Source organism: Galactobacter caseinivorans (assembly GCF_003640665.1).
Classification (GTDB): Bacteria; Actinomycetota; Actinomycetes; order Actinomycetales; family Micrococcaceae; genus Galactobacter; species Galactobacter caseinivorans.
In genome coordinates, this window is sequence record NZ_QQXL01000008.1 from 57,275 (window position 1) to 113,183 (window position 55,909).

The window sequence follows — 55,909 nt, forward strand, 5'->3', positions numbered from 1 at the left end:
AGGCGGCCCAACGCCCGGGAGACGGGCTCGCCGACACCCAAGACGCCGGGGACTCCGGTCACGGCGCGGCGAATGATGACCGCCGGGGACATGTCCTCCGCGGGCTCGGTTTCAAGCGCAGGCTCGGTTTCCTGTGCGGGCGTGCGGTCCACCGCCGGCATCTTGGGCGCATCACCCAAGGGACGCTGTGGCACGCGGGCCACCCGCTGGGCCCCGGTGGGCGGATGCGGGGGCGTGGCTGGAGGCTGCGGCCTGCTGGCGGGTGGCGCAGCGACAGGGGCAGCGCCTGGCGCAGGGACGACCGGCACGGCGCCCGTCGGCGGGGTGCTGGGGCGCGGCGGCACGGATGCGCCCTGCGGCTTGGGTGCTAACGGTGTTTCCTGGCGCGTTTCCGGGCTGCGCGCGGGGGGACGCGGCGACCGATCCGGGCGTTGTGGCTCCTGCATGCGCTCGCCTCCTCAAGATGCTCGCGGTGTGCGTGACGTGACGCCACCCAGCCTACCCGCGGGGGCAGACACCGTGCCTCAGAGCGGCGTTGGCAACACGCCGCCGTCCGCCCTGACCGCCGCCCCGTTGGTTGCCGAGGACAGGGGACTGGCCAGGAATGCGACCAGGTTCGCCACCTCCTCGGGTTCCAGGAATCTCTGGACAAGGGAGGTAGGGCGCACCAGCGCCGCCCAGGCCAAGCAGCTCGGCGCTTCCAGCCGGCGCATCACCCAGGCCATCAACGCTGAAGGGGCCTGGGCGCCCACCCCCTGAACGTGACAAGAGGTGCGCGTCAGTCCGGTTCCGGCGGCGCGTCAAGGAGCTGCGCCGCCTGCCCAAGCCACCGCGCCACGATGTCCAGCTCGTGGGGTTCAAACCCCTGCGTCAGCGCGGCGTTGAGGTGGCCTATGGCGGCAATGGCCTCCCTGCCCGTGGCCGCGCCCTTCGTGGTGAGCGCCACGCGGGTGACGCGCTGATCCGCCTCATCCAGGGCACGCTCCACGAGCCCGCTGGCCTCCATGCGCTTGATCAACCCGGTGGTTCCCGCCGGCGATGCGCCTAGCGCCGCGGCCAGCTGGCTCATGGTGGCGCCGGGCTGGCTGGCCAGGTAAAACAGCACACCACTCGTCGCCGCAGTCACCCCAGCGCCCTTGCCCCTCGCATCGATCCAGCGGCGGACGGAACGCTCAGCTGTCGTGAGGAGAAAGACCAGCCGGGGCGGCCTGCGGGGACTCATGCGGACGTCTTGGCTTGTTCTTGGAGCCACTCATTCACGCTGGGCCACAGGGTGTCGCGGTGCGCGCGTCGGAAGAATCCCATGTGGCCAATCGCGGCCCCACCTACCGGATCAAGGGTGCGCCGCTGAACGTCGGCGTTGCTGAGGTGATCCGTGATGGCATCGACCTGCGCCGGCGTGGCCCAGGGGTCATCACTGAATCCGATCGCCAGCACCTTGCGCGTCACCCTGGCCGCCCGCTCCGCGGCGTCCATGGTGGGGTCGTCAAAGAAGTAGCCGGGGAGCCGGGACCAGGCACTCCACTCCAGCATGGCGGCGCCGGGCATGTCCTCTCCCAGCCCCAGCCGCTTCCCCGGCACAAAGCCAAGCAGCCGGGCCGTGGCCGGCCCCAGCACCCTGAGTACCAGGCCAACACGACGCCGTTCGGCCGGGTTCGGGATGGTCGCGGTGACCCCGGCGTGGGAGGCGATCGTGACGAAGCCCTGCAGCCCGGACGAGCCGTAATCAAGGGAGAGCGCGTGCCCGCCGACGCTGTGCCCTACCGCGAGCTGCGGCACGTCCGGGAAGCGACCCCGCGCCCATTCAGCGACCGCCGGCACGTCCACGGCCATCCAATCCCGCATCCGCATCCCCCGGTGCTGGCGCGGGGAGCCGGAGCTGCCGGTGCCGCGGTAGTCATAGGTGAGGACCGCAAAGCCCTGGCCCGCCAGGTATTCGGCAAACCCGGTATAGAGGCGCTCCGGAACGGCGGTGGCCGGGTGCAGCACCACTGTGGCGATCACGTCCTCCGTGCGGGCCGGCTCCACGAGGTGCCCTCTCAGCTGACCGGAGGGGGTCTGGATGTGCAGGGGCGTTGAGGTGGTGGCTGATGTGCTGGTTTCTGAGGCGGTGGCGTCACCGGAATTACTTCGCATGCGAAGAATCTACGCGATGAACGCTCCACGGCACACCCCCGCGCCAGCGCGGCCCCGCCCAGTCAGTTGATGATCTGCGCGCTCTCATCGTGGCGCAAGGTCTCCAGCCGCACCCTCCACTCCTCCAGAGCCCTGGGCGTCAGCCGGGTCCAGTCGGTGACCTGGCGCACCACCCTGAGTGGCTCGGAGCTGCGATAGGAGCGGGTGGGGTTCCCGGGGAACTTCTTGTCCGTGACGTTCGGGTCGTCCTCAAACGGTCCGGTCGGCTCCACCTGGTACACGTACGCCACCCCGCCCCGCGCGCCCAGCGCCGCGATCTCGGCAGCCAGCCCCGCGCCGTCGGGCAGGGCAGTGAAATAAATGTGATTCATCAGCACTTCTGGCCGATAGTTGGAGCGAAAGCCGGGCGTGAGCAGGTCGCCAGGGGCCAGTGCCACCCTGGTTCCATGGAAGAACGGTCCGGCTTCGAGTGCGGTATCCATGCCCCGATCCTACGGAGGCGCCGCCGCGAAAACGCTCGGGACAAGACGAAACCCTCGCCGCGTAGAAGCTAGGCGAGGGTTTCAGTGGCTCCGACCGGCGTCGATCCGGTGACCTTTCGATTTTCAGTCGAACGCTCTACCAACTGAGCTACAGAGCCGAATGGCCATCTTTCGATGGCCATTCAGATTCTTCGTCGAAACGGAGAACCGTTGCGACCCTGACGGGACTTGAACCCGCGACCTCCGCCGTGACAGGGCGGCGCGCTAACCAACTGCGCTACAGGGCCTTGATTCCGGCCTTTTGGCGCCGTTCACAAGTGGAAACTTTATCAGAGCCTCCTTGACAGTTCCAAATCGCTGGAACCGTCCGTACCCCCAACGGGATTCGAACCCGTGTCGCCGCCGTGAAAGGGCGGTGTCCTAGGCCACTAGACGATGGGGGCGCAGGCGCAAGTGGCTCACGCGTGCGTATCCATCGTAAGGGACAAATCCTGCGCACGCGAACCAGGCGGGGCTCACTAGGCTGGGGCCATGCCATTCAGGGTCAGCACCGACGCGTTCCATCTCGCCGCCACCGAGGCCTTCCGTCTCCTGCCGCCCGCACTGTTGGAACCCCTCGACAACGTGCAGATCTTCATCGAGGAGGCCTACGAGCCGCTCCCCCACGAGCACCCCGACACCCAACTCTTTGGCTACTACGACGGCGTGGCACTGACGGAACGGGGGATCGACGAGATGGGGCGGCTCCCGGATCGCATCGTCCTCTTCAAGGCGACCTTTGAGCAGGCGTGCCAGAACTGGACGGACATGGTGCGGGAGCTGCGCATCACGCTGGTCCACGAGATTGCCCACCACATTGGCCTGGACGAGCGCCGCATCCACGAGCTGGGCTGGGGTTAGGCGCTAGACGCTAGGCCAGCAGGCTAGGCGCCGGGCACGGAGTCCGCATTGGCCACCGCGAAGTCGTAGTAGTCACGGTGCAGCAACCCCGCCGCGGCCGCATCGTCGATGAACACCTCGGTGTGTGGGTGCAGCTGCAACGCGGAGGCCGGGCAGGCGGAGGAGACGGGCCCCTCCACCATCTTGGCCACCGCGTCCGCCTTGCCAGCGCCGGAGGCGATCATCAGGACGTGCCCCGCATCCAAGATGGTGGCGATGCCCTGGGTGATGCAGTGGATCGGCACGGCGTCCATGTCCCCGCCAAAGAAGCGCGCGTTGTCCTCGCGGGTCCTGGGATGCAGCGTCTTGATCCTGGTGCGTGAGCCAAGCGAGGATCCGGGCTCGTTGAAGCCGATGTGCCCATTGCCGCCAATACCGACCAACTGCAGGCCCACACCGCCCGCCTCGCGGATGTCCCGCTCATAGTCCAGGGCCGCCTGCCGCGGATCCCCGGTGGTGCCGGCGGGGACGTGCACCTGATCGGCGCGCAGCCCCCACGGCTCGGTGACCGTCTGCCGAATCACCTGGTGGTAGCTCTGCGGGTGATCCTCCGGCAGCCCCACGTACTCATCCAGCGCAAAACAAGTGATCCCGCTGACGTCCAGGCCGTGGCGCTCAATCCGCTCCCGCACGTGGGCGTAAACGCCCAGCGGGCTGGATCCGGTGGCCACGCCAAGCACCAGGAGGGGGTTCGCGGCGATGGCCTCCGCTACGCGGGCACCGGCCCGCTCTGCGGCAGTGTGTGGCATGGGCGAAATCACAACATCCATGCCGCCAAGCCTATGCTGGTTCCAGCGTTCGCGGGCGTGAGACGACGAGCCGCGCGCGCGTATGACGAGGCCGTTCCCGCACCCCTGGAGACCACCGTGGCGCACATCATTCATTCCGCTCGACGCATTGATCTCTCCGAGGCCACCTCCTCCGGTTCCCCGGTGCCCGCGGGACGGGATTGGATCGCCACTGATCGCGGCCGGATGATCGCCGAGGGGGTCGGTGAGACCTGGACAACCCTGTTGCCCGACGGCGAAGAGTCGGGTTCCGGGGTCCGCGTCACGGACGCGCGGGGCCGGGCCCTCACGGCGGGCTGGGTTGATCAGCACTGCCATGGGGCGGACGGCGTGGCCTTTGACGATGACCGCCACCTTGGCCCGGCCGTGGCGTTGCATCGTGCCCACGGCACGCGCCAGCTGGTGGCCTCTCTTGTCACCAACCCCCTGGATGTGGAGGCCCGCGCCGCGCGGCGCCTGGCCGCCGCGGTGGAGGCGGACCCCACGCTGGCCGGCATCCACCTGGAGGGGCCCTTCCTTGACCACACCCACAGGGGTGCCCACGCGCCCCACTTCCTGCGCCCCGCCGAGCTGGCGGATGTGCAGCGCCTCTACGACGCGTGCGGCGGGCACCTGAAGCAGATCACCCTGGCCCCCGAGCGGGACCACGCGCTGGAGGCCACGCGCTGGCTGGCGGATCGGGGGGTGGCGGTGGCCGTGGGCCACACGAGTTGCACCCGAGATGAGGCCATGGCCGCCTTTGATGCCGGCGCCTCCGTCCTGACACATGCCTTCAACGGCATGCCAGGCATGCATCACCGCGAGCCCGGCCCGCTGGGGGCAGCGCTGGATTGCGCCCACGTCACGTTGGAGCTGATCGCCGACCTGGTGCACGTGCACCCCACGCTGATGCGGCTGCTGTTCTCCGCGGCCTCCGGGCGCGTTGCCCTGGTGTCAGATGCCATGAGTGCCACCGGCTGCAGCGACGGCGCCTACGCGCTTGGCTCGCTGGAGGTGACGGTGACGGGTGGTGTGGCCCGGCTGAAGGAGGGTGGTTCCATCGCCGGCTCCACCCTGACCATGGACCGGGCCGTGCGGCACGTCATCTCCAGCGGCATCAGCGTGAGCGACGCCCTGGCCGCCGCCACCCTCACGCCGGCCTGGGCCATGGGGCTCAAGGCCTTCCCCTCCCCGGGTGAGGCGTTGGAGCCCTTCCTGACCGACGCGGACGGGAACACCGTCGCCGCGTGAGCCCTACGTGGAGGCAGGGGCCGCCACCACGACGTCGTGCCCTGCCTTGTTAAACGCCGCCACGTCCGCGGCGCTCACCAACTCATCCGTGATCAGACCCAGCCCGTCCACGTGGGGCAGGGTCGCAAAGGCGCGGGTGCCCATCTTGACCGAGTCGGCAATCACCCACGCGCGCTGCGCGCGTGCCGCAATCATGGCGTTGACCACCGCCTCAGAGTCCTCGTTCACGCTGAACCCGTGCACCGGGTCCATGCCGTCCACCCCAATGAAGCTGACGTCGCAGGTGAGGCGGCCCAGCGTCTCCTCAGCGAAGGGGCCCACCAGTTCGTAGGAATGCGGATGCATCACGCCGCCTGAGACCACAACCTTGATGTGCGTGCGCACCGCGAGCGTGGAGGCGATGTTGACGGAGTTGGTGACGACCGTGAGGGTGGGCCGCCCGGACTGATCCCGCAGGTCCGGGCGCATCCCCAGCATCTGCGCCACCATGGCCGTGGTGGTGCCGCCGGAGAGGCCAACCACCATGCCCCGGGTGACCAACTGCGAGGCGTGAGCGGCAATGGCCCGCTTCCCAGCGTCGTCGCCCAGGCGGTACCGCTCCGTCAGGTCGTAGGCCACCGAGCCGCGCGCGGCGCCGCCGTGAGTGCGCACCAGGAGCTGACGGGAGGCCAGCGCGTCCAGATCGCGGCGCACCGTGGCGGGCGAGACCCCCAGGTGACCCACCAGCCGGTCCACGTCCACGGAATCCTCGCGCGCCAAAACGGCCAGGATCTCGCTACTGCGCTCGGCTCGGTTCATGCGCTGAACTCTATTTCACCGCGCCGGCAGCCAGGCCGCCCACCAGGCGCTTCTCGATGAAGAAGAACAAAATGACCACCGGGATGATAGAGACAATGGAGATGGCAAAAACGAACTGCCAACTGGTGTTGTACTGCCCCACAAATTTGGTGAGCGCCACGGAGAGCGGCTGATTCTCCGCCGTCGTCAGGATCACCAGGGACGCGGCAAACTCATTCCAGGCGGAAACAAAAGTAAAGATGACCGCCGTGACGATGCCCGGCCAGACCAGCGGCAGGTTCACCGTAAAGAGCGTGCGGAACTTGCCAGCGCCGTCCAACTGCGCCGCCTCATCCACCTCCTTGGGCACCGCCGCAAAGAAGGAGTGCATCATCCAGGTCGCGAAGGCCAGGTTGAAGGCCGCGTTGATCAGGATCATGGCCAGCCACGTGTCGCCAATGTCCAGCAGCAGCATCTCCCGAACCAGGCCTGTGGTGAGGATGGCCGGCTGCAGCATCTGCGTCAGAATCACCAGGCCCATAAAGGCCAGGCGCCCTGGGAAGCGGAAGCGCGCCGTGTAATACGCGGCGGGCACCGCCACCAGCAGGACCAGGACCGTGGCCGCCAGGGCAATCACGATGGTGGAGATCAGGTTGTACGGCAGCGGGGTCTCCGGGGTGTCCCACATGGCGCTGTAGTTATCCCACTGCCAACCGTCCTTGGGCAGGTAGGACGGGTCATAGCTCAGGATCTCGTCACGCGTCTTGACTGAGCCAAGGAACATGACCAGGTACGGGACCAGGAACACGATCGCGACGAGCAGGCCAATCACCATGCGGCCCACCACCCGGGACTTGGGGGCGCGGTCTTCAACGGCAAGGAACGCCATGGCTCAGACCTCCTTCAGCGGCTTGACGACGCGGACGTAGATGAGCACGATCAGGGCGACGATCGCGAAGTTGAGCACGGAGAGCGCGGAGGCCCAGTCAATACGCTTGTCGAACTGCATGGTCTTGAAGATGTAGGTCATCAGGGTGTCTGACTCGTAGCCGGGCAGGTCCTTGGTCATGATCTGCAGGATCGGCAGGTTGTTAAAGACGTTGATCATGTTGATCAGCACGGCCACGGCCAGGGAATTGCGCAGCTGCGGGAGCACCACGGAGAAGTAGGTGCGCAGGCGGCCGGCGCCGTCCATCTTGGCGGCCTCAATGGTGTCCGCCGGCACCGATTGGATGCCGGCCAGCAGCGTGTAAATGGTGAAGGGCAGGGAGACAAAGACGGCGATCGCCATGGCGGAACCCAGGGCTGAGACGGGGCTCTTGGTGAAGCCAAAGCCGTCAGGGCCCACCAGGTGCAGCTGCTCCAGCAGGTGGTTCAGGGTGCCGTAGTTGGGGTCCATCGCGTAGTAAAAAACGGTGGTGGTCATGACCACCGACGCCGCCCACGGCACCACCACGGCCATGCGCACCAGGCGCCTGCCGGGGAAGGGCTTGGAGAGGAACTGCGCCAGGACCAGCGAGATGACCACGGTGAAGACCACCACGACCACCACCCACACCAGCGAGTTGAGCAGGATGCGCGGCAGGTTGGGGTCCGTGAAGATGTGCCCAAAGTTGGAGAAGACGCCCCAGTCCGGGCCCTTGCGCGTGGGCTCCGCCCAGCCGTCGTCCACGGCATTTTTCCCGATGTGACGCATCGAGTTGTAGATCATGTACCCCGCCGGGAACACCACGACCACCAGGATCAGGAGCAGGGCGGGCGCCAGCCACGGCAGGGCGGCGGGGAAGCCGCCGCCCTGGGGCTTTGGCCGACGCCGAGTGGCTGGCTTGGCTGCCTGGTCCTCCGGTTCTGACGCGGTGGAGGTGGTCATGGTGTCTCCAGTGGGGTGTGCGCCCGGGCGGGCGCGGGCCTGGGTTCAGGCGCGGGCGGGGGGTCGGCGCGGGTCGGCCTTAGCTGGCCGCGTCCGCCTTAGCCTGAATTTCCTTGGCGATGTCCTCAGCGGAGGACTTCTCCAGCTTGCCGAGCAGGGCCTTAAACGCCGCATCGGTGTCAGACCACGCGGGGTTGGTGGTCGGGTAGAACTTGGAGCTGGGCAGCAGATCAATGAAGGGCTTAAGTGCCTCATCGGAGCCCATGGCCGTGGCGCCTGACTTGGTGGTGGGCAGGAAGTTCTCGCCCTTCACGAAGGCCAGGTACTGATCATCGGCAAAGAAGAAGTCCATGAACTTCTTCACGGCGTCCTTCTTGGCCTGGTCCTGGGAGAAGGAGGCCAGGCGGTCCGCCACACCGAGCGTCACCGGCTTGCCGTCCTTGGTGGCCGGCTGGGCAATGCCGTAGTCAAGCTTGGGGTTCTGCTTCTTGATGTCCGCCGCTGTGGGCGGCAGGGCGTACACAAAGCCCATCTTTCCCTGGACAAAGCCGGACATCATGGGGGTGCGCTGGGTAGATCCGGGGTTGGACTGCGTCACGCCCGCGTCCATCATCTTCTTCATCTGAGCAAAGGCGTCTTTGGTCTGATCGTTCTCGATGGTGATGTTCTGCTCGTCCCCCAGGCTGCCGCCGGCACCAAGGATCCACATGGCGGCCTCCGCCTGGGCCTCTTCCTTGCCCAGTGGCATGCCGTAGCCGGGGTTGCCGGTCTTGTCCTTGATCTTCTTGGACGCCTCCAGCAGCTCATCCCAGGTCTTGGGCACGTCCGTGACGCCGGCTTCCTTCATGAGTGCCTTGTTGTAGAAGAGCGCGCGGTCTGAGGCAATCAGCGGCAGGCCGTACTGCGTGCCAGCCACCTTCTCATTCTCGGAGAAGGAATCCGTGAAGTTGGCCAGCGTCTCCGGGGAGGTGATCTCCTCCGCCTTGGCCAGCTGGCCGGCCTCCGCGAAGGAGGAGATGGCGCCGCCGTTGTAGATGTCCGGGGCCTGCTTGGACTGGATCTTGTTGCTCAGCACGCCCTCGATGTTCTCCCAGGACTGCACCTCCAACGTGATCTTGATGTTGGGGTTCTTGGCCTCAAAGGCGGAGATGGTCTTCTCCCACAGGCCCTTGGTGCCGTCCGAGTAGGTCGGGATCAGCATGGTCAGCGCAACGCTCTCGCCGGACCCTCCGCCGGAGCCGCTGGCGGAATCGCCGCCCTTGTCTCCGGAGAAGCCGCAGGAACTGAGCGCCAGCGCGCCAATCGCTGCGACCGCAAGTGCGCCGGTGCGCCAGGTCTTCTTCATGGTGATGCCTCTCCTCGAACCGACCCAACGGCCGCCGGTGCGCGTAAATGATGATTTCTGAGTGATTGCGATCACACTTTTGCAAGTGCGACCATTTTGCCGCTCACGCATCCCGCCCGTCAAGGGGTTTGTTAGTTTTCCTGCGCTTTAGGCCCCCGGCCCCACGATGACGGCAGCCAAGCGCGCCACCTCCGCCCGCATGGCCTGCCGCGCAGGGCCCAGATACTTGCGCGAATCCACCCACTCCGGATGCTCCTCCAACACCTGGCGCAGTCGCGCAGTGAAGACCTTGTTCAGGTGCGTAGACACGTTGATCTTGGTCATGCCTGCAAGCACGGCCTCCTGCAAGTGCGCATCCGCCACCCCAGAGGAGCCGTGCAGCACCAGCGGCACGGGGACCGCCTCCCGCAGCCGAGAGATCAGCCCCAGGTCCAGGGCGGCGGTGCGCTGGGTCATGGCATGGGAGGAGCCCACGGCCACGGCCAGGGCGTCCACGCCGGTGTCAGCGACAAAGCGCGCCGCCTCCGCCGGGTCCGTGCGCACCCCCGGCGCATGCGCGCCGTCCTTGCCGCCCACCTCGCCCAGCTCCGCCTCCACCAACACACCCGCCGCATGCGCCCGCGCGCACACCCGCTCCGTGAGCCGGCGGTTTTCCTCGTCAGCCAGCCGCGCGGCGTCGAACATCACCGACGTAAAACCCAGCGACAGCGCCTCCTCTACCAGCGCCGGATCCTCCGCGTGATCCAGGTGCAGCGCAGCGCGCGCGCCGGAGCGCTCCACGGCGGCGAGCGTGCCACGCGCGATGGGCGCCAGCCCGCCGTGATACGTGGCGGCGTTCTCCGAGATCTGCAGGATCACGGGCAGCCCGGCGTCCTCGGCGCCGCCAAGGATCGCCTCCGCGGATTCCAGGTGAATCACGTTAAAGGCGGGCAGGCCGCGGCCGGCGGCACGCGCCTGCGCCAAGAGCTCGCGGGTGGGGATCAGAGGCACGGTTGCTCCTTCGGGAGGGGGTGGGGCGGGTTCACGTCACGGCCCGACGCCGCGGGCTCACGCAGGCGAGCCGGCGCGGGCTGGGGGCGGGGCTGGGGGCGGGGCTGGCAGCGGGGCTGGCGCGCATCGCTAGCCACACTGCACCCGCTGCATGAAGCGCTCCGCGTCCTCCGTCAGCTCCCCTGCCACGGGCGCCAGCACCGCGGAGGCGGACCAGGCCACGGCCGTGCGCAGCGCCCGTTCGCGCTCCGCGCCCAGCGGGGCCCGGCCAAGGGGCGCCACCACCGAGAGCCAGCCGGCCACGGCCGCGTCCCCGGCACCCGTGGGATTTCCGGTGAGCACCGCATCCAGGCGGGCGTGCAGGCCAGCGGGGTCCTCGCGGGTGTGGTGGCTCATGCCGTCCGGGCCACGGCTGAGCAGGACCGCCTGGGCGCCGAGCCCAAAGAGGATGCCCAGCCCGGCCTGCACGTCCGTGGTGCCGGTGGCCTCCGCCAGCTCCTCCACATTCGGCTTGAGCAGAGACGCGCCCGCGGCCGCCGCGGTCAGCAGGAGCGGCCCAGAGGTGTCCGCCACCGTGTACGCGCCGCCGGCAGCAAGAACCTCGAGGCTGCGACTCACCCAGCCGGCAGGGGCACCGGCCGGCCAGGAGCCGCACAGCGCGGCGGCGCTCGCCCCCTCGACCGCCACGGTCAGGGAGTCCAGCCACGCCTCACACTCCGCCTCCGTCCACGCCCCGGCCTGCTCGTTGAGCACCGTGGTGCGCCCGGAGGCCTCCACCCAGGCCGTACTGCGCCGCGTGGGTGCGGCGACCGGAACCCACCGAGCGTCCACTCCAAGGTGACTCAGGGTGCGCTCGAGCAGCTCCCCCTCCGCCCCGCCCCGCGTGGTCACCGCGCGCACGGCATGGCCCCTGGAGGCCAGGACGCGGGCCACATTGATGCCCTTGCCGCCCGGACGGATGACGGGAGGACCCACACGCTGGGCCTCACCGAGGCGCAACTGGTCCAGGTGGACCGTCTGATCCACGGCGGGCGCCGGGGTGGCCGTCAAGATCACGACTGGCTCCCTTGCTCCGCGTGGGCTTGCTCCAGGCGGCGCAGCGCCACCAGGCGCGCGCCGCGCAGGCCGGCGTCCGCGCCAAGCGTGGCCGTCACCAACTCCGGCACGGGCATGAAAGAGAGGCGGCGCGCCAGGGCAGCGCGGAGCGGGCTCAGCAGCTGCTCGCCCGCGCCGGAGAGCCCGCCGCCCACAATCACGCGGTCCGTCCCGAACAACCCAATGCACCAGTGCAGGCCAAAGGCCAGCGCCTCCACCGCACCGGCCCAGACCTCGATGGCGACTGAATCCCCTTGCTGCCCACGCCGCAAGACCTCCTCGGCGCCGCGCACACGCACCCCCGTGCGGCGTTCGTACTCCCGGGCTATCGCCGCCGCAGAGGCCACGGTTTCGAGGCAGCCCACGGCGCCGCAGCTGCACTGCAGTCCGCCGGGAACCGGCACGTGGCCCAGCTCGCCCGCGCCCGGGGCCGCAACGCGGCGGCCGTCCATGAAGGCGCTCGCGGCAATTCCGGTGCCGATGACAGCAACAAGGACGCTCGCGGCGTCGTGCGCTCCCGCGCCCTCCAGCAGCTCAGCCTCCGCGGCCATGCCGACGTCGTGCCCCAGACCCACCGGCACGCCCAAGCGCGCCGCCAGCGCGTCCGCCAGGGGCGCCCGCCGCAGCCCAAGATTCGCGGCGAAGACGGAGATCCGCGCCGCCTCGTCAACGATTCCAGGGATCAACAGGCCCACCGCGGCGGGCCGCTGGGACGGAAGAAGCCGGGCCGCCAGCCCCGCCAGCTGCTCCACGAGCGCGGCACCGCTCGCGTCCCCGACCTGGACCGGCACGCGGGTGACGGGGCCAAGGACGCCATCCGGGCCGTGGGCCACCGCCGCCTTGACGTCCGTCCCACCCACGTCAAAGAGCAGCAGGGGGCCCGGCGCCTCAGGCATCGTCACCGTCAAGAATGATGGAGCGCGTGAGGTGGCGCGGCTCGTCAGGATTCAGGCCGCGGGCCAGCGCCCGGTCCAACGTCACCTTGTGCACGCGGGCCAGCTCCGCGAGCGGGTGCACCTCGGGGTGATGCAGATAGGTGCCGCCGGTGACCTCCACCTCGCCGCGCAACGCGGAGGGCCCGTCCCCCAGCATCCAGGTGACGCGGCGCGGGCCGGCGATGGCGATGGGGCCGTGGCGATACTCCTTGGCCGGGTAGGACTCGGTCCAGCCCTGCACGGCCTCACGCATCTTCAGCGCCGCCTCATTGGCCAGGCCAAAGGTCCAGCCGCGGCCAAGGAAGGTGAACTGCTCCGCGTCGATGAGGTCCTGCGGGGTGGGCGCGTCCACGGCCGCCGCGGCATCCGCCACCGCCGTGCCCAGGTCCAGGCCGGAGTCCGTGAGGAGGTAGGCCAGGGCGGTGGTCGCGAAGCGCGTCTGCACCACGGACTTCTCATCTGCATACGGCAAGGCAACGATGCGATCCGCCAAGGTCACGATGGGGGTGTCGGTATCACCGATGAGCGCCACCGTCGGGATCTTGCCCTTGAGCTGCGCCAGCACCTCCAGGACCTCAGTGGTGGTGCCGGAGCGCGTGATGGCCACGAGGAGATCGTAGTCACCCACGCGCAGCTCCAGGTCGGATTCGGAGGCGGAGAAGGCGTCAGCGAGGCCCTCCCCCGCGCCCTCGCGCGCCTTGGCCCAGGCCTGCGCCATGAACCACGAGGTTCCGCAGCCAATGACCGCGACCCGGGTGCCCTGCGGCGCGATCGGATCCACCGCGCGGCGCTCCTTGGCCTCGCCGATGGCGCGCGTCCAGACCTCTGGTTGCGAGCGCAGCTCCTGTTCCATATGCGTGGTGGCCATGCCGTGGCGCCTTCCCGGCCAGCGCCGTCCCGGAGGGGAGCGCGACGTGTGGCCTCAACGTGGTGATTAGGCTTGATTGTTTCAAGCGCTACTCGATCATAATCTCGCAGTTGGGTCGACTTGGGAAGGGGATCCGGCGGACGGGGTGCTTCCCGCTCGGTAAATCACATTCGTGTTGTTTAGAGGGCTCCCCGGCTCGCATGAACTGTGGTTTATGTTGCCTATGTGACAGGTGTTGCCACTGGTGGTCATGTTCCGTATGGTGATCAAGTGACGTTCACCAATTTGTGATCAAACGGAACCGTTAGATCACGAAACAGCGAGCATCGCTCATCATCTTGTCCCCCTGTAGTGAGGAACCCCCATGGCTTCGCGACTTGCCATCGGCGTGTCTGTCGGCACCGCCGCTTTGGTTGCTGCCACGTTCACCGGCGCCACCTCCCTGGCCCAGCCGTCCAACCAGGCCAACCTGGCCCTGACCGCGGCGACCAACCAGCAGATCCAGGTGGCCTCCGTGCCCTCCGAGGCAGAGGTCAACTCCGCCAAGGTGGACCCCGCGGCCAAGAAGACCATGGCGGAGCGCCTCCAGCGCGAACTGGACACGACCTCCAGCGCCGTGGAGAAGATCGCAGAGCGCGCCCAGAGCAGCTGGGACGCCCTCACCGAGGCACAGCAGAAGGCCATCAAGCGCCAGGAGCTGGCCACCACCGCCACGACCCAGTCCGCAGCCGCCCAGAAGCGCCTGGCTGAGTCGCAGAAGCAGGTGGGCCAGATTGCCTCCGAGAGCTACCGCAACGGCGGCATGAACCCGTCCGTTGGCGAGCTGCTCACCGGCGACGCCCAGAAGGCCCTGGATCGGTCCCAGACCCTGAAGAACCTGGCCGAGTCCCGCACTCGCAACCTCAAGTCCTCCGAGTCTGACGCCGCCCTGGCCAGCGCGTGGGCCAAGTACACCGAGGCCGCCAAGCGCGAGTCCGACCGCGCAGTCAAGGCGCAGACCGACGCCGAAGCGGACGCACAGAAGGAAGCCACCGGCTACCGCACCGAGGTGCAGGCCCAGGATTCCGCCCGCAAGCAGCTCATCGCCCGCCTCGCAGTGCTCAACGGCACCACGTTCAAGCAGGAAGAGGCCGCGCTGACCAAGCGCGAGAACGTCAAGCGCGAGCAGGCCCTCAAGGCCGCCATGAAGGCAGAGGCCGCCAAGAAGGCCGAAGAAGAGCAGGCAGCCCGCAAGGCCGCAGCCGAGAAGGCAGCGGCCGAGGCCAAGGATGATTCCGCGGAGGGCCTGCCCCGCCCCGCGAACGTCCCGGGCACCGAAGATTCGTCCGCCGATGGGCAAGAGGAAGGCTCGTCGGCGGGCAGCAAGACACAGGCCCAGAAGGACGCAGAAGCCAAGGAAGCAGCCGAGAAGGCCGCGGAGAAGGCTGAGCAGGACAAGGCCAACAAGGCTGCCGCGGAAGCCAAGGCAGCACAGGAGAAGGCCGACAAGGAGGCAGACGCCAAGGCGGACGCCCAGGCCAAGGCTGACGCTGAGGCCAAGAAGAAGGCGCAGGAGGCCAAGGACGCTCGCGAGAAGGCAGAGCAGGAGCAGTCCGGAGACAACGACTCCAAGGATTCAGCCGAAGAGAAGGCCGCAGAGCAGAAGCGCGAGCAGGCCAAGGCCGACGCCGCTGCCATGGCCGCCAAGGAGAAGGCCGCGGCACAGAAGCGGGCCGCAGCCGCTGCCGCGGAGAAGAAGTCGGAGCAGCGCAAGGCCGCCCAGAAGGCCGCCGCCCAGGCCAAGGCCAAGAAGGCCGCGGCTGCGAAGAAGGCCCAGGCCCGCGCCGCCGCCCAGAAGGCAGCAAAGAAGGCCGCCGCCAAGCGGGCAGCCGAGCGCGCCGCAGCCAAGAAGCGTGCCGAGCGCGCATCGGATGACAACGGCGGCTCTTCCTCCAGCAAGGAAGCAGCCATCGACTGGGCCATGGACATCGGCGCCAACAACTACTACGGCTACATCTTCGGCGCCAACGGTCCCCGCTACTTTGACTGCTCCAGCTTTGCGCTGACGGCCTTCAAGAAGTCCGGGATCAGCATGACCCGCACCTCCACCTCGCAGTTCAAGAACGCCCCCAAGCGCATCCCGCTGAGCCAGCTCAAGCGCGGTGACCTGGTGTTCTCCTCCAGCAACGGTGGCGCCTCGATGTACCACGTGGCGATCTACATGGGTAACGGTCAGGTGGTCCACGCCCGTAACCCCAGCGCCGGTATCTCCCCGACGCCGCTGAGCTGGGTCAACAACCTCTACCCGCTGGCCGCTCGCTACTGAGCCGGCCGCGGCCCGAGTCACGGCCCCACGCGGTAACGCACCGCGAAGACGAAGGAAGCCGGTCCCCTGAGGGGCCGGCTTCCTTCGTTATGTGGGTGAGCTACCCGGCTGCTTCTGCCCTAGTCGGCGTCCGGCATGGGGCCAAAGTTGGGGCGGTTCTCCACTCGCTGATCCGAGCGGTTCGGGACCACCAGCACCGGGCTCTTGGCCAGGCGCAACACGTTCTGTGAGGTGGATCCAAGCAGCACGCCGGCAAAGCCGCCGCGCCCGCGTGTGCCGGTGATGACCATGCGCGCGCGCTGGGACTCCTCCACCAACACCTGCGCCGGAATACCCACCGTCACACGGGTCTCCACATGCAGGCCCTCAAAGTGGTGGCGCAGCCAATCCGCAGCGGCATTGAGCTGCTCCTCCATCTCCTGGACCACAGCCTCCTGATCAATGGCGGCAGAGACCCATGCCTGCGTGCCGGTGAGTGGGGGCAAAGCCCACACCACCCGGAGGCCGCAGCCGCGCGCCAAAGCCTCCCCACCGGCGTCGAGCATGGCAAGACGCGCACGCTCCGAGCCGTCCACGCCGACCACCACAATGTTTTCCTCGTCCTCGCGATCCAGGCAACCCCTGGGCACAATCACCGTGGCGCAGTGCGCATGCGGCGGCACCGCGGAGGACACCGAACCGAGCAGGCGGCCCATGAAGCCGCCGTGCCCGCGGGCACCAAGCACCACCAACGCCGCGCTCTTGCTGTACTCCAACAGCGTGCCGGCCGCGTCACCCGTCTCCACGTATGCACGCACGCGGTCCGCGCTCACCAACTGATCGCCGTCGGGCAACAGACGCCGCCGCTCCAACTCCACCAGCGCATCTCGCAACACCTGCTCCGCGCCGGTGCGCAGAGTCTCGTCATCCAGAGCCGCGTAACCGGCGTCCATGGCCGTCGCAACAAAGGTGGGAATGGAATAAGACATCACGGCCTCGACGTCCAAATCACGCCGCTTGGCCTCGGCTGCCGCCCACGTCAGGGCGTCATAGGACTGCTCGGAACCGTCCACGCCCACCACAATCGTGGCGTTGCCTGGCGTCTCACGGACGCCGTCCTCGGCATTGTCCTCACGGGGGCTATTGTTCGCGGTCATGGGACCACTCCTTCCAGCTGGAGGGACTCTCATTCAACACCTCAGCGCGCCAGGACGCATCCCACCCCCGAGATCCCGCTCACATCGTGGCGGTTTAAAGGCCGTATTCGCGCCTCACCTGCGCAATGGACTGCCCCCGAAGAACGGCGCGCCGATAAACTAGCGCTCATGTCATCACGCACAGCACCCCCCGCTGCCCGCGGCGGCCTGGACCGCTACTTCAAGATCTCCCAACGCGGCTCCACGCTGGCGCGCGAGGTCCGCGGCGGCTTCGCCACGTTCTTCGCGATGTCCTACATCGTGGTGCTCAACCCGCTGATCCTGGTGGGCCCGGACGGGGCCGGGACCGAGCTGGGGATTCCCCAGGTGGCCGCAGCCACCGCCTTTGTGGGCGGCATCCTCTCCATCATCATGGGCGTCTGGGCCAAGCACCCCTTCGCCATCGCGACCGGCCTCGGCGTCAACGCGCTGGTGGCCGCCACCGTGGCCACCCACCCCAACCTGAGCTGGCCGTCCATGATGGGACTGGTCCTGGTGGCCGGCGTCATCATGTTTGTGCTGGTCCTCACCGGCTTCCGCACCGCCGTTTTTAACGCCGTGCCCGCCGGACTCAAGACCGCGATTGTGGTGGGCATCGGCTTCTTCATCACGCTGGTTGGCCTGGTCAACGCCGGCTTCTCTCGCCCCGGCGGCACGCCGCTCGCCCTGGGCATCAACGGCCGGCTCAGCGGCTGGCCCACGCTCGTCTTTGCGGTGGGGCTGCTGCTGACCATTGCTCTGCTGGTGCGCAAGGCCAAGGGCGCCATCCTGATCGGCATCATCGTCTCCGCCGTGCTGGCCAACATCCTGGAGGCCGTATTCCACATCGGCGGGCAGAAGGACGCCACCGGAGCGCTCGTGAACCCGACCGGCTGGTCGCTGGTAGTCCCCGGAGCCAACTTCACGTGGCAGACGCCGGACCTGTCCCTGATCGGCAAGGTGGACCTGGCCGCGTTCACCCCCGGCTCGCTTGGCGCGCTGGCCGCGATCCTGCTGGTCTTCGTGATCCTGCTTTCCATCTTCTTTGACGCCATGGGCACCATGGTTGGCCTAGCCACGGAGGCCGGCACCATCGACAAGGACGGCCAGATCGAGGACGTCAACAAGGTGCTGCTGGTGGACGCCGCCGGCGCCATCGCCGGCGGCGGCTCCTCCGTGTCCTCCAACCAGATCTTCGTAGAGTCCTCCGCCGGAATCGGCGAGGGGGCCCGCACCGGCCTGGCCGCCATCGTCACCGGGCTGCTGCTGATCGTGGCCATGTTCCTTTCCCCGCTGGTCAACTTTGTGCCGTTCGAGGCCGTGGCGCCCGCCCTGGTGTGCGTGGGTTACATGATGATGCGCCAGGTCAAGAACATTGACTGGGACGACATGGGCATTGCGCTCCCCGCGTTCCTGACCGTGGCCATGATGCCGTTCACCTACTCCATCGCCGACGGCATTGGCGCCGGCTTTGTGTCCTTCGTGTTCGTGCGCTTGGTGCAGGGCAAGGCCAAGGAGGTACACCCGCTCATGTGGGTGGTGGCTGGCCTGTTCGTGGTCTTCTTCAGCATGGGCCTGATCGACGGCTGGACCGGCGCGGGGGCGTAGCCGCCTCGCGGATCCCTTAGCCTGATGCGGATCCCGGGCCCGCCCGTCAGGCCGCGGCAAGTTTCCACCGGGTTTTCGCTCCAGGACCGATCAACGCTCGGGTGAGTGGCGAAAACCCGGTGGAAAAGCGACATCGCGTCAGAGCAGACGAATCCGACGCCGCGGATCGCTCCGCAAGCCGGCTGCACTGAGCTGCTGCACCAAGCGATGCGGATGTGCCATGTCCTCCCACATCCAGCGCAGCACTCGGTTGCTCACGGCCGCGAGCCGCGCCTCCCGCCGCTTCTCATCGCGAATGACATGCCAGCTCTCCCGCCCGTCCTTCATCTCCGCATCGAGGTACTTCGCGGCACCATCCGCCTCAGCGAGGATGCGTTGCTCCGCCCACCAGAAGTCCGAGAAACCGATCAGCCCTTGGGCATCCGTGTGTCGCTGCTGCAGCACTGGTTCCTCGAATCCGTGCTGATACATAACCGCGCGGCTTCCCGATTCCAACGGGGACTCTGCTCCCGGCCGTCCCAACGCCAGCACTTGCAAGCCCTTGACCCTGCGGCACTTCACAGCCTGATCGCCAAGCCAACCCTCCACGTGTTCGGCGGAAATACCCATCGCGGGCCCATGCCTCAGCATCCCGTCGATGGCGGTCAGGCCGTGCCCCAAACGTGCCGTCGACATCGTTTCGCCAGCCGCCTCGTGGAGGGGAACGCACCAAAAATCCCCCACTCTCACGGGAGTTTCAAAGGGGTGATGATGCCTCTTCACCCTCGGCACGTCCATGATCTCGCGATGAACCCACGGAGGCGCTGACGCCTCCGCCCGGCAGGTGGGGTCCTCTACGCCCAGGCGGATCGGTCGAGCGGTGGCCACTTCAATGTGCTGCGGGACCCCGAGCGTGGGCAGGCCAGCCAAGCGCAGCGCTGTCTCTCCGCAGTACACAGTGTCCGGGGCCCGCAGGGTCTTGGCCGCCACCAATCGCAGAAACCGCTGGTGGTGGGGCAACTCCACCCACGTCTTGGCATCGATGTACACGCCGGGCCCCAAACGGACTAACTTCCCGGCTCGGTAAGCCCTCCGGAGCGATTGATCACCCGGACCGACGAGGAGGTCACCGGGAATTCTTGCCTCGACTAAACTCTTCATCCCCACATGCTGGTGGGGCCGCGGACCTGACCACAGCGCCTCCCGACAGTGTGGGGACAACACCCGGCGCCGCGCCGTCGCCCATCTGTTTGTGAGGGATCTCCACCGGCTTTTCGCCGTCACCACGTCCGTTGTTCGGGTACCCGTCCAAAACCCGGTGGAGAATCCCTCAGCGCCCCGTCACCGCAGGAAGCGCGTCAGCTCCGCCTCGTCCCACACCGACGCCGGCAGCGCGTCCGTCAGCAGCCTGCGCGTCAGCCCGGCGCCCAGCGGCAGCGGTGCGTCGGAGGCCGCAACCACCACATTCCCGCGCCGGCGCCCTTTCAGCATGGCCGGGTCCGCCACCGCGGCCACGTGCGCAAAGACGGTGCGCAGCGCCGCCGCCTCCGCGCGAAGATGGGCCAGATCCGGGGCGTCGCCCACGTTCAGCAGGTACACGCCGTCCGGCGCTAAGACCCGCTTGGCCTCCGCGTGATACTCCGCCGTGGTCAACTCCACGGGCGTGAGCGAACCAGCGAACACGTCGCGGATGATCACGTCCCGCGTCTGCGCGGTCAGCGTCGGCAGCACCTGGCCGGCGTCCCCGGCGCGCACGCGCAGCAGCGGCGCCGCGGGCAGTCGGAACCACTCGCGCGCCAACACGGTGAGCTTGGCATCCAGCTCCACCACCACCTGCCGCGCGTCCGGATGCGTCACGTGTACCCACCGCGCCATGGAGCAGCCGGCGCCGCCCAGGTGCAGCACGCGCAGGCGCTCCGGCGACGGCCAGCGCTGCGCCAGGATCGCCGCCATCCACCGCATGTACTCAAAGTCCAGCCGTTCGGGATGATCCAGGTCCACATGGGAGGACGGCACGCCGTTCACAAACACGATCCACGCATCCGCCGAATACGGGTCGCGTTCCAGCCGCACCGTGCCGGTGTCGGTCTCCCAGGTACCCTCGCGGGGGCGGCGCTGTTCGGTGCTCGACGCCGCCTGCTCACCCTGGTCTTTGCCGGCCCGTTTGCGTCCCAACCGCCACTCCTTCGCTGCCGTGCCGCGGGATTCTCGCGGACACCCCAGCCTACTTTGAGACGGCCACCAGCCACCGACCGCGGCCTCTTAGTCGACGTCCTCGCCCTCCGCCGTGGCCAGCGCCTTGGTGCTCTTGACGCTGCGCATTCCGGGGATCTCCGTCAGCGCGGGAATCATGGTCTGCGGGGCTGCTCCGCCAAGGAAGCGCAGGTCCACGGTCACCACCGTGGCGCCGTCCTTGGTTTGGGTCTTGCGCGAGCCCTCAAAGGACGTGGAGAAGCCGTTGCTGGAGGCCACTTCGAGGATGTGCCGCATGGCGCCGGTGCCGTCCGTGTAGACCACCCGGATGTCTGTGTCTGCGGAATCCGTGGGGATCTTGCGCACCAGCGGCGCGAAGACCAGCAGGGTGATCAGGTATCCCACGGTCGCCACGGCGGCGAGCGCCACCATGCCGGCGGCGCAGGCCATGCCCACGGCGGCGGTGATCCAGATGGATCCTGCGGTGGTGAGCCCGCGGACGGTGCTGGAGCCCTTGAAGATCACGCCGGCGCCCAGGAATCCGATCCCGGAGACCACCTGCGCCGCGATGCGCGTGGGGTCGTGTGGGGTGTCTGCGCCGGCCAGCCCGGAGAAACCGTAGGCGGAAATCAGCGTGAAGATGCACGCGCCAAGCCCCACCAGCACGTGCGTGCTGTAGCCGGCGGACTTGCGCCGCACCTGCCGCTCCACGCCAATCACGGAACACAGCACAAAGGCCGAGCCAAGCAGCATGAGCTGGACTCCCACCTCATCGCCCAGGAGCGATTGCCACATCTCTTTCACCCTTTCTTCCTGCCCGACCTTCCTGCCCGACGGCGTGTGCTCACGCCTGCGCGGCGCGCACCATCCGCGCCCCGCGCGCCACCGCGCCGGCAGAGTCCCCAGCCAGCCGCCCCGCTCTCTCAGCCGTCACCTCAACCGGACCTCCGCTACCCAGGCCGACCACGGCGTCGTCGGGCCCTATGGCCACCCAGCTCGGGAGCAGGCGGCCCTCCTCCAGCGCCGCCGTCCACCCGGCCACGGTGCGCTCAAAATTGGCGTCCATGCCCGCCAGCGCCTCGGCGCTGAGCCAGGCCGAATAGGCGTCGTGCCAGCCGCGATTCTTCACGGCGATGGCACCGCGAACGTCCTGGGGCGTCAGGGGCCGGATCCGCACGCCCGCGGGCAACGTCTCAGCGCTCTGGGGCGACTGGCTCATGGTGTGTCCCTTCTTCGCGGGTGCCGCGCAGTAGGCCACAGCCTAGGCCAACCGCGCAGGCCACACCGCCGGAACGCTCAGGCCCGCCGCACCATCCGGATGTCGTGCGCGCCGGACCATTCCTCCGGCAACTCCTCCCGGGCGCCGTCTGGCGCAAAGCCGAGTTTCTCGAAGAACGCGTGCGCGCGCGAATTCTCCTCCAGCACCCAGAGCAGGGCCGGCTCGTCGCCCAGCACGGCATCCGCCAGCCGCCTGGCCACGCCGGATCCCTGCCAGGCCCGCGCCACGTACATGGTGAACAGCTCCCACTTGGCGCCCGTCGCGAGCCGGTCAGACTCCTCCAGGACCGGCGCGGCGGAGGCCATGCCGACCACCTCCCCATCCTCGGTGACGGCGACGGCGGTGCGCGTGCGGTTTCCGGGGCGCTTCAGCGCGGTGAGCCACGCGGCCACGTCCTGATCCAGGCGCGAATCCATGGCGTCCAGCCAGCCGTCCGCGATGTAGCGCTCAAAGGTCTGGCGCCACCCCAGGTTCTTGACCTCCAGGGCGCCGCGCACGGTCTCTGGGCGCATGGGCTCCACGTTCACCCGCTGGGCCACGGACCCTGGCGCGGCGGCGCCGGTCACCAGGGCGATCGCGAAGCCGTCCCAGCCGTTGCCGCCCACCGTTTGCAGTGCGGTGGCGTCAAAGCGCGGGTCGGTGTGCAGCAACTCGAGCGCCTCGGCCATGCCGCGCGCCTCCGCCTGGGACACAGCGCCCGACGACGCCGCTTCAGTTTCCGCGCCCCGCACCACTCCGGCGCGGATCACCTGATCAACCACCACCACGGATCCCGGGGCCGTGAGACGCAACGCCCACTCCAGGTACACGCGGGTGGAGGCCTTGTCCGCGTCGATGAACACCAGGTCAAAGGGCGCTTGGCGCGTCCAGGTGAGCTGGTGCAGGGCCTTGACCGCTGGCCCGGTTTCCACGGTCCAGCGGGCACCCTCCCCCTCCGGGTCAACGAGCGCCAGGTTTTCCCTGGCCACGGCGGCTGTGGCCCGGTCAATCTCCAGGGAATGCAGGTGCCCGTCCTGCGGAAGGGCGTCCAGGATCCAGGCGGCGGAGTAGCCGCCCAACGTCCCAATCTCCAGGACGCGGCGAGCGCCACACAGGCGGGTCAGCAGCGCCAGAAACTTGCCCTCGGCCGGGCTGGAGGCGTCCGCGCCCAGGCCGGCGGCGGCGCTGCGGGCGCGCACGCGGGCCAGCAGCGGGGACTCGTCCACCAGCTTGGCCTGCAAAAAGGCGTCCACCTCCGCCGGCGTGGACGGGGCCGTGGCCATGTCCTGCGTGCTCAGGATGCGCTCCTCTCCCGCCCGCGCGCTCACGCCTCGGAGCCGCCCAACATGGCTCGGGTGTCGCGGGTCAGGGACGGCTGTGCGCCGCCCTGTTCTTCTTGATCCTGCGTGGCGATGGCCCGCTGCAGGCGGTCAATCTTCCCGGTGAGCTCACCGGTGTGGCCCGGGCGGATGTCCGCCTTGAGCACCAGGGAGATGCGGGTGCCGTACTTGGCCACGGCCGCGGTGGCGCGCTTGACCACCTCCATCACCTCATCCCAGTCGCCCTCAATCTCGGTGAACATGCTGGAGGTGCGAAAGGGCAGGCCGGAGTCGCGGACCACGCGCACGGCGGACGCCACGGCGTCGTGCACAGATCCATCGGCGTGATCCATGCCGGACGGGGAGACGGAGAAGGCGACGATCATGTCTTACAGACTCTCATCGTCTGCGCGCCCAATGAAGGTTGCGACCGGATGTGACCACGGGCGGTGCTTGGCCTGGGAGCGCGCCGGGTGCCGCGACACTTGCCCCGGCACATGCTCCCCGACACATGCCCCGACACAAGGAGGCACCGAATCGGCGCGGGCGGCCCCGAGGCGCTACCGTTCCTTCCCGTGAACCACCCCTCTTTGCCTTCTTCCCCGAACGACGCCGCTTCCGCCGGGTCCGGCGCGAGCGGCACCCCTGCCGGGGAGCTGCGGCGCGGCCTGTCCATGCGTCACGTGCGCTTCATTGCGATCGGCTCTGCGGTGGGCACGGGGCTCTTCCTGGGCTCCGCGGAGACCATTCGCTCTGCCGGACCGGCGGTGCTGATCTCCTACTTGGTGGCCGGCGCCGCGGTGTTCTTGGTGATGCGCGCGTTGGGTGAGATGGCCGTGCGCCACCCCGTGGCGGGTTCCTTCGCGAACTATGCGCACCGCTACCTTGGGCCGTACTTCGGCTTCCTGTCCGGGTGGACGTTCGTGTTCGAGATGCTGCTGGTCGCCATCGCGGACATGACGGCGGTGACGCATTACATGGCGCTCTGGGCCCCGGGCACCCCCGGATGGGTGTGGATGGCGGGCGCCATGTTGCTGATCGTTGGCCTGAACCTGCTGCGGGTGCGGGTCTTTGGGGAGCTGGAGTTCTGGTTCTCTCTCATTAAGGTCGCCACGATCGTCGCGATGATTGGTGGCGGCCTGGCGCTGCTCGTGTTTGGGGTGTCCGTTGGCGGGCATACGCCCACCGTGACGAACCTCTGGGCGGAGCCGGGCGGCTTTGCGCCGTTTGGCGTGTGGGGCATCATCATGTCCCTTGGCGTGGTGGCCTTCTCCTTTGGCGGCATCGAAACGCTGGGCTCCACGGCCGGTGAGGCGGACCGCCCGGAGCACGTGATCCCCAAGGCCGTGAACTCCGTGCCGGTGCGCATCCTGCTCTTCTACGTGCTCTCCCTGGCGGTCATCCTGTGCCTGGTGCCGTGGAATCAGTTGGATCCCAGCTCCTCCCCCTTTGTCACCGTGTTCTCCGCGCTTGGCCTGCCCGCCGCGCAGCACATCGTGAACTTTGTGGTGCTCACCGCCGCGCTCTCCGCCATGAACTCCATTACCTATGCCTCCGCACGGCTCATGTACGGGCTCTCCAAGCAGGGCCACGCACCGGCGTCCTTTGGGCGGGCCAACGGCTCCGGGGTGCCGCTCATCCCAGTCATGGTGGTGCTGGTGGCGCTGATGCTGGGGCTGTTCGCGTTCCTGCTCATTCCGGACACGCTCTTCTTGATGGTGGCTTCCATCGCGTCCTTTGCCACGGTGGCCACGTGGATGTTCATCCTGGCCGCCCATCTGAGGATGCGCCGCGAGATGCGCCTGGCGGGCGAGCGCTCGGTCTACCCCATGCCCGGAGCACCCGTGACGAGCTGGATCGCGATGGCGTTTTGCGCGTTTGTGCTGGTGGCGCAGGCCTTTAGCCCCACCACCATCTGGGCGCTCTACATCGGCTTTGGCTGGATCCTGCTGGCCTCGCTTGGGTACCTGTTGGTGCGCGGTCGCGGCCGCGAGGCGCTGGAGCTGCCGGTGAATCCGGCGTCGGTCGCGACGCTCGCACCCGCACCCGCGGAGGGCTGACGCAGGCTCTAGGAGCCCCTGCGGAATATCCGCACTACATTACTTGTTGCTTCAAGTAATGTAGTGCGCGGGTCGCCCCGCGACCATCCCCCCAGACCTCCAAGGAGAGCCGCCATGGCGAGCATCCACACCCAAGACAAGCTCGACGCCCGCAGTGACGTCGGCACGGTCACCCTCAACGTCGCGGATCTGGACGCCATGATCCGCTACTACCACCAGGGCGTTGGCCTCTCCGTGCTGGCGCAGCAGGGCGGCACGGCGATCCTGGGCCGCCACGGGGTCCCCAGCGTGATCCTGGAGCAGTCCCCGGCGCTGAAGCACGCGCCGCAGGGCTCCGCCGGGCTCTTCCACACGGCCATCGTCTTTGACTCCCGCGCCGACCTGGCCGCCTCGGTGTACTCCGTGGCGCGCAAGTACCCGCAGCACTTCACCGGATCCGCGGACCATTCGGTCTCCGAGGCCTTCTACTTTGACGACCCAGAGGGCAACGGCGTGGAGCTCTACTTCGACCGCCCGCGCGAGGGTTGGACGTGGGAGAACGGCCGCATCAGCATGGGCACCGTCTACCTGGATCCCAACGCCTACGTCCAGGAGCACCTCACCGAGGCCGGCCTCAGCAACCCCGTCGGCACGGACCAGTCGGCCTCCGTGGGCCACGTCCACCTCAAGGTGGGTAGCACCAAGACCGCGCGCGACTTCTACGAGGGCGTGGTGGGCTTTGACGTCACCACCACCCTGGGGGATCAGGCCATCTTCTTCTCCGTGGGCGGCTACCACCACCACCTGGCCGCCAACACCTGGGAGTCCCGCGGCGCCATGTTCCGCACGCCGGCGCTTGGCCTGGGAGAGATTGACCTGCTCCTGCCGAGCGACGCGGCGCTGGGTTCCCTGCGCGAGCGCCTTGCCTCGCGCGGCGTGGCGCAGCAGGACGATGGCCGCACGCTGCTGTTCGAGGATCCGTGGAAGAACGCCCTCCGCGTGAAGGTCCGGGAGGACTGAGGCCCTCCTGGGTTGGCGCGAATCCCCTGGGTTCTCAAGGATCCCCCGTCGAATAGACGGGGGATCCTCGCATACCCGGGGGATCCGCCAACGCGAGGGGCGCCCCGCTCCGCGCCCACGCCCTGATTCCCGTGGCCAAAAACCGCCAGCGCTCGGCGAGGATTCGCGGCACCATAGAGACATGGTCCCCACCGCAGCCCTCGCGCCAGGCCAGCCGGCCGCCGTCGCCGCCACCCCCGCCGGCACGCTGCCGCCCTTCGATGCGATGTACGCCGCGATCGACGCGCGCGATACCCGCTTTGATGGCGCGTTCTACACCGCGGTCACCTCCACGGGGATCTACTGCCGCCCGTCCTGCCCCGCGCCCACGCCGCAGGCCAAGAACGTGCGTTTTGTCCGCACGGCCGCGCAGGCCCAGCAGCTGGGATTCCGCCCGTGCCTGCGTTGCTTCCCCGAGGCGCTGCCCGGCACCGCAGGATGGGATCCGCATGCCACGCTCACCGGCCAAGCGCTGGCACTGATCGAGGACGGCGAGTTGGACGGCGGCACCGTTCCGCAGTTGGCACAACGACTTGGCACCTCCGCACGCACGCTGAATCGGCTCCTCACGGAGTCCACGGGCGCGCCGGCCCTGGCCCACGCCCGCGCGCACCGTGCCCGCACGGCCTTTCGCCTCCTGGCCTCCACCGATCTCTCCACCACGGACATCGCCTTCACCGCCGGTTTTGGCAGCGTGCGTCAGTTCAACGAGACCATGTACCAGCTCTTCGCCCGCACGCCCGGGGATCTGCGCGCGGCGGCCCGGCGCAGCCCGCGCCCCACCGCGCCCGGCACGCCGGTCAGCCTCAGCGCGCGCCTGCGTTATGGCGGCGCCCTGGACCTCGACGGGCTCCTGCGCTGGTTTGGCGCACGCACACTGCCCGGCGTGGACCGCGTGGACGCCGGGAGCTACAGCGTGGGCCTGCGCCTGCCGCGCGGCGCGGGACAGGCCCGGATCGGTGTGGATTCGACCGGGCAGTTGCGCGCACACCTGGTGCTCGACGACGCGGCGGACCTCCCAGCGGCCGTCGCCACGGCACGCCACCTCTTTGACCTCGACGCGGACAGCGCCGCGATTGACAGTTCGCTGTCACGCCATGAGTGGCTCACGGAGTCTGTGGCCCATCGTCCAGGCGCGCGCCTGCCCGGCGAGCCCACCCTGACGGAATCGCTGCTGCGCGCCATCTGCACGCAGCAGGTCTCCGTGGCCGCGGGGCGGGCCCAGCTCACGCGCCTGGTGCAGACCGTGAGGGACGGGGACGCCACCGCCACCGAGCCCACCCGGCTGCTCGCCTTCCCCAGCGCAGCCGAGGCCCTGGCCACCCTTCCGGGCTGGTTCCGCGGCCCGGGTGCCCGGCGGCAGGCCCTTGAGCGCACCCTGGCCCTGCTCGCGGAGGCGGGCGAACCGGCCGACCGCGACGGCACCGCGGCGCTACTGGAGCGCGTCGGCGCGCTCAAAGGGGTTGGCCCGTGGACGCTGGCGTATGCGGCGCTGCGGTCCGTGGGTGATCCCGATGTGGATTTGTCCGGGGACGCCGCGCTGCTCTCGCGGGCCCGTACGCTGGGCCTGGCTCAGGACCGCAGGGGCCTGGAAACCCTGCTCGGCACCACCCGACCCTGGCGCTCCTACGCCGCCCTCCACCTCTGGGGCTAACCGCCCCACCATGACCATCACCTGGAGACCACCATGGCAAGCACACTGCACGCCGCCTCGCCGAGCACCGCGCGGCACCTGCTGATCACCTCCCCACTGGGCACGCTCATCCTGGCCGGAGACGGCCAGGCACTCACGGGCGTGTGGTTTGAGGATCACCGCTACTTCCCCACGGACGCGACGCTCGGCGAGCGCGTGGAGCAGGGCCAGGATCCGGTGCTGGACCGCGCGGCAGAGCAACTCGGCGCGTACCTGGCCGGGGAGCGCGCGGACTTCGACGTGCCCCTGAACCCGGCGGGCACACCCAAGCAGAAGCTGGTGTGGCAGATTCTGCGTTCCATCCCGGCCGGGGAGGTCACCAGCTACGGGGCCATCGCGGCGCAGATGGGCAAGCCCAAGGCCGCGCAGTCCGTGGGGCAGTCGGTGGGGCACAACCCGCTGAGCATCATTGTTCCGTGCCACCGCGTGGTGGGATCAGACGGCGCCATGACGGGCTACGCGGGCGGGCTGGAGCGCAAGCGGTTCCTGTTGGACCTGGAGGGCTACGACCCGGCGCTGGAGCCGGCGCTGTTCTAGCGAGCCCCGGCCGCCGCGCCAGCTCCGCACCCGATCAGGGCAGCGACCCATCTCACCTCACGCGACCGCCCGGGATGTGAGCCGCACCGCCGCGCCGCGGCGCCCGCCCGAGTAGCGTTGCTGGCAACACCTCAGTAGGCGACGCCGCCCGGGAACCTGGGCACGCGGCGTCGAGCAGGTGGGAGCCATGCACCGCCCGGCTGCGCGCCTGAGCCGGGTCCGTTTTTCATTGCAGGGAGAGCACATGACCCGCGGCCTCTACGTCAGCGCCACCACCGCAGCAGCCGGAAAGTCCCTGATTGTCCTGGGGCTCGGGGACCTGTTGCACCGGCGCGCGGACACCGTGGGCTTTTTCCGTCCCATCACCGAGTCCGCGGACCCGGCGCAGGACCCCTCGGCTGGCCTCATGTCCAGCCTCTTTGACCTGCCGCCGGAGCGCGTGGGCGTGGGCCTGACCCGCGCGGAGGCTCGCGAACTGATGGTCGCCGGGCAAACCGAAGAAATCTACTCGCGCGCGCTGGATGCCTACTCACGGGTCGCCGCGAACTCTGACGTGATCATCGTGGAGGGCACGGACCTGACCGGCCACGACTCCACGCACGAGTTTGAGCTCAACGCCCGCCTGGCCAATCACCTTGGCTGCCACGTGGTGGGTGTGGTGAACGGCGCGGGCAAGTCCGCGCAGGAGGCCGCGGATGATGTGGACGTGGCCCGGGATGGCTTCTATGAGGATCACGTCTCGCTGCTGTCCATGATCGTGAACCGCGCGGATCCGGAGACGGTGGATCAGCTGCGCGCCACCGTGCGCCCCGGCCTCTCCGCGCGCAAGGTCTACGTGGTGCCGGAGCTGCAGGACGTGGTGGCCCCCACGGTGGGCGAGGTGGCCTCCGCGCTGGGCGCGCGCCTGATCGCGGGCACCCCGGCGGATGATCGGGACATCCGCCACATCATCGTCGCCGCCATGAATGTGGGCTACCTGCTGGAGCGCTTCGAGTCGGATGACACCTTCCTGGTCACCCCCTCGGACCGCACCGACGTGCTCGCCACGGCGGTCGCCGCGAGCCGCACCTCCGGCTTCCCCTCCACCGCGGGCGTCCTGGTCACGGGCCGCCGGCCGGTGGAGGTCTCCGTGCTTCCGCTCCTAGCCGAGGCCCCCTTCCCCGTGTACGTCACGGACATGGGCACCTTTGAGGCCACGACGCTGGTGGCCAAGGTCCGCGGCGAGCTCACGACCAACATTCCCCGCAAGACGGCGGCGGCACTGGGGGCTTGGTACCAGGCGGTGGATGAGGAGGAGCTGCTCACCCGCCTGGAGCTCCCGGCGCCAGAGATGATGACGCCCGTGCGCTTTTTGCACCAGATCGTGGCCACGGCCCGGACCGCGCGCCGCACGGTGGTGCTCCCGGAGGGAGAGGACCTGCGCATCCTGCGCGCCGCGGAGATCATTGCGCGCCGCGACATCTGCGACCTGATCGTGTTGGGCGGCCCCACGGTCGCCGGCCTGGCCAAGGAGCACGGGATTGACCTCTCCGGGGTCAGCGTCATTGACCCGGAGCGCGACGCGCGCACGGAACGGTTTGCCGCCGAATACGCGCGGCTGCGCGCCCACAAGGGAGTGACCCTTGAGCAGGCGCGCGAGCGCATGACCTCGCGCTCCTATTGGGGCACCATGATGGTCCACCTTGGCCTGGCGCACGGCATGGTCTCCGGCGCCGCTCACACCACCGCGGACACCATCCGCCCCTCGTTGGAGTTCATCAAGACCCGCCCCGGCGTCAAGATTGTCTCCTCGGTCTTCCTCATGTGCCTGCCGGACCGGGTGCTGGTGTACGGCGACTGCGCGGTGAACCCGAACCCCAACGCGGAGCAGCTCGCGGACATCGCGCTGGCTTCCGCCGCCACCGCCGCGCAGTTTGGCGTCACGCCCCGCGTGGCCATGCTCTCTTACTCCACCGGCACCTCCGGCACGGGAGAGGACGTGGACCGGGTGCGGCAGGCCACCGAGTTGGTGGACGCCACGCACCCCGACTTCCCGGTGGAGGGTCCCATTCAGTACGACGCCGCGGTGGACGCCTCCATCGCCGCCTCCAAGCTGCCCGGTTCCGATGTGGCCGGCCAGGCCACGGTCTTTGTCTTCCCGGACCTGAACACCGGCAACAACACCTACAAGGCGGTGCAGCAGTCCGCCGGCGCCGTGGCCGTTGGGCCGGTGCTGCAGGGCCTGAACAAGGCCATCAACGACCTCTCCCGCGGCTGCACCGTCCAGGACATCGTCAACACGGTGGCCATCACCGCGATCCAGGCGCAGACCCTTTCCCCCTTGCCCGCCTCATCCCAGGAGTCCTGAACCGTGCGCGTCCTTGTCATCAATTCCGGCTCGTCCTCGCTGAAGTACCAGGTCCGCGAGACGGACAGCGACACCCAGCTGCTCTCCGGTGTGGTGGAGCAGATTGGCTCCGGAGACGTCCCTGATCACGGCGCGGCGCTTGACCTAGTGGAGGCCGCGCTGGTCGCGGAGCTGGGCCAGGATCCCGGGCTGGAGGCCGTGGGGCACCGCGTGGTGCACGGCGGCGAGCGCTTTGCCGAGCCCGTGCTGGTCAACTACGAGATCACGCGCGCCATTGAGCGCCTTGCCCCGCTGGCACCCCTACACAACCCCGCCAACGCCCTTGGCATCCGCGCCATCATGCGTAAGTGGCCCTCGCTGCCGCAGGTCGCGGTCTTTGACACGGCCTTTCACCGCACGCTGCCGGAGCACGCGTGGCGCTACGCGGTGCCCAATGAGCTCTACACGGAGCACGGTGTGCGCCGCTACGGATTCCACGGCACTTCAGCGGAGTACGTCACCGGCCGCGCGGCGCAGCTGCTGGGGACTCCGGTGCGCGGCTTTGACGGGATCATCTGCCACCTGGGCAACGGCGCCTCCGTCACGGCCATCAAGGCGGGGCGCAGTGTGGATACGTCCATGGGATACACGCCGCTGGCCGGCCTGGTGATGGGCACGCGCTCCGGCGATGTGGACCCGTCCATCCTGACCCAGCTCATGATGCGCGGGGAGTACACGGCGCAGGAGTTGGACTCGATGCTCAACCAGGAGTCCGGGCTCAAGGGCATTGCCGGGAGCAATGACATGCGCGCGGTGGTTGCGGCCGCGGCCGAAGGGGATGACGAGGCGGAGCTGGCGCTGGCCATGGCCGCGTACCGGCTGCAGAAGTTCATTGGCGGCTATCACGTGGCCGTGGGCGGGGCGCAGGCCATCGTCTTCACCGCGGGGATTGGCGAGAACTCCTGGCAGTTCCGCGAGCGGGTCTGCGAGGGCCTTGGCGCGCTCGGCGTGAGGCTTGACCGGATGGCCAACGTGGAAAAGTCCCGCGAGCCGCGCGTCATTTCCGCTTCGGATTCCGCCATCAAGGTGCTGGTGGTGCCCACCGATGAGGAGGGCGCCATCGCGGATCAGACGGCTCAGCTGATCCGGGATTCCGGGGAGCAACAGGCACCGGAGGGCGAGTAACAGAAGGCCTCACGGCGTGGCGTGAGAAGTGGGGTCTGCGCAACCGGCCTTGTTTACGGCAAGATGTGCACTATGACTCACGCCACACCCGAGGCCTCCTCCGCGCAGTCGGAGCCCAAGCCGCTGCTCAGCGTCCGCGACCTCTCCATCTCCTTCCGCACCCAGCACGGGACCGTGGAAGCGGTGCAGGGGGCCTCCCTCACCCTGAATCAGGGCAAGACCCTGGCCATTGTGGGTGAGTCCGGTTCCGGCAAGTCCACCACCGCCATGGCGATCATCGGCCTGCTCCCGGACAACGGCACCATCACGTCCGGCTCCATCGACTTTGATGGCAAGGACCTGGCCACGTTCTCAGATAAGCAGTATCGCGGCGTGCGCGGGCGCCAGATTGGCCTGGTCCCACAGGACCCCATGTCCAATCTGAACCCGGTCACGCGCATTGGCGATCAGATCGCGGAGACGCTGCTGGTCAACAAGATGGCCGGCCGCGGGGACGTGGAGAAGCAGGTGCTGGATGTGATGTCCCGCGCCGGCATCCCGGACCCGGCCACCAAGGTGAAGTCCTACCCGCATGAGCTCTCCGGCGGCCTGCGCCAGCGCGTGCTCATCGCCATTGGCCTGGCCTGCAAGCCGCGCCTGCTCATCGCGGATGAGCCCACCTCCGCCCTGGACGTCACGGTCCAGCGCGTGATCCTGGACCAGATTGATCAGATGACCACGGAGCTTGGCACCTCCATCTTGCTCATCACCCACGACCTTGGGCTGGCCGCCGAGCGCGCCTCGGATGTGGTGGTGATGCACCGTGGCCGGATCGTGGAGCAGGGTTCCGCCCGCCAGATCCTGGAGGACCCGCAGGATCCGTACACGCAGGCGCTCGTGAAGGCCGCGCCGTCCGTCGCCGCGATCCGCCAGGCGCCGGGTGCCTACACGGCCCCGCTGGATGAGCGCGAGGAGACCGCGCAGGAGGAGGCCCCGGCTGAGGCTCCCTCCAACCTGGTGGAGCTGCACAACCTCACCAAGATCTATCCGGTGCGCGGCAAGCGGGGCGAGGATTTCTACGCCGCTAAGGACGTGTCCCTGGACATCCCGCGCGGCTCCACGGTGGCGATTGTGGGCGAGTCCGGCTCCGGCAAGACCACCACTGCGCGCATGCTGCTTGGCCTCATTGAGCCCACCTCCGGGTCCATGGTCTTTGACGGCAAGGACCTGCTCAAGCTCTCCAAGGCGGACCGCAAGGACTTCCGCCGCCGCGTGCAGCCGGTCTTCCAGGACCCGTACTCCTCGCTGAATCCCATGTTCACCATTGGGCGGATCATCCAGGAGCCCATGGACGCCTACAAGATCGGCACACCCGCCAGCCGCCGTGCCCGCACCAAGGAGCTCATGGAGCAGGTCTCGTTGCCGGTTTCCATGCTGCGCCGCTACCCCTCGGAGCTCTCCGGCGGCCAGCGCCAGCGCGTGGCCATTGCCCGCGCCCTGGCCCTTGAACCGGAACTGATCGTCTGTGATGAGCCGGTCTCCGCGCTGGACGTGTTGGTCCAGGCCCAGATCCTGAAGTTGCTTGGCAACCTGCAGGCGGAGCGTGGACTCTCCTACCTCTTCATCTCCCACGACCTGGCTGTGGTCCGGCTCATCTCCGATTTCGTCTGCGTCATGAAGAACGGCGAGCTGGTGGAGGCGGCCTCCTCCGAGGAGATCTTCACCAACCCGCGCCACCCGTACACGCGCAAGCTCCTGGGCTCCATCCCCGGCAACGAGCTGGGCATCGAGAAGGACCCCGAGGCCGCCTAGCGCGCTCCCCGGTGGTGTCCTGCAACGTGCGGCCCGGAGGTTGATGTCATGAAGACGCCCGAGTCGGTGCGCACGGAATCCACGGCGGCGCTGATGCTCGGCGGCATCGGCGTGGTGGGCTTGGGTGCCATGGGTGAGCCCATGGCCCGGCACCTGTTGGCCGCGCACGGCGCGCTGCACCTGGCCGGGCGCACGCCGCGGCCACAGCTGGTGGCCGCGGGTGCCACCTGGCACGCCACGTATCGCGAGTTGGGTGCCAGCGTGGGGGCGTTGTTGCTGATGCTTCCGGATCTGCCGCAGGCCCGCGAGGTGCTTTTTGGCGCCGACTCGGCGGACACTGGCGCGGCTGAGACGGTAGGCGCCTCCCAGATCCTGCCCGACGGCGTTCTGGCCGGCGCACTGGAACGCGACGGTGAGCTGCTGGTTCTGCTGGGCTCCACCTCCTCCGCGCCCGGCGTCCGGCGCCTGGGGGCCGAGCTGGAGGCTGCCACCGGCGGCCGGGTGCGGCTCGTGGATGCGCCCGTCTCCGGCGGGGAGGATGGCGCCATCGAGGGCACCCTGTCCATCATGATGGGCGGTGGCGAGGTGGATTGCGGGCACGCCGAGTCGGTCCTGTCCGCCTGCGGATCGCCGGTGCGCCTGGGCCCCTTGGGGGCGGGCCAGGTGGCCAAGGCCTGCAACCAGCTGGTGGTCTCCGCAACCATTTTGGCTCTCGGGGAGGCCACGGTGTTGGCCGAGCGCTCGGGGCTGGATGCCGGCGCCATGTGGGATCTGCTGGAGGGTGGCTACGCGGGCTCCCGCCTGCTCAACACCCGCAAGCAGCGCCTGGTGGAGCACAACGACTCCCCCTCAGGCGCCGCCAAATATCTCCTCAAGGATCTGCGCTGCGCCGGCGAGGTGGCTCAGGCCACCGGAACCGACGCGCCCCTCTTGCCCGTGCTGGAGCGGACCTTCTCCCGGATCGTGGAGGCCGGGCTCGGTGAGCGGGACATGTCGGTCACCCGGCGCTACGTGGAGGAACGCTCCGGCTCACCCCGCACGCCAGGTATCGAGTCCCCAAAATCCGGCGTTAGAATAGCGCAAAACGACGAATAAACCCGACGCCTGCGCGCCCGGCTGGCCCCCACGCCGTCGAGCAGCGCCGCCGGAGCACAGCATGAGGGGACACATGCCACAGCACAGCGCCACCCGCCGCAGGGCCTCCACCGCCGTCTCCGTCGGGGTCACCGCGGTGCTCGCGACCACCCTGGCCGGGTGCGCCAACGACGACTCCACGCCGAAGGCGGACTACGCCAAGATTTGCCGCGAGGAGTCCACGCAGTTGCGCGTGGAGGATGAGAAGTGCAACGGATCCGGCGGGCACGGCCACGGCTACGTCCCGTACTTCCTTCTCCTGGGCGCGGGCCGCACCACCATTCCGGCGGTCGGGACCAAGACCATGGGCGGCACCACCACCATCCCTGCCGGCAAGAGCTCCACCAGCGTGGACCGGAAGGGCAAGACTTTTTCCGGCACGTCCCGCGGCGGCTTTGGCGGCTCAGGCAAAGGTGGCTTCGGAGGGTGAAGCGGCTCGAGTTCACGGCTCGCCCGGGTTGGCGGGAGCGCATCAACGCCTCCGGGCTGATCTACTCCGAGAGTCACAAGCCAGGCGTTGGCGCGGTGGAGTATTGGAACGACGCCGCGGCGTACGTGTTCACGCTGGCCGAGGTGGAGGCGCTGGAGGCGCAGACCGAGGAGCTGCACCGCATGTGCCTGGAGGCGGCCGCCTACATGGCCACCGGCGCGCTGGGCACCCTGGGCTTGAGCGAGGGCGGCTTTGAGCTGGCCAAGCGCTCCTGGCAGGAGTACGACGGCGCAACCGGCGCCCGCGAGCAGGATGTGTACGCGCGCTTTGATCTGGCCTACGCCGGGGACGGCTCCCCGGCCAAGATGCTGGAGTACAACGGCGACACCCCCACGGGCCTGATCGAGGCCGCCATCACGCAGTGGGATTGGTTGCAGGATCGCACGGCCTCCGGCGAGCTGGCACGGCTCAGCGCCGGGAAACTCTCCACCGGGTCCGGGGTATGGGACCAGTGGAATGGCATCTACGACGCGCTGATCGCTCGATGGGAGACGCAGCTGGCGGCTTCGGTCGCGGCTGGAACCGGCACGCGCCTGTTTTATGGCTACTCGGCCCAGGATTCCTCCGGCGAGGACTGGAACACCGTGGCCGTCATGGCGGAGATGGCGCAGAAGGCCGGCTGGCGCACCACCTCCATCGAGATGGAGCAGCTGGGCTGGGACTTTGGCGCGCACGAATTTGTGGGTCAGCCAGAGAATCCCATGTACGCGGACGAGCCCTTCCGGCCCATCCTGGCGGATGGCACGGTGCAGCCGCGGATCCGCAACATCTTTAAGCTTTACCCCTGGGAGGACATCATGTCCGGGGAGCAGGGGGACCACTTTGGGCAGCTGTTGCTGGACTACCCTGGCGTGATTCCGCACTGGATTGAGCCGCCATGGAAGATGTTCCTCTCCAACAAGCTGCTGCTCGTGGCCCTCTGGCACCTCTTCCCGAACCATCCCAACCTGCTGCCCGCCTACGCGGACGGCCCGCACGGCATGAGCGACTACGTGATCAAGCCGGTCTTTGGGCGCGAGGGCGACGGCATCAAGATCGTTCGCGGCGGCACCACGCAGGCCAATGGCGAGGAGTATCGCCGGGCCGGGCGCGGCAACGAGCGCGTGTTCCAGCAGTACCACGAGCTGCCCAACTTCCCCGGCTCGGCGGGCCCCAATCACCCGGTCCTGGGGAGCTGGGTGGTGAACCAGGAGGCGTTTGGCGTGGGCATCCGGGAGTCCGACGGTCCCATCACGGACTACTTCTGCCGCTTTGCCCCCAACCTCATCGAACCGTAGGGGCGGTCCGCGCACCCGCCGGCCGCAACCGGCCACACCCGGCCACACAGCAAAGGCGCCCGACGCCGCGAACGTGAGTCCGCGGCGTCGGGCACCTTGGTGTGCGCTTGGCAGCGCTAGCTCAGCACCGTCAGCGCTTGCGCGCCTTGGGGTCCAACGCCTCTCGCAGGGACTCGCCCAGCAGGGTGAAGCCCAGCGCCGTGATGGCGATGCAGATACCGGGCAGGAACGCGAGCTGCGGCGCGGAGGACAGGAAGTTCTGCGCCACCGTGAGCATGCGCCCCCACTCGGCCGTCTGCGGCACGCCGCCGCCCAAACCAAGGAAGGACAGCGCCGCCGCGTCGATCACCGCGGTCGCCAGGGCCAGGGTGGCCTGAACAATCACGGGGCCCAACGCATTGGGCAGCAGGTGAGACATGGTGATCTTGCCGCGACCCAAGCCCAGGGTCTGCGCCGCGAGGATGTAGTCCGCGCCGCGCTGCTGCAGCATCGAGGAGCGCAACAACCGGGCAAACACCGGGATCTGCGCGGCACCGATGGCGATCATCACGGCAAACGGGCTCTGGCCCGCGATCGCCGCGATGGAGACGGCCATGAGCAGGTTCGGGACGGAGAGCAGAATGTCCACGATGCGCATGATGACGGTGTCAATCCAGCCGCCAAAACCGCCGGCCAGCGCGCCAAGGAACAGGCCGCCCACCAGGCCGATGCACGTGGAGATCACGCCCACCAGCAGCGAGGACCGCGCGCCCCAAATCAGCTTGGAGACCACGTCGCCGCCAAAGTTATCCAGGCCAAGCGGGTAGCCGGGCGTCCCGATCCCGGGAATGTTGGTCGGCGTGACCAGGCGCATGCCCGGCGTTGCCTCGCCCGGATAGGGCGCAAGGATCGGGGCGAAGATGGCCACCAGGATGAACAGGAAGATGATGATGGCGCCGCTGATCGCCATGGGGCTGCGGCGCAACCGCTGGAATGCCTCTCCCCAAATGGAGGTGCCGCGATCGGAGTGACGGGTATCCCCGGCATCCTTCTTGGGCGCCTTCCCGGCGGGCTCGGTGACGGCCGCGGAGGCAGTGCCGGTGACCGGCGCCCCGTCCGGCAGCAGGTTCGGATCCGGAATGTTGGCGCTCATTTCACACGCACCCTCGGGTCGATAACGCCGTAGAGCAGGTCCACGACAAGGTTGATCAGCGCGTAGATCACGGCAATAAACATGATGTACGCCTGCAACACCGGGTAGTCGGCGTTCGTGATGGCCTGTGCAATGCCATAACCAAGGCCCTGGTAGGCAAACACGGTCTCGGTCAGCACCGCGCCGGCAAAGAGCAGGCCCAGCTGCAGGCCCACCGTGGTGGCGACCGGCAGCATGGCGTTTCGCAGGATGAAGCGATCACGCAGGATGCTGGGGGTCATGCCCTTGGCCTTGGCCGTGCGCACGTAGTCGGCGCCCTGCACCTCCAGTACCGCCGCGCGCGTGATGCGCGTGATGATCGCCAGCGGGATGGATCCCAGGGCAATACCCGGCAGGATCAGGTGCTTGAACGCGTCCCAGCCGGCATCAAATTCGGCGGTGATCAGGCCGTCCAAGAGGAAGAAGTTGGTGTAATGCGTGGCATCCAAGCCCACGTCCTGGCGGCCAGAGGTGGGCAGCCATCCCAGCTGAACCGCAAAGATCCACTTGAGGATGAAGGCAAGGAAGAAGACGGGAATGACCACGCCAAGCAGGGACAGGATGACGGAGAAGTTGTCCTGCCACTTGCCGTAGTTCTTGGCGGCCCAGTAACCCAGCGGGATACCGATCAGCACCGCAAAGAGAATGGCGAAGAGGGCCAATTCCGCGGTGGCCGGGAACTGGTTAAAGAACTGGGTCAGGACCGGGCGCTGGCTCTGCGTTGAGTTGCCGAAGTCGCCGGTGATGACCTTGCCCATGTAGGTCACGTACTGCTCAAGGATGGGCCGGTCAAAGCCGTACGCCTTGTTAATCGCCGCGATGGCCTCCGGGGTGGCACGCTCGCCGAGCATGGCGGTCGCGGGACCGCCGGGCAGGGCACGCACCCACAGAAACAGCAGGATGGAGAGCCCAAAGAGGGTGAGAAGCAGCAGCCCCAGCCGCTTGATGATGAATTTGAGCACGATAACCCTTCGATGAGGTCATCGGAACGGGGAAGGGGGGCGCCGGCGGCCTGCGCCGGCGCCCCCAATCACACCGTCCGAATCACTTGGAGAGCTTGATCTGGTTGTAAACCTCGTCCTGCACCGGGGAGGCCGGGTAGGTCGTCACGCGCTCGTTGAAGGCGAGAGTCGGGACCGGATGTGCCAGCGGCACGGCCGGAACCAGATCGGAGATCTGCTTCATGATCTCCTCATACTTCTTGGTCTGCGCACCCTGATCACTCATCTGGCGAGCGTCCTCAAGGTTCTTGAACAGCTCAGCGTTGTCGAAGCCGAACTCGGGCTTCTCACCGTTGAAGAAGACGCCAACGAAGTTATCGGGATCGTTGTAGTCACCGGTCCAACCAAGCATGTGCAGGCCGTGCTTGTCGTTGCCCTGCACATAAGAGGTGTACTCGGTCCACTTCATGGGCTTGGCCTCCACCTTGATGCCCACGGCATCCAGCTGCTGGGAGATGTTGGTGAAGGTGTCCGCCGGGGTCGGCATGTACGGGCGGGAGACGTCCGTGGGGTAGTAGAACGTGGTCTTGAAGCCATCCGGGTAGCCGGCCTCCTTGAGGAGCTCCTTGGCCTTCTCCACGTTGTACTCGTACTTCTCCACGTTCTCCGTGTAGCCGCGCACCGAGCTCGGGATGAACTCCATGGCGGTCTTGGTGCCCTCTGGCATGACCTGCTTGATCAGGGCATCCTTGTCGATGGCGTAGGAGATGGCCTGACGCACCTTGACGTTGGAGAGCTCCTTCTCCTTGGAGTTGATGCCAAGGTAGAGAACGTTGAACGGATCGCGGTTGATCAGGTTAAAGCCGGCGTCCTTCAGGACCTTCAGGTCCGCGGGGCCCACCAGGTCATAGCCGTCAATCTCCTTGGCCTCCAGCGCCTGCTTACGGGCCGGGGCATCAGCGATCACGCGGAAGATGATCTTCTCGATCTGGCCCTTGTCTCCCCAGTAGTCGGCGTTGCGCTCCAGGGTGATGTGGTCGCCGTTCTTCCACTCAGAGAACTTGAAGGGGCCGGTACCCACGGGGTTGCCCAGGGCATACTGGGACAGCTTCGGGGCATCGGCACTGCCGGAGGTCTCATCGGCCTTGTACTTCTTCATGGCCTCAGGGGACTGCATGGCAAAGGCCGGCAGGGACAGCGCGGGGATGAAGCCAACCCACGGGCGGGTCAGGGTGACCTTGGCCTCGGAGTCACCGGCGGCCTCGCAGGACTTGTAGACGGCCTTGTCGGTGTCCTTGTCCGCATAGCCCTGGAAGAGCGACTTGTAGTAGTAGCCCACGCCCTCGCTCTGCTGGATCCCCTTGAAGTTGTACCAGCGATCAAAGTTGGCGCAGACGGCCTTGGCGTCAAATGCCGTGCCGTCCTGGAACTTCACGCCGGTCTTGAGCTTGAAGTCATAGACGGTGCCCTTGGAGGACTCCTCCCAGGACTCCGCGAGCAGCGGCGCCGGGTCGGCGGTGCCAGCCTTGGTGCCAACCAGACCCTCAAAGATCTGGCGCGAAACGCGGAAGGACTCGCCATCAGAGGCGAAGGCCGGGTCAAGGGACTTGGGATCAGACGAGGCGGCGAACGAGAAGGTCGAGTTCACGTTTCCTTCGGCGCTGCCGCCGGAGCCGCCAGTTCCTTCGTCACGCTTGGACGCGCAGCCGCTCAGCAGCAGAGCCGACACGGCCACGGTGGTGGCAGCGACGGTCAGGCCGCGGCGCATTCCCTTGCGGGTCATGGGTTCCTCCTGGGTAGGTGATGAGCCTCCCGAAACCGGGTCAACAACATGACCACCGGCAGGTTGGCGTGCTCAAAGACTAGTCGATCGCGTGAGCGCGATCACACATTTGTGTAATCGCTGTCATATTGAGACCGCTTAAGTATCTTTAAGCCGCGCCCGGGGGCCGCCAAGCCCGGGGTGCGGGCCCTACCCCCACCCCGCCAGCCGCAATAACGCCGCGGCCGCCGCTCCGGAGATCACGACCACCAGGAACGGCGCGCGCAACATCAGCGCAACCGCCGCGGCGATCAAGGCGCCAAGCCGCGCGTCCAGCACCACCGAGGAGCCAGAAACAAAGGCATTGGTCACCAGAAGCGAGGCCAGCAGCCCAATCGTGAGGCAGCCAGCCACGCGCAGCGCGCGCTCGGATTCAAGCCAGCGCCTGGACACCAGATAGCCAAGCAGCTTGGTCAGGTACGCCACCGCGCACGCCAAGATGATCCACATCCACAGCGTCATGCCGCACCTCCCCGGTCGCCTTGTCCCCTGGGGTTCCGGGGGCTCCGGGGGTTCCGGGGGCTACGCGGCGCGCGCGGACCCCGCGGATCCCGCGGCGCGCGCGTGCGCAGCAACCGCGGCGCCCCTGGCCCGGGCTCCGGCACAAACCAACCCCACAGCGCGGCCACCACGGCCGCCACCAGAATCGGCACCCCGGCGGGCACCCACGGCACCACCAGCGCGGTCACCAAGCCAGCCACGACCGCCAGCGCCCACGGCTCGCGGCCCTTCAGACGCGGCCAGAGCAGGCCAAGGAAGGCGGCCACGGCGGCGCCGTCCAGGCCCCAGACCTTGGGATCTCCCATGGCCTCGCCGAGCAGCGCCCCCACCAACGTGAGCACATTCCAGAGAATCCAGATACCGATTCCGGCCACCCAGAATCCGCGCTTGCGCTCCGCCGGATCATGCTGAGTCAGCGCGGTCGCGGTGGATTCGTCGATGGTGACGTGGGCGGCCAGCGGCGTGTATCCGGGGCGCACCAAGGCGTTGATCTGCATCCCGTAGACCACGTTGCGCACGCCGAGCAGCGCACCGGCGGCAAACGCCGGGCCGCCTCCGCCCCCGCCTGCGAGCACGCCGATGAAGGCGAATTGGCTGCCGCCGGTAAACATGAAGAGGGACAGCACTACGGTCTGCCACACATCCAGCCCGGCCGCGACTCCCAACGCCCCGAAGGAGATGCCATAGAGGCCGGTGGCGACGGCCAGCGAGAGCCCCTGCGCCACGGCTGGCGTCATCTTGGGCATTGTCATGCGGCCAGGTTATCCATTGCCCGACGCCGCGGGCGAACCGATGACGCCCGCGTCACCTGCCTGCCGGGGCACGTTGAGAGGGGCGCTTTCGCGCCGCGCTCAGGCGAGCCCGGCGGCCTCCAGCTCCGCGCGCAGCTGCGCGGGGCGGTTACTCGTCAACTCGGTGACGCCGACCCCCAAAAGGTAGCGAGCGTCGTCGAGCAGGTCCACCGTCCACACCCGGGCGCCCGCCCGCTCCAGCCAGCCGCGCACCACGTCCTCGTGCTGGCGCACAAAATCGACGCCTGGGCCTATCAGAGCGGCGCGGCCCCGATCCAATGCCCGGGCGGACTCAACAAAGCGGCGCCGGTACTCGCCGGGGCCGGCGGCGGCCGCCTCGGCATCCGCCAGGGCGTCTTCCTCCCACCCCTGTCCCTTGTCCTCAATCAGCGTGCACACGCCCTGGCGCGGGACCACCTCAAGGAGCCGGTCTACGGCGCGCGACTCAAAACTCATGAAGGACACAGTCACATCCCCGATGCGGCGCGTGGCGCGGTCAAACCCCAGCGACTCCAACACCTCCATGACGGCCGGCTCCAGGCGCGGATCGTCGCCGTCCTGATGCTTAGTCTCCACCGCGAGCTCGATGGGCCGCTTGGCGCCCTGGGCAATGCGGACCAGGTCAACCAGGGTGCACAGCTGATCCCCCACGCCGCCAAACTCCGGCGGGATCTGGGCGCCCTTCCACCCGCTGTAGTCAAAGCCGCGCAGCTGGGCCAGCGTCAGCTCCCGCACATGGCCCTCGCCATCGCTGGTGCGGCCGAGCGTGGCGTCGTGGTGACACACCACGTGGCCGTCCGCGCTCAGGTGGACATCGCATTCAATTCCGTCGGCGCCATCCCGCACGGCCTGCAGGTACGCAGCCCGCGTGTTCTCGGCAAAAGCGTGGGAGGAACCGCGGTGAGCAAAAAATCGTGGCATGCATCCACGCTAACGCGTCCGGGTGTCCTCGCGGTGAACTGCAGTGGGGCTGAGGGAAGATGGAGCCATGACCAGCCTCCCCTTGCTCTCCGGCCAGACGGACGCGGACCGGCGCGCGGCCCTGAACCGCATGAAGTGGATCGCGACCGGCGCCCTCATCGGCCTCGCGATCATCTTTGTCTTCGCCTTTGCCCTGCAGGAGCGCTACCCATGGCTCGCCTACGTCCGCGCCGCAGCGGAGGGCGGCATGGTGGGCGCCCTGGCAGACTGGTTCGCCGTGACGGCCCTGTTCAAGCGGCCGCTCGGGCTTCCCATCCCTCACACGGGCCTGATCCCACGCAAGAAGGACCAGATCGGTGAGAGCCTGGGAGACTTCGTGGAAGAAAACTTCCTCTCCGACGAGGTGCTCACCGCCAAGCTGGCCCAGGTCACGGTTGCCAAGAAGGCCGGCGCCTGGCTGGCCACCCCCGGCAACGCGGACCAGGTCGCCACGCAGGGCGCCGCCCTGGTGCGCGGCCTCTTGGACGTGGTCTCCGACGCGGACGTGCAGCGCGTCGCGGAGGACCTGGTGCGCAAACACATGCTGGAACCGGAATGGTCCTCCACGCTTGGCCTGCTGCTGCAGCGACTGGTGGAGGACGGGCATCACCGAGGTGCGGTGGACGTGCTGGTGGACCGGGCCGTTGATTGGGCACGCGAGCACCCCGAGACGGTCGTTGACCTGGTGACCGACCGCTCGCCATCCTGGCTGCCGCGCTCCGTGGACCGCCTAATCGGTGAGCGCCTGCACGTGGAGCTCACCAAGTTCCTCACCACCATGCGCCTTGACCCGGAACACCCCGCGCGCCGCGCCATCGACGAATGGCTGGAGGGCCTGGCCGTCAAGATGCAAAACGACCCGGAGACCATCGAGACGGTGGAGCGGCTCAAGCGCTCCTTCATCGACGATCCCCGCCTGCACCAGGTGGCCCTTGACGCGTGGAACCGCCTCAAGGACTCGCTGACGGAGGCCGCCGAGGATCCGGAGTCGCCACTGCGGCAGGCCTTCGAGTCCGGGCTGCGAGACTTTGGCACACGCCTGGCCGCGGGAGATCCCCTCGCGGACAAGATCGACGGCTGGATCCGCAACGCCGCGAGCTACGTGGTCACCACCTACCGCCACCAGGCCACGGAGCTCATCACCGACACCGTCTCCTCCTGGGACGGCGCCGAGGCCGCGGATCGCATTGAGCTCATGGTGGGGCGCGATCTGCAATTCATCCGCATCAACGGCACGGTGGTGGGTTCGCTGGCCGGCCTGGCCATCTTCGCCGTGGCCCACGCGGTGCTGGGCAGTTAGCCCCCGCCCCAGACGTTGACCGTCCGGGGCGCCTGGCCGGCTAGGCCCCGAGCTCTCGTCTGCGGCGCAGCTCGGCCTCCACCGCCGCGTCCACCTCGCCGCGCGCGGACGCATCCGTCGGCGAACCGGCGGCCGCGGAAGCACCGGCGGCCGTACCGCCGCGCGCCGACTCGAGCTGAAGCAGGTCCTTCTCGCGTTCCTTGCGCGCCAGGGACTCGAGGTGAGGGCTGGCCCCGGCCACAGCGGCGTCGAGCTCTCCCGCGTTCAGCGAGCGCAGCCCCGCAAACGCAGACATCGTGGACTGGACCACGCGCCGGCCCAGGACGCGGTTGGAGATGCCGCCCACGGCGGCCCCGATCCCAAACGGCAGCGCGCGTCCCATGGCGCCCGCCGCCTGCGACGCGGCGAAGTGGCGCAGGAAGCGGGTCTGCAATTCCTTGCCGATGCTTGACCACGCGCCGCCCTTGCCGGTCGCCACGCCAAAGGCGGCGCCCCAACCGGCCATGCCCTTGGGCCCGGAAACCAGCTGGTCGCTGACGCCGGCCATCATCCCGGCGGCCTCGTCTCCCAGCAGCACGGCCATGACCAGGTTGCGCGCCTGCTCCGGATCCTCCACGGCGATCCCGTGCAACTCGGCAATGGTCTGCGCGTACAGCGCGCTTGATTCAAGGAAGGCCACGGCCACGCCGGCGGAGACACCGAAGGAGGCAACAGTTCCCACACCCGGCACGACGGCGGCGACTCCCCCGCCTGCCCCGGTGCCGGTGACGGTGCGCAGATAGTCGCGCTCCGCCATGCGGGCCAGGTCAACCACGCTCGCGTTGGGGTGGCGTTTGCGCAAGCGGCGCAGGTACGCCAAAACCAGCGGGCGCTGGATGCCAAGGACCTTGAGCATGGCGTTCTGGACGCCCTGCTTTGGCTTGCCGTCCGCTCCGGTGACTTGGTGGGCAATGGCCTCACGCGTCTGCAGAGGCACCGACAGTGATCGCTTTGACTTCTTCATGGTGAGGCAAGCGTAGGTCACAAGCCTGGGCGGTTCCGGGATTCTGCGCGCAACGCGAAGCGGCGCCCCTGTTCCCGTGCGCTCACCCGCTTACGTCCCCAGGTACAGGCGCCAAAAGGCGGCGACGTCGCGCAACTCCTCGGCGCCGATCCCGTGGCCCATGCCCGGATACGTCCGGGCGGTGAGCCGCGTGCGTTCCTCCAACCACTCCCCTGCGGAGTCCTGCGCGTCAGGGTTGATGACCAGGTCGGCGCGGTCGCGACCCCAAAAGAACGGCACGGGATCCGCCTCCGTACCCCCGCCAAGGTCAAGCAGCGGTTGGTCCACCACAAAGCCTGAGAGCCCCACGCCAGTGGCATAGCGTCCTGGGCGCAGCCGCATCATGGTGGTGGCCATGGCCATGCCCTGCGAATGCCCCGCCACGGAGACGGAGCGGTGGTGCGGGGCCAGCTCGTCCTGCACCGTGAAGGCGTGCTGCGCGGCCTCCAGCACGTGGGCCAGGTCCGGGCGCAGTCCCCAATCCAGCAGGAACCAACCGTACTCGTCGTCGTCCATCTCAAAGGGGCCGCGGATGGCCACGCCGGTGGCGCTGGGCGGCAGCGCATCAAAGAGTCCGCTCACGCGATCGGTATCGGATCCGTAGCCGTGAAGGATCAGGACCAGGTCCGTGCCCTCCGCCTCACGCTCGGAACGCGAACGCACCACAACGGGGCGCCGGGGAGGCACGGAGTTGACCACGCGCCTAGCGGCTCAGGCTCACCCAGACCAGGCGCGAGCTGACGCCCGTGGGCTGATCGGTGGCGGCCTTGGCCATGCCGGAGCGCTGGGTGCGCATCTCGCTGGAGGGCACCACGTAGTCAAAGCGGCCGGAATCCTCCACGCCAATGCGGGTGGAACGGGCGCTGTCATCGAGCAACTTGCGCAGGGGTGCTGACCACACAAACGGTGCGGCGGCGCGGCTACGATCCGAGCCCCAGCTCGGTGCCACGGTGCCTGCGCCTGCGGCGTCAAGGAAACTCTGCACCGAGGAGGAGCCTGCATCGTTCTGGTCCGCGTCGGCACCCAGGGATCCCACCACCACGGTCCGGGCTGAGGCGGCCAGCGGGCCCGGACGGCCCTGATCATCCACGATGGATTTCAGGGAGGCGTCTCCGGAGGAGTAGCGAGTCAGGAAGCTGAGCTGATCCTCGTGGCGCTGCTCGTCCGCGGCCTCGGATCCGCCGGCGGGAGTGGCAGAGGTAGCAAGGACGTGGACGGTGGAGCTACCCACGGTCAGCGGCACGTCCCACAGGCTCGTCGACTGCAGGGGCAAGGTGCTGGTGACCAGGGACGAGTAGCCGGCCTGCTTCACGTGATTTCCGGGCAGGTCCTTCCACAGCATCGAGTCAAAGGTGCGCACAGCGGAGTTATCGATGGGGAGGCGCGAAAGCACCACCATTGATTCCTGGCCCTCAAAGGCGCCGTGCCCCAGCGCGTCCCCGGGACCCCCGACGGTGCCGTCTTCGTCCAGGTCGGCACCGGAGGCCACACCCGAGTTGGTCTGAGGGGCAAAAACAAAGGAGTACGTAATGGGCTGGGTGCCGTCTTGGGCCTTTTCCAGGTACTGCTCCCGCAGCACATCAACGGTGGCCGCGGAGGAGTCGACGTCGATTCCGGTCAGCACCACCACATCCGGGCGGGCACCCTGCAGGCTCTTGGCAAGATCCTTGGCGGCCTCGTCGTTTCCGGAACGCAGGGAGGACAGGACCTTTCCGTCCTCGTCAGCGCTGAGGCCCGCGTCCGCGGTGGCCACGATGATGCTCGGGTTCGTCGCTGCGCCGGGCTCCATCGCGGTGCGCGAAGGTGCGGCGGCGTTGGCTGCTACCGGCGCAAGCAGCACCAGCGCAGCGCTGGTGAAGGCGGCCAAAACCGCGGCACGGGAGCGTTGCATAGATTCCAGAGTAGGCCGCTGATGGCAGGGCGCAAGGTGGTTTATTCGTGCTTCACACTGGCTCAGACCCCTTGCAAAATGCGGCTCGCCGGGGATCAGGGAGTCAGGATCCGCGCCATCCATCGGAAGCCCCGTTGTCTATCATCTGGATGGATGAAATACGATCCTGGCCCCCGGGAACAATTCCGATACCGAACCTTGACCTGCCCGTGACCTTTTGTTGGCCGCCGGGCCGCGCATTAGCCGTGCAGTGGGCGCTCGGTCACCTGTTCCTCCGGCGGCTCCAGTTGAAAGGTGGAGTGCTCAAAGGACACGTCGAAATGCTCCGCGGCGCAGGTTTGAAGCTTGCGCAGAATCTCCACCGCGCCGCCGTCCCGGAAGGCCGCTTCCTCCACCACCACGTGCGCCGTCATGACGGTGGTGCTGGAGGAGATGCGGGAGACGTGCAGATCATGCACGGCCACGACGCGCGGCAACTCCTCCAGGTGCACCTTGAGTTCCCCGGCCTCGATCCCCTCCGGCGCGGCCTCCATCAGCACGCGAACGGCCTGCCACAGGATCTTCGCGGCGCGCGGCAGGATCAGCAGGGCGATCAACAGGCCCGCCACCGCATCCACCCAGGTCCAGCCCATCGTCACAATCAGGATGCCGGAGACCAACACGGCCACCGAGCCCACCGCGTCGTTCAGGACCTCAAGGGTTGCCGCGCGCATGTTCAGGCTGGCCTTGTCACCACCGCGCAGCACCAGCAGCGAAATCACATTGGCCAGCAGCCCGATCACGCCAAAGATAATGAGTCCCACGCCGGGAACTTCTGAGGGTTCACCCAATCGGCGAATGCCCTCGATCAGCACAAAGACGCCCACGCTGAGCAGGATCGCGGCCTGGGCCGTGGCGGAGACGATCTCCGCGCGCTGGAACCCCCAGGTGTAGCGCCCGGTCGCCGGGCGGGTGATGAGGCGCCCCGCCCCCAGTGCCAGCCCGAGCCCCAGCACATCCGTCAGCATGTGCGCCGCGTCCACCAGCAGGGCGAGCGAGCCCGTGATGATGGCCCCAACGACCTCCACCACCAGCACCACAGACGTGAGCGAGAACGCGATCAGGAGCCTGCGATGGTTGGTCGTGGCCGTGCCGTGAGCGTGGTCGTGTCCCATGAGAGCCTCCGGACTCTGGTGTTGCGTGGTGGCGCCCCGGTGGACGCCTCATGGAAGGACTCTACCTCGCTATCTGCGCATGTGCGCAGATAGCGAGGAAAGATGACGCGGTTCACAGGATTCGGCACGGGCGTCGGCCGTGGATCCCCTGAGTTACCCACGATCCCCCGTGTTTTCGTGGATCCCCTGCCCACTAGACAGGGGATCCCCGAAAACACGGGGGATCCACGGGGCACCCCACCCAGCCCCACGCCGTCGGGCAGGTGCTGACCCAACCAAGCTCAGACGCGCAGTCCGAGCGGATCAGTGCTCGGGCGGCTCGTCGTGCCCCAGCGGCACGCTGTCCGTGGCGTGCGCGGCCTGCTGCAACGCGTCCACCACCAGGCGAGCCGCGTGCGGATTAGCCAGGCCGTAGAAGACGCGATTCCCCTCCTGGCGGGAGTGGACCAGGTGCGCCAGGCGCAGCTTCGCCAGGTGCTGAGAGACGGCGGCCGGGGACTTGCCCACGCGCTCGGCGAGCTCATTCACGGAGACCTCGCCGCCGCGCATCGCCAGGATGAGCCTGACCCGCGTGGCGTCCGCCAGCATGGTGAAGACCTCCACAGCGATCTCCACGAAGGGGCTGTCCGGGTCCACCGAGTCCCGCGCGGGGTGCATATCCGTCATACCCCTATTCAACCGCGCCGCAGGCCCTCGCGCTCACCCGCGGATGCACGTGCCCGCGGAAACCAGGCGCCGGCCCCCCGCCCTTCCGGTAGCCTCGCTCCATCCCCGACCGTCAGGAAGCACCGTGCCCCGGACCACCGCCCTCCCCGGAGAAGACGCCGCGCGCCTTGCCGGCTACGAGGATGCCCTGCACGCCGCGGGTCTCGACTCGCGGCCGGTCGCCGTCCTTGACGCCGCGGCGCTGGAGGCAAACGTCGCGGACCTGGGAACCCGGGCTGCCGGGGTGCCGCTGCGCCTGGCGTCCAAGTCCGTCCGCGTCCGCGGCGTCCTGGACCGCGTCCTGGCCACTGAATTTTTTGAGGGCCTCCTGGCCTTCACCCTCCCCGAGGCCCTCTGGCTGGCTTCCCACGGGAACGGCAATCTGGTGATCGGCTACCCCACGGCGGACGCCGCCGGGCTTCGGGAGCTTGCCGCGAGCGACCCAGCCCGCGCCGCGATCACCCTCATGGTGGACTCGACCGAGCAGCTGGACTTCATCGACACCGCCGCCCCCGGCCACCCCGAGCTGCGCGTGGCCCTGGAGTTAGACGCCTCCTACCGCCCCACCCGTTCCCTGCAGATCGGTGCCGCCCGCTCCCCCGTTCACCGCCCAGATCAGCTCGCCGCGCTCGCCACGGCCGTGGTCCGGCGCCCCGGCTTCAAGGTGGTGGGGCTGATGGCCTACGAGGGTCAGGTGGCCGGCGTGGGCAACGCCGGCTCGGGCCCGCGCGCGGCGGCAGTGCGCGCCATGCAGGCGGCCTCCTCCAAGGAGCTGGCCCAGCGCCGCGCGGAGGCCGTGGCCGCCGTGCGGCTGGTCGCCGAGCTCGAGTTTGTGAACGGAGGCGGGACGGGATCCATCGAGTCCACGGCCGCGGAGCCCGCCATCACGGAGGTCGCCGCCGGCTCCGGGGTCTTTGGCCCCGGCCTCTTTGATCACTACACCCACTTCTCACCGCACCACGCCTTGCACTTTGGCCTGGACGTGGTGCGCCGCCCCAGCCCGGAAACGGCCACAGTATTGGGTGGCGGATGGGTGGCCTCCGGCCCGCCGGCCGCGGATCGCCTCCCCACCATCGCCTGGCCGCGCGGCCTCAAGTACCGCCCCACGGAGGCCGCGGGAGAGGTCCAAACCCCGCTGGTCGGCGACGCCGCGCGCAGGCTCCACCCGGGCGACGTCGTCTGGTTCCGTCACGCCAAGGCCGGAGAGTTGTGTGAGCGAGTCAACGAGCTGGCAGTCATCCGGGACGGCAGCGTCGAGGACGTGCTGCCCACCTACCGCGGCGAGGGAAAGGCCTTCCTATGAAGACAACCGGGTTCTCCGCGCAGCACGGCCAGCGCGGCGCCAAGCAGCCAGCACTCGTGGATCGCCATGGCGTGTGGCGCAATTGGGGTCGCAGCGCGCAGTCCCGACCCAGCGGCGTCGAGCAGCCGGGAACCGAAGACCAACTGCTGGCGCTCCTGCGCGCCGCACATCGCGAGGGGCGGCGGGTCAAGGTCGTGGGCGGGGGCCATTCCTTCACTGATATCGCGGCCACAGACGGAACCCTGATCAGCCTGGACCGGCTGCAGGGGCTCACGCGCGTTGATCCCGTCAGCGGGCTGGTTTCCCTGCTCGGCGGCACGCGGGTGTGGCGCATTTCTGACGCGCTGGAGCCGTACGGGCTGGCGCTGGCGAACATGGGGGACATTGATCGCCAGTCCATCGCTGGCGCCCTGGCCACGGGCACGCATGGCACGGGTCTGGGCTTCACGGGGTACTCCGGGATGTTGCGCTCGGTGCGGATCGCGCTGGCGGACGGCACGGTGCTCACGGCGAGCGCGCAGCATCACCCCGAACTGTTCCAGGCCGCTCGCGTGGGCCTTGGCGCCATCGGCGTGCTGCTGGAGGTCACGCTGCAGTGCGTCCCGGCGTTCACGGTCTCCGCGGCGGAGCACCCCGAGCCGCTGGAGCACATGATCGAGTCCTTTGTGCAGCGCAGCCGCGAGGTGGATCACCTGGAGTTCTACTGGTTCCAGCACACCCAGCTCGCCGCGACCAAGAGCAATATGCGCCAGGAGGCGGGGGTTTCGCGGCGCCCGCTGACACGGCGGCAACACCTGCTCGACGACGAGTTGCTGGGTAACGGCGGACTCCGCCTTCTCTGCGAGGCGGGCAGGGCGATACCCCGAGCCGTTCCCGCACTCAACCGTTTTGCGGCGACGGCCATGGGGGATCGGCAGTATTCGGACCGCTCCGACCGGATCTTCGTTTCGCCGCGGCGCACGCGCTTCAGAGAGATGGAGTACGCGGTGCCCCTGGAGGACTTTGAGGAGGTCTTCCGCGAGGTCATGGCCGCCGTGAATGGCTGTGGTTCCGGGATCACTTTCCCTGTGGAGGTGCGCACGGCCGGCGCGGACGATACGTGGTTGGGCACCGCGTCCGGCCGGGAGAGCGCCTATTTTGCGCTGCACCGCTTCGTGAAGGAGGACCACGTGCCCTTTTTCGCGGCGGTGGAGCCCATCCTGCGGGCCGCCGGCGGGCGCCCCCACTGGGGCAAGATCCACACCATGGACGCGCCGGATCTGGCACGGGTTTATCCGCGCTTCGAGGACTTCCGGCGGGTGCGCGCCCAAGTGGACCCCGGCGGGATGTTCGCCAACGCCTACCTGGATCGGGTGGTGGGGCGGGGCTGATTCCCTCAGGGGTCTGCACGCTCTGCGACATGGGTCAGCGACGACCCACCCTTGACAGCCACCCCACTTCAGTGGTTCATTAGTCGAGTAACTAACCAACAAAGCAAGGACGCAGTCGATGTTCGACGATTCGCGGGCGATCTTCTTCCAGATCGCCGAGCAGCTGGAGGAGCAGGTGCTGGACGGCACCCTCCCCGAGGGGGCGCGCGCACCCTCCACCAACGAGCTCGCCGCCTTCCACGGCATCAACCCGGCCACCGCCGCCAAGGGCCTGAATCTCTTAGTGGACGCCGGAGTCCTGCACAAGCAGCGAGGAATCGGCATGTTCGTCTCCACCGGCGCCCGCCAGGCGTTGCGCACCCGCCGCCAGCAGGACTTCGCGGCAACCTTCCTCACCCCCGTGCTGGCAGAAGCCGCGCGGCTGGGTATGACCCGCGAGGAGCTGGCGCAGATGCTCCTCTCCACCACCATTACCCCTTCGGAGAAGCCATGAATGCCACACCCGCACTGGAATTGCGTGGGCTCAGCAAGGCCTATCGCGACACCACGGCCCTTGAATCCGTCACCACCACCTTGGCCGCAGGCCACATCTATGGCCTGCTGGGCCGCAACGGCGCCGGCAAGTCCACGCTCATGTCCCTGGCCACGGCGCAGGCCTTCCCCAGCGCGGGGGACGCGCTCGTTTTTGGCCACACACCCTACGAGCACCGCGCCACGTTGGCGCGCATGTGCTTCATGAAGGAGTCCCAGAAGTACCCGGACGACTACACGGTCAAGCACGCGCTCGCCTCCGCCGCCATCGCCTACCCCAACTGGGATCAGGCCTTCGCGGACCAGCTGGTCGGTGAGTTGCGCCTGCCCCTCAAGCGACGCATCAAGAAGCTCAGCCGCGGGCAATTTAGCTCGGTTGGCATCGTGATTGGGCTGGCGTCCCGGGCGGATCTCACGTTCTTTGATGAGCCGTATCTGGGCCTGGATGCGGTGGCGCGGCAGGTCTTTTACGACCACCTGCTGGCGGATTTCGCGGAGCACCCGCGCACCGTGGTGCTCTCCAGCCACCTGATCGACGAGATCGCGGACGTCCTGGAGCACGTGCTGCTCCTGGAGGACGGGCACCTGGTTTTGGACGCGCCGGTGGAGGAGGTTCGCGGGGCGGTCACGTCCCTGAGCGGGCCTTCGCAGGCGGTGCTCGACGCCGCTGCCGGCCTTCCGATCTTGGCTCGCCGGGACTTGGGTCCCGTCACGCAACTCACCGTCCGGGGGCGCTTTGATGCGGCTGCCCGTGCGGCAGCAGAGGCGGCGGGGGTCGGCGTGGCGGCCGAGTCCCTGCAGCAGTCCATCGTTTATCTCACGCGGGCCTCGGAGGCCAGCACCACCACGGCCCACACCAGCACCCTCTCAGGAGGCACGTCATGACGACCCTTGCGACCCCACGTACATCCGGCTCGCCCATCCTGAAGGTGGCCAGAGTCCAGCTCACCAATCGCCAGACCTTTGTCTGGGTCCCCCTGCTGGTCTGGGGTGGAGCCTTTGCGCTGACGCTGGCGGTGTGGGCGGCGGTGTATGCAGCCACCGGCCCCAATACCAACCTGTACGCGGGCTCAGCCCAGGCGCCGCTCTGGTATCTCCTGGTGGTTGGCTCGCAATCCGTGGTCTACACCTTCCCGTTTGCCCAAGCGCTCTCCTTCACGCGGCGCGACTTCTACCTGGGCACCCTCTTGGTTTACGGGCTGGTGTCCGTGGTCTTCGGGGCGGCCATGTGGCTCTTTGGAGCGTTGGAGGGCCTCACAAACGGCTGGTGGACGGGCGGGCATTACGCCACGTTCGAGTATCTCGGCGAGGCCGGCCACCCCGGCTACTTCGTCCTCTACGCCATCTCCGCGCTCATGGCGCTCAACGTGGGCTTCTGCATGGGAACCATCTGGAAGCGAGGCGGCACCCTGGCCCTCACCACCACGCTCATCGCCATGGTCGCCGTCCTCATCGGCGTGTACTTCCTGGTCGCCAAACTGGACTGGTGGGGCGGACTCGCGACCCTGCTCGCCCCCGCCACCGCCGTCTGGGTGATCAGCCTCATCGTTGCCGTCATCGCGGCGGCAGCAGGCTTCATTTCCTGGGCGCTCATCCGCCGTACCCCGGCCTGACCGCCGCTTTTCCACCGGGTTTTGGCCCCACGACCGAACGTTGATCGGTCCCACGGCGAAAACCCGGTGGACATCGGCCAGCCCTGGAGCTCCTGCCCCCGCGCCGGATCGTCACGGTTGCACGACGATCGTGCGACGACTGCGCAACGGTGCAGCCACATGGCACCGAACCGTCACCTGGGGTGGCTACCGTTAGGGGTGCCACCGCCTCGATGATGCCGTCGGAGGCGTACCCCCTATGAGGAGTCCCCGTGCAGTTCTCTTTCAACCGTCGCTCGCTGCGAGTGTTGCCCGCCATCTTGGCCGCCGGTGCGCTCGCACTCGCTGGGTGCACCGCCTCCGGAGACCAGAATTCCTCCTCCGCCCAGCCCAACGGCAGCGCGTCTGCACAGGGCTCGGGGACTGCCCCCGCGCCGTCGGGCAGTGGGTCCGCCGGTTCCTCCGACGGGGCCAAGCCAAGCGATGGCACCACACCGGCCTCCGACGAGGCCACCAAGGTGGTCTCCACCCCGCTGGATAAGAAGGTCAAGACCAAGGTCTGGGCGGATAACTCGATGGTTCCGCACCTCTTCTTCCACTCCCTCGTGGTGAACCCGAAGGTGGCGTTCAAGGACCCGGAGTCCGGCCGCGGCTACCTGGACTACATGGTCACGGTGGGTGAGTTCAAGAAGGTGCTGCAGCAGGTCTACGACAACGATTACGTTCTGGTGAGCCCGCACGCGCTGGCCTCCGTGGACTCCAAGGGCAACATGAAGCCCACCAAGCTCAACGTTCCCGTGGGCAAGAAGCCAATGGTTCTCTCCATCGACGATGTGTCCTATTACGAGTACATGAAGGGTGATGGCTTCCCGACCAAGCTCGTGGTCACGGAGGACGGCTCGGTGAAGAACGAGTACACGGACCCGGAGACCAAGAAGACCACCGTGGGCGACTATGACGTGATGCCGATCGTGGATGAGTTCGTGAAGAAGCACCCGGATTTTGCGCCGTACGGCCACAAGGGCGTGCTGGCCCTGACCGGGTACAACGGCGTGCTGGGTTACCGCTCCTCGCCCAGCATCTACAAGGGCAAGAACAAGAACCTGGACGCGGACATCGCGGAGGCCACCAAGGTCGCAGACAAGCTCAAGTCCACCGGCTGGGAGTTCTCCTCACACGCCTGGGGTCACATCAACTTCACCAAGTCCTCGCTCTCGCAGATCAAGGCTGACACGTCCAAGTGGAAGTCTGACGTGGAGCCCATCGTCGGCAAGACGGACCTGCTGATCTACCCGTTCGGCGCGGACATCTCCGGCCTGCCCAAGTACTCCGGCGCCAAGTATGACTACCTGAAGAAGCAGGGCTACAACTTCTACTTCAACGTGGATGGCTCCACCCCGGCCTGGGGTCAGTGGGGCAAGGGCTATCTGCGCGAGGCCCGCATCAACATCGACGGCATCTCGCTGAAGGCGGCCGTGGACGGGCGCAAGGTGCTGAGCAACTTCTTTGACCCCAAGTCGGTCATCGACCCCGCTCGGCCCAAGAGCATCTCCGGAAAGTAGCCCAGCCCGCCGCCCCTGGTTCTGCCAGGGGCGGCGCTCGGCCGTGCTCCCAGCCCTCGAGAAACACTAGGAATCATGCGTAGGCCCCTGTCGCGTCGTTTCGTCCTGTCCAGCATGGCCGCACTGACCGCGGCCGCCCTCGCGGTCAGCGGCGTCGGCACAGGCGTTTTTGCCGCCACCGCCGGCCCTGACCTGGTCAGGGCCGCTGCGCAGACGAGCACCGGCGCGCTCACACCTTCAACCAAGCGCCCGACGCCGCTGCCTGGCCTTCCCGGCGCGGCGTTCGGTTTTGTGCCGAGCACGTCGGCGGGCGGATCCTCCGGCGGTGCCCGAGCGTCCGCGGGGCACTCGACTGCTGCGCGCAAGCCCAGCCCCAAGGCAGAACCTCAGGTGAACTGCGCCAAGGTCAAGTGCGTGGCGCTGACCTTTGACGACGGCCCCGGCCCGTACACCGCTCAGCTGCTCAAGCAC

General features: G+C 68.2%; 54 protein-coding genes and 3 tRNA genes (2 of these 57 cut by a window edge). 22 read left to right on the top strand and 35 right to left on the bottom strand.

The features are described from left to right. The 8 genes from DWQ67_RS12245 to DWQ67_RS12280 all read right to left on the bottom strand — a co-directional run. Positions 1-194, bottom strand: partial view of an Asp23/Gls24 family envelope stress response protein gene (locus DWQ67_RS12245; RefSeq protein ID WP_147433695.1) — the 5' portion only. 682 nt of this gene lie to the left of the window's left edge; only the first 194 of its 876 coding nucleotides appear in the window; its start codon is at positions 192-194; its stop codon lies beyond the left edge, outside the window. 330 nt (positions 195-524) lie between these two features. Continuing rightward, positions 525-725 (bottom strand): SDR family oxidoreductase, encoded by a 201-nt coding sequence (locus DWQ67_RS12250; protein WP_121485896.1) that lies wholly within the window; start codon positions 723-725, stop codon positions 525-527. Between the two features lie 53 nt (positions 726-778). Then, the gene (locus tag DWQ67_RS12255; RefSeq protein WP_121485897.1) at positions 779-1,222 is read right to left on the bottom strand and encodes a MarR family winged helix-turn-helix transcriptional regulator; all 444 of its coding nucleotides are present in this window, start codon (positions 1,220-1,222) and stop codon (positions 779-781) included. Beyond that, positions 1,219-2,136 carry an alpha/beta hydrolase family protein gene (locus DWQ67_RS12260; protein WP_121485898.1) on the bottom strand — a complete coding sequence of 306 codons (918 nt, stop codon included), beginning with the start codon at positions 2,134-2,136 and terminating at the stop codon, positions 1,219-1,221. The genes DWQ67_RS12255 and DWQ67_RS12260 overlap by 4 nt, the downstream gene beginning before the upstream one ends. 62 nt (positions 2,137-2,198) lie before the next feature. Next, on the bottom strand, positions 2,199-2,618 hold the full coding sequence (gene arr, locus DWQ67_RS12265) for an NAD(+)--rifampin ADP-ribosyltransferase (protein ID WP_121485899.1): 420 nt from the start codon (positions 2,616-2,618) through the stop codon (positions 2,199-2,201). Between the two features lie 85 nt (positions 2,619-2,703). After that, positions 2,704-2,776, bottom strand: a tRNA-Phe gene (locus DWQ67_RS12270). A gap of 55 nt (positions 2,777-2,831) precedes the next feature. Next, positions 2,832-2,905: transfer RNA gene (locus DWQ67_RS12275), tRNA-Asp, on the bottom strand. Positions 2,906-2,988: 83 nt separating this feature from the next. Next, positions 2,989-3,061, bottom strand: a tRNA-Glu gene (locus DWQ67_RS12280). A gap of 88 nt (positions 3,062-3,149) precedes the next feature. Here DWQ67_RS12280 and DWQ67_RS12285 point away from each other — a divergent pair. Continuing rightward, positions 3,150-3,518, top strand: coding sequence for a metallopeptidase family protein (locus DWQ67_RS12285; protein ID WP_121485900.1), 369 nt, complete (start codon positions 3,150-3,152; stop codon positions 3,516-3,518). A gap of 23 nt (positions 3,519-3,541) precedes the next feature. Here the strand turns inward: DWQ67_RS12285 and DWQ67_RS12290 are convergent, their stop codons facing one another. Next, entirely contained in the window at positions 3,542-4,327 is a 786-nt protein-coding gene (locus DWQ67_RS12290) for a glucosamine-6-phosphate deaminase (protein WP_121485979.1), read from the bottom strand. A 36-nt stretch (positions 4,328-4,363) separates the two neighbouring features. On the opposite strand from DWQ67_RS12290, the gene DWQ67_RS13645 reads away from it, so the two are divergent. After that, entirely contained in the window at positions 4,364-5,575 is a 1,212-nt protein-coding gene (locus DWQ67_RS13645) for an N-acetylglucosamine-6-phosphate deacetylase (protein WP_147433696.1), read from the top strand. Positions 5,576-5,578: 3 nt separating this feature from the next. Here DWQ67_RS13645 and DWQ67_RS12300 read toward each other — a convergent pair whose 3' ends face one another. The 8 genes from DWQ67_RS12300 to DWQ67_RS12335 all read right to left on the bottom strand — a co-directional run bounded on the left by DWQ67_RS12300 (position 5,579) and on the right by DWQ67_RS12335 (position 13,455). Continuing rightward, positions 5,579-6,373, bottom strand: coding sequence for a DeoR/GlpR family DNA-binding transcription regulator (locus tag DWQ67_RS12300; protein ID WP_121485902.1), 795 nt, complete (start codon positions 6,371-6,373; stop codon positions 5,579-5,581). 10 nt (positions 6,374-6,383) lie between these two features. Further along, the gene (locus DWQ67_RS12305) at positions 6,384-7,241 is read right to left on the bottom strand and encodes a carbohydrate ABC transporter permease (RefSeq protein ID WP_199712714.1); all 858 of its coding nucleotides are present in this window, start codon (positions 7,239-7,241) and stop codon (positions 6,384-6,386) included. Between the two features lie 3 nt (positions 7,242-7,244). Beyond that, complete coding sequence (locus DWQ67_RS12310; RefSeq protein ID WP_121485903.1) at positions 7,245-8,222, bottom strand: carbohydrate ABC transporter permease; 978 nt, start codon at positions 8,220-8,222, stop codon at positions 7,245-7,247. Positions 8,223-8,301: 79 nt separating this feature from the next. After that, positions 8,302-9,567 carry an extracellular solute-binding protein gene (locus DWQ67_RS12315; protein WP_121485904.1) on the bottom strand — a complete coding sequence of 422 codons (1,266 nt, stop codon included), beginning with the start codon at positions 9,565-9,567 and terminating at the stop codon, positions 8,302-8,304. 147 nt (positions 9,568-9,714) lie between these two features. Then, on the bottom strand, positions 9,715-10,557 hold the full coding sequence (locus DWQ67_RS12320) for a class II fructose-bisphosphate aldolase (RefSeq protein ID WP_121485905.1): 843 nt from the start codon (positions 10,555-10,557) through the stop codon (positions 9,715-9,717). Positions 10,558-10,686: 129 nt separating this feature from the next. Continuing rightward, positions 10,687-11,613 (bottom strand): 1-phosphofructokinase family hexose kinase, encoded by a 927-nt coding sequence (locus DWQ67_RS12325; protein WP_121485906.1) that lies wholly within the window; start codon positions 11,611-11,613, stop codon positions 10,687-10,689. Beyond that, positions 11,610-12,548 carry an ROK family protein gene (locus DWQ67_RS12330; RefSeq protein WP_121485907.1) on the bottom strand — a complete coding sequence of 313 codons (939 nt, stop codon included), beginning with the start codon at positions 12,546-12,548 and terminating at the stop codon, positions 11,610-11,612. The genes DWQ67_RS12325 and DWQ67_RS12330 overlap by 4 nt, the downstream gene beginning before the upstream one ends. Beyond that, complete coding sequence (locus DWQ67_RS12335) at positions 12,541-13,455, bottom strand: SIS domain-containing protein (RefSeq protein WP_121485908.1); 915 nt, start codon at positions 13,453-13,455, stop codon at positions 12,541-12,543. Before DWQ67_RS12335 ends, DWQ67_RS12330 begins: the two co-directional genes overlap by 8 nt. Positions 13,456-13,819: 364 nt before the next feature. Between DWQ67_RS12335 and DWQ67_RS12340 the strand changes: the two genes are divergently transcribed. Continuing rightward, entirely contained in the window at positions 13,820-15,760 is a 1,941-nt protein-coding gene (locus DWQ67_RS12340) for a C40 family peptidase (RefSeq protein WP_121485909.1), read from the top strand. Positions 15,761-15,879: 119 nt separating this feature from the next. Here the strand turns inward: DWQ67_RS12340 and DWQ67_RS12345 are convergent, their stop codons facing one another. Then, complete coding sequence (locus DWQ67_RS12345; protein ID WP_121485910.1) at positions 15,880-16,896, bottom strand: universal stress protein; 1,017 nt, start codon at positions 16,894-16,896, stop codon at positions 15,880-15,882. 168 nt (positions 16,897-17,064) lie between these two features. On the opposite strand from DWQ67_RS12345, the gene DWQ67_RS12350 reads away from it, so the two are divergent. Further along, positions 17,065-18,522: an NCS2 family permease gene (locus DWQ67_RS12350; protein WP_121485911.1), complete on the top strand. Its 1,458-nt coding sequence runs from the start codon at positions 17,065-17,067 to the stop codon at positions 18,520-18,522. Positions 18,523-18,660: 138 nt separating this feature from the next. On the opposite strand, the gene DWQ67_RS13650 is transcribed toward DWQ67_RS12350, so the two are convergent. The 6 genes from DWQ67_RS13650 to DWQ67_RS12380 all read right to left on the bottom strand — a co-directional run bounded on the left by DWQ67_RS13650 (position 18,661) and on the right by DWQ67_RS12380 (position 23,657). Continuing rightward, positions 18,661-19,197 (bottom strand): hypothetical protein, encoded by a 537-nt coding sequence (locus DWQ67_RS13650; RefSeq protein WP_147433697.1) that lies wholly within the window; start codon positions 19,195-19,197, stop codon positions 18,661-18,663. A gap of 645 nt (positions 19,198-19,842) precedes the next feature. Then, positions 19,843-20,676, bottom strand: a complete 834-nt coding sequence (locus tag DWQ67_RS12360) for a spermidine synthase (RefSeq protein ID WP_199712715.1) — start codon at positions 20,674-20,676, stop codon at positions 19,843-19,845. Positions 20,677-20,763: 87 nt separating this feature from the next. After that, positions 20,764-21,489, bottom strand: a complete 726-nt coding sequence (locus DWQ67_RS12365) for an MgtC/SapB family protein (RefSeq protein ID WP_121485982.1) — start codon at positions 21,487-21,489, stop codon at positions 20,764-20,766. A gap of 49 nt (positions 21,490-21,538) precedes the next feature. Continuing rightward, complete coding sequence (locus DWQ67_RS12370) at positions 21,539-21,913, bottom strand: hypothetical protein (protein WP_121485913.1); 375 nt, start codon at positions 21,911-21,913, stop codon at positions 21,539-21,541. A 77-nt stretch (positions 21,914-21,990) separates the two neighbouring features. Then, entirely contained in the window at positions 21,991-23,280 is a 1,290-nt protein-coding gene (locus DWQ67_RS12375) for a GNAT family N-acetyltransferase (protein WP_121485914.1), read from the bottom strand. After that, positions 23,277-23,657, bottom strand: coding sequence for a thiamine-binding protein (locus tag DWQ67_RS12380; protein WP_121485915.1), 381 nt, complete (start codon positions 23,655-23,657; stop codon positions 23,277-23,279). The genes DWQ67_RS12375 and DWQ67_RS12380 overlap by 4 nt, the downstream gene beginning before the upstream one ends. A gap of 189 nt (positions 23,658-23,846) precedes the next feature. On the opposite strand from DWQ67_RS12380, the gene DWQ67_RS12385 reads away from it, so the two are divergent. From DWQ67_RS12385 to DWQ67_RS12430, 10 genes are all read left to right on the top strand, one after another. Further along, positions 23,847-25,331: an amino acid permease gene (locus DWQ67_RS12385; protein ID WP_233556082.1), complete on the top strand. Its 1,485-nt coding sequence runs from the start codon at positions 23,847-23,849 to the stop codon at positions 25,329-25,331. Positions 25,332-25,445: 114 nt separating this feature from the next. Beyond that, complete coding sequence (locus DWQ67_RS12390) at positions 25,446-26,330, top strand: VOC family protein (RefSeq protein WP_121485917.1); 885 nt, start codon at positions 25,446-25,448, stop codon at positions 26,328-26,330. Positions 26,331-26,511: 181 nt separating this feature from the next. Continuing rightward, positions 26,512-28,023, top strand: a complete 1,512-nt coding sequence (locus DWQ67_RS12395; RefSeq protein ID WP_121485918.1) for an Ada metal-binding domain-containing protein — start codon at positions 26,512-26,514, stop codon at positions 28,021-28,023. A gap of 33 nt (positions 28,024-28,056) precedes the next feature. Continuing rightward, complete coding sequence (locus tag DWQ67_RS12400) at positions 28,057-28,599, top strand: methylated-DNA--[protein]-cysteine S-methyltransferase (RefSeq protein WP_121485919.1); 543 nt, start codon at positions 28,057-28,059, stop codon at positions 28,597-28,599. 244 nt (positions 28,600-28,843) lie between these two features. Further along, positions 28,844-30,946, top strand: a complete 2,103-nt coding sequence (gene pta / locus DWQ67_RS12405) for a phosphate acetyltransferase (RefSeq protein WP_121485920.1) — start codon at positions 28,844-28,846, stop codon at positions 30,944-30,946. Between the two features lie 3 nt (positions 30,947-30,949). Beyond that, on the top strand, positions 30,950-32,110 hold the full coding sequence (locus tag DWQ67_RS12410) for an acetate kinase (protein ID WP_121485921.1): 1,161 nt from the start codon (positions 30,950-30,952) through the stop codon (positions 32,108-32,110). 72 nt (positions 32,111-32,182) lie between these two features. Then, positions 32,183-33,901: an ABC transporter ATP-binding protein gene (locus DWQ67_RS12415; protein ID WP_199712716.1), complete on the top strand. Its 1,719-nt coding sequence runs from the start codon at positions 32,183-32,185 to the stop codon at positions 33,899-33,901. 48 nt (positions 33,902-33,949) lie between these two features. After that, positions 33,950-34,996: an NAD(P)-dependent oxidoreductase gene (locus tag DWQ67_RS12420; RefSeq protein ID WP_233556083.1), complete on the top strand. Its 1,047-nt coding sequence runs from the start codon at positions 33,950-33,952 to the stop codon at positions 34,994-34,996. Between the two features lie 73 nt (positions 34,997-35,069). Next, positions 35,070-35,465 carry a tRNA-dihydrouridine synthase gene (locus DWQ67_RS12425; RefSeq protein ID WP_121485923.1) on the top strand — a complete coding sequence of 132 codons (396 nt, stop codon included), beginning with the start codon at positions 35,070-35,072 and terminating at the stop codon, positions 35,463-35,465. Further along, a complete protein-coding gene (locus DWQ67_RS12430) occupies positions 35,462-36,802 on the top strand; it encodes a glutathionylspermidine synthase family protein (protein ID WP_121485924.1) in 1,341 nt (446 codons plus the stop codon). Before DWQ67_RS12425 ends, DWQ67_RS12430 begins: the two co-directional genes overlap by 4 nt. 130 nt (positions 36,803-36,932) lie before the next feature. Here the strand turns inward: DWQ67_RS12430 and DWQ67_RS12435 are convergent, their stop codons facing one another. From DWQ67_RS12435 to DWQ67_RS12460, 6 genes are all read right to left on the bottom strand, one after another. Then, a complete protein-coding gene (locus tag DWQ67_RS12435; protein WP_121485925.1) occupies positions 36,933-37,934 on the bottom strand; it encodes an ABC transporter permease in 1,002 nt (333 codons plus the stop codon). Beyond that, entirely contained in the window at positions 37,931-38,935 is a 1,005-nt protein-coding gene (locus DWQ67_RS12440; protein WP_121485926.1) for an ABC transporter permease, read from the bottom strand. Before DWQ67_RS12440 ends, DWQ67_RS12435 begins: the two co-directional genes overlap by 4 nt. Positions 38,936-39,017: 82 nt before the next feature. Further along, positions 39,018-40,697 carry an ABC transporter substrate-binding protein gene (locus DWQ67_RS12445; protein ID WP_121485927.1) on the bottom strand — a complete coding sequence of 560 codons (1,680 nt, stop codon included), beginning with the start codon at positions 40,695-40,697 and terminating at the stop codon, positions 39,018-39,020. 189 nt (positions 40,698-40,886) lie between these two features. Further along, positions 40,887-41,198 carry an AzlD domain-containing protein gene (locus DWQ67_RS12450; protein WP_121485928.1) on the bottom strand — a complete coding sequence of 104 codons (312 nt, stop codon included), beginning with the start codon at positions 41,196-41,198 and terminating at the stop codon, positions 40,887-40,889. Then, on the bottom strand, positions 41,195-41,989 hold the full coding sequence (locus DWQ67_RS12455) for an AzlC family ABC transporter permease (RefSeq protein WP_199712717.1): 795 nt from the start codon (positions 41,987-41,989) through the stop codon (positions 41,195-41,197). The genes DWQ67_RS12450 and DWQ67_RS12455 overlap by 4 nt, the downstream gene beginning before the upstream one ends. A gap of 99 nt (positions 41,990-42,088) precedes the next feature. After that, positions 42,089-42,949 (bottom strand): glycerophosphodiester phosphodiesterase, encoded by an 861-nt coding sequence (locus DWQ67_RS12460; RefSeq protein WP_121485929.1) that lies wholly within the window; start codon positions 42,947-42,949, stop codon positions 42,089-42,091. Between the two features lie 67 nt (positions 42,950-43,016). Between DWQ67_RS12460 and DWQ67_RS12465 the strand changes: the two genes are divergently transcribed. Further along, positions 43,017-44,288 carry a DUF445 domain-containing protein gene (locus DWQ67_RS12465; RefSeq protein ID WP_121485930.1) on the top strand — a complete coding sequence of 424 codons (1,272 nt, stop codon included), beginning with the start codon at positions 43,017-43,019 and terminating at the stop codon, positions 44,286-44,288. Between the two features lie 40 nt (positions 44,289-44,328). Here DWQ67_RS12465 and DWQ67_RS12470 read toward each other — a convergent pair whose 3' ends face one another. From DWQ67_RS12470 to DWQ67_RS12490, 5 genes are all read right to left on the bottom strand, one after another. Continuing rightward, entirely contained in the window at positions 44,329-45,291 is a 963-nt protein-coding gene (locus DWQ67_RS12470; protein ID WP_147433698.1) for a hypothetical protein, read from the bottom strand. A gap of 90 nt (positions 45,292-45,381) precedes the next feature. Continuing rightward, on the bottom strand, positions 45,382-46,029 hold the full coding sequence (locus DWQ67_RS12475; RefSeq protein ID WP_233556084.1) for an alpha/beta hydrolase: 648 nt from the start codon (positions 46,027-46,029) through the stop codon (positions 45,382-45,384). A gap of 4 nt (positions 46,030-46,033) precedes the next feature. After that, positions 46,034-47,221 (bottom strand): endonuclease/exonuclease/phosphatase family protein, encoded by a 1,188-nt coding sequence (locus DWQ67_RS12480; RefSeq protein WP_121485932.1) that lies wholly within the window; start codon positions 47,219-47,221, stop codon positions 46,034-46,036. A 239-nt stretch (positions 47,222-47,460) separates the two neighbouring features. Further along, positions 47,461-48,375 (bottom strand): cation diffusion facilitator family transporter, encoded by a 915-nt coding sequence (locus DWQ67_RS12485; RefSeq protein ID WP_121485933.1) that lies wholly within the window; start codon positions 48,373-48,375, stop codon positions 47,461-47,463. A 303-nt stretch (positions 48,376-48,678) separates the two neighbouring features. Beyond that, positions 48,679-49,041: an ArsR/SmtB family transcription factor gene (locus tag DWQ67_RS12490; RefSeq protein WP_407645820.1), complete on the bottom strand. Its 363-nt coding sequence runs from the start codon at positions 49,039-49,041 to the stop codon at positions 48,679-48,681. 124 nt (positions 49,042-49,165) lie between these two features. Between DWQ67_RS12490 and DWQ67_RS12495 the strand changes: the two genes are divergently transcribed. The 7 genes from DWQ67_RS12495 to DWQ67_RS12525 form a co-directional block, all read left to right on the top strand. Further along, positions 49,166-50,383 carry an alanine racemase gene (locus DWQ67_RS12495; RefSeq protein WP_233556085.1) on the top strand — a complete coding sequence of 406 codons (1,218 nt, stop codon included), beginning with the start codon at positions 49,166-49,168 and terminating at the stop codon, positions 50,381-50,383. Further along, positions 50,380-51,753, top strand: coding sequence for a D-arabinono-1,4-lactone oxidase (locus DWQ67_RS12500; RefSeq protein ID WP_121485935.1), 1,374 nt, complete (start codon positions 50,380-50,382; stop codon positions 51,751-51,753). Before DWQ67_RS12495 ends, DWQ67_RS12500 begins: the two co-directional genes overlap by 4 nt. A gap of 118 nt (positions 51,754-51,871) precedes the next feature. Next, positions 51,872-52,246 (top strand): GntR family transcriptional regulator, encoded by a 375-nt coding sequence (locus DWQ67_RS12505; protein ID WP_121485936.1) that lies wholly within the window; start codon positions 51,872-51,874, stop codon positions 52,244-52,246. After that, positions 52,243-53,169: an ATP-binding cassette domain-containing protein gene (locus tag DWQ67_RS12510; RefSeq protein WP_121485937.1), complete on the top strand. Its 927-nt coding sequence runs from the start codon at positions 52,243-52,245 to the stop codon at positions 53,167-53,169. The genes DWQ67_RS12505 and DWQ67_RS12510 overlap by 4 nt, the downstream gene beginning before the upstream one ends. Then, positions 53,166-53,897 (top strand): hypothetical protein, encoded by a 732-nt coding sequence (locus DWQ67_RS12515; RefSeq protein ID WP_121485938.1) that lies wholly within the window; start codon positions 53,166-53,168, stop codon positions 53,895-53,897. Before DWQ67_RS12510 ends, DWQ67_RS12515 begins: the two co-directional genes overlap by 4 nt. Before the next feature lie 251 nt (positions 53,898-54,148). Further along, entirely contained in the window at positions 54,149-55,438 is a 1,290-nt protein-coding gene (locus DWQ67_RS12520; RefSeq protein ID WP_233556086.1) for a polysaccharide deacetylase family protein, read from the top strand. A gap of 75 nt (positions 55,439-55,513) precedes the next feature. Beyond that, a protein-coding gene (locus DWQ67_RS12525) for a polysaccharide deacetylase family protein (protein WP_121485939.1) crosses the window boundary here: on the top strand, positions 55,514-55,909 show its 5' portion. Its footprint extends 534 nt past the window's final position; 396 of the gene's 930 nt are visible here — the first part of the coding sequence; it begins with the start codon at positions 55,514-55,516; its stop codon lies beyond the right edge, outside the window.

Bases quoted from the DNA above. Each gene is read 5' to 3' on its own strand.
- DWQ67_RS12330 (WP_121485907.1), bottom strand. From the start codon at position 12,548: ATGCCTGAGGCGCCGGGCCCCCTGCTGCTCTTTGACGTGGGTGGGACG.
- DWQ67_RS12480 (WP_121485932.1), bottom strand. From the start codon at position 47,221: ATGCAACGCTCCCGTGCCGCGGTTTTGGCCGCCTTCACCAGCGCTGCG.
- DWQ67_RS12415 (WP_199712716.1), top strand. From the start codon at position 32,183: ATGACTCACGCCACACCCGAGGCCTCCTCCGCGCAGTCGGAGCCCAAG.
- DWQ67_RS12500 (WP_121485935.1), top strand. From the start codon at position 50,380: ATGAAGACAACCGGGTTCTCCGCGCAGCACGGCCAGCGCGGCGCCAAG.
- DWQ67_RS12250 (WP_121485896.1), bottom strand. From the start codon at position 725: ATGGCCTGGGTGATGCGCCGGCTGGAAGCGCCGAGCTGCTTGGCCTGG.
- DWQ67_RS12300 (WP_121485902.1), bottom strand. From the start codon at position 6,373: ATGAACCGAGCCGAGCGCAGTAGCGAGATCCTGGCCGTTTTGGCGCGC.
- DWQ67_RS12345 (WP_121485910.1), bottom strand. From the start codon at position 16,896: ATGACCGCGAACAATAGCCCCCGTGAGGACAATGCCGAGGACGGCGTC.
- DWQ67_RS12425 (WP_121485923.1), top strand. From the start codon at position 35,070: ATGCCACAGCACAGCGCCACCCGCCGCAGGGCCTCCACCGCCGTCTCC.
- DWQ67_RS12420 (WP_233556083.1), top strand. From the start codon at position 33,950: ATGAAGACGCCCGAGTCGGTGCGCACGGAATCCACGGCGGCGCTGATG.
- DWQ67_RS13650 (WP_147433697.1), bottom strand. From the start codon at position 19,197: ATGTCGACGGCACGTTTGGGGCACGGCCTGACCGCCATCGACGGGATG.
- DWQ67_RS12455 (WP_199712717.1), bottom strand. From the start codon at position 41,989: ATGACAATGCCCAAGATGACGCCAGCCGTGGCGCAGGGGCTCTCGCTG.
- DWQ67_RS12435 (WP_121485925.1), bottom strand. From the start codon at position 37,934: ATGAGCGCCAACATTCCGGATCCGAACCTGCTGCCGGACGGGGCGCCG.
- DWQ67_RS12445 (WP_121485927.1), bottom strand. From the start codon at position 40,697: ATGACCCGCAAGGGAATGCGCCGCGGCCTGACCGTCGCTGCCACCACC.
- DWQ67_RS12485 (WP_121485933.1), bottom strand. From the start codon at position 48,375: ATGGGACACGACCACGCTCACGGCACGGCCACGACCAACCATCGCAGG.
- DWQ67_RS12255 (WP_121485897.1), bottom strand. From the start codon at position 1,222: ATGAGTCCCCGCAGGCCGCCCCGGCTGGTCTTTCTCCTCACGACAGCT.
- arr (WP_121485899.1), bottom strand. From the start codon at position 2,618: ATGGATACCGCACTCGAAGCCGGACCGTTCTTCCATGGAACCAGGGTG.
- DWQ67_RS12350 (WP_121485911.1), top strand. From the start codon at position 17,065: ATGTCATCACGCACAGCACCCCCCGCTGCCCGCGGCGGCCTGGACCGC.
- DWQ67_RS12460 (WP_121485929.1), bottom strand. From the start codon at position 42,949: ATGCCACGATTTTTTGCTCACCGCGGTTCCTCCCACGCTTTTGCCGAG.
- DWQ67_RS12510 (WP_121485937.1), top strand. From the start codon at position 52,243: ATGAATGCCACACCCGCACTGGAATTGCGTGGGCTCAGCAAGGCCTAT.
- DWQ67_RS12450 (WP_121485928.1), bottom strand. From the start codon at position 41,198: ATGACGCTGTGGATGTGGATCATCTTGGCGTGCGCGGTGGCGTACCTG.
- DWQ67_RS12340 (WP_121485909.1), top strand. From the start codon at position 13,820: ATGGCTTCGCGACTTGCCATCGGCGTGTCTGTCGGCACCGCCGCTTTG.
- DWQ67_RS12365 (WP_121485982.1), bottom strand. From the start codon at position 21,489: ATGTGGCAATCGCTCCTGGGCGATGAGGTGGGAGTCCAGCTCATGCTG.
- DWQ67_RS12400 (WP_121485919.1), top strand. From the start codon at position 28,057: ATGGCAAGCACACTGCACGCCGCCTCGCCGAGCACCGCGCGGCACCTG.
- DWQ67_RS12335 (WP_121485908.1), bottom strand. From the start codon at position 13,455: ATGGCCACCACGCATATGGAACAGGAGCTGCGCTCGCAACCAGAGGTC.
- DWQ67_RS12395 (WP_121485918.1), top strand. From the start codon at position 26,512: ATGGTCCCCACCGCAGCCCTCGCGCCAGGCCAGCCGGCCGCCGTCGCC.
- DWQ67_RS12310 (WP_121485903.1), bottom strand. From the start codon at position 8,222: ATGACCACCTCCACCGCGTCAGAACCGGAGGACCAGGCAGCCAAGCCA.
- DWQ67_RS12515 (WP_121485938.1), top strand. From the start codon at position 53,166: ATGACGACCCTTGCGACCCCACGTACATCCGGCTCGCCCATCCTGAAG.
- DWQ67_RS12390 (WP_121485917.1), top strand. From the start codon at position 25,446: ATGGCGAGCATCCACACCCAAGACAAGCTCGACGCCCGCAGTGACGTC.
- DWQ67_RS12370 (WP_121485913.1), bottom strand. From the start codon at position 21,913: ATGAGCCAGTCGCCCCAGAGCGCTGAGACGTTGCCCGCGGGCGTGCGG.
- DWQ67_RS12260 (WP_121485898.1), bottom strand. From the start codon at position 2,136: ATGCGAAGTAATTCCGGTGACGCCACCGCCTCAGAAACCAGCACATCA.
- pta (WP_121485920.1), top strand. From the start codon at position 28,844: ATGACCCGCGGCCTCTACGTCAGCGCCACCACCGCAGCAGCCGGAAAG.
- DWQ67_RS12505 (WP_121485936.1), top strand. From the start codon at position 51,872: ATGTTCGACGATTCGCGGGCGATCTTCTTCCAGATCGCCGAGCAGCTG.
- DWQ67_RS12465 (WP_121485930.1), top strand. From the start codon at position 43,017: ATGACCAGCCTCCCCTTGCTCTCCGGCCAGACGGACGCGGACCGGCGC.
- DWQ67_RS12470 (WP_147433698.1), bottom strand. From the start codon at position 45,291: ATGAAGAAGTCAAAGCGATCACTGTCGGTGCCTCTGCAGACGCGTGAG.
- DWQ67_RS12490 (WP_407645820.1), bottom strand. From the start codon at position 49,041: ATGACGGATATGCACCCCGCGCGGGACTCGGTGGACCCGGACAGCCCC.
- DWQ67_RS12290 (WP_121485979.1), bottom strand. From the start codon at position 4,327: ATGGATGTTGTGATTTCGCCCATGCCACACACTGCCGCAGAGCGGGCC.
- DWQ67_RS12315 (WP_121485904.1), bottom strand. From the start codon at position 9,567: ATGAAGAAGACCTGGCGCACCGGCGCACTTGCGGTCGCAGCGATTGGC.
- DWQ67_RS12305 (WP_199712714.1), bottom strand. From the start codon at position 7,241: ATGGCGTTCCTTGCCGTTGAAGACCGCGCCCCCAAGTCCCGGGTGGTG.
- DWQ67_RS12285 (WP_121485900.1), top strand. From the start codon at position 3,150: ATGCCATTCAGGGTCAGCACCGACGCGTTCCATCTCGCCGCCACCGAG.
- DWQ67_RS12380 (WP_121485915.1), bottom strand. From the start codon at position 23,657: ATGATCGTCGCCTTCTCCGTCTCCCCGTCCGGCATGGATCACGCCGAT.